Source organism: Streptomyces sp. NPDC028368 (assembly GCF_055565615.1).
In genome coordinates this window covers 740,339-786,377 of record NZ_JBVHTY010000002.1, presented here as the reverse complement: position 1 = coordinate 786,377, position 46,039 = coordinate 740,339, and the positions used below count along the sequence as shown (strand labels likewise).

49 protein-coding genes (1 of these 49 only partly in view) are annotated in these 46,039 nt (G+C 71.1%); 22 read left to right on the top strand and 27 right to left on the bottom strand.

Going from position 1 to position 46,039, the window contains the following annotated elements; translation table 11 throughout:
• Positions 1-381 precede the first annotated feature (381 nt).
• A complete protein-coding gene (locus ACZ4S3_RS07070; RefSeq protein WP_467927230.1) occupies positions 382-1,038 on the bottom strand; it encodes a DNA-3-methyladenine glycosylase in 657 nt (218 codons plus the stop codon).
• 183 nt (positions 1,039-1,221) lie between these two features.
• Between ACZ4S3_RS07070 and ACZ4S3_RS07065 the strand changes: the two genes are divergently transcribed.
• From ACZ4S3_RS07065 to ACZ4S3_RS07055, 3 genes are all read left to right on the top strand, one after another.
• Positions 1,222-2,004 (top strand): sporulation protein, encoded by a 783-nt coding sequence (locus ACZ4S3_RS07065; RefSeq protein ID WP_467927228.1) that lies wholly within the window; start codon positions 1,222-1,224, stop codon positions 2,002-2,004.
• Positions 2,005-2,047: 43 nt separating this feature from the next.
• Entirely contained in the window at positions 2,048-2,587 is a 540-nt protein-coding gene (locus ACZ4S3_RS07060; RefSeq protein ID WP_467927224.1) for a YbhB/YbcL family Raf kinase inhibitor-like protein, read from the top strand.
• A gap of 387 nt (positions 2,588-2,974) precedes the next feature.
• Positions 2,975-3,478, top strand: coding sequence for an HNH endonuclease (locus ACZ4S3_RS07055; RefSeq protein WP_467927221.1), 504 nt, complete (start codon positions 2,975-2,977; stop codon positions 3,476-3,478).
• 36 nt (positions 3,479-3,514) lie between these two features.
• Here the strand turns inward: ACZ4S3_RS07055 and ACZ4S3_RS07050 are convergent, their stop codons facing one another.
• The 4 genes from ACZ4S3_RS07050 to ACZ4S3_RS07035 all read right to left on the bottom strand — a co-directional run bounded on the left by ACZ4S3_RS07050 (position 3,515) and on the right by ACZ4S3_RS07035 (position 6,793).
• A complete protein-coding gene (locus ACZ4S3_RS07050) occupies positions 3,515-4,282 on the bottom strand; it encodes a sulfite exporter TauE/SafE family protein (protein WP_467927218.1) in 768 nt (255 codons plus the stop codon).
• A gap of 87 nt (positions 4,283-4,369) precedes the next feature.
• Positions 4,370-5,305, bottom strand: a complete 936-nt coding sequence (locus tag ACZ4S3_RS07045; RefSeq protein WP_467927216.1) for an SPFH domain-containing protein — start codon at positions 5,303-5,305, stop codon at positions 4,370-4,372.
• A gap of 119 nt (positions 5,306-5,424) precedes the next feature.
• Positions 5,425-5,835: an NfeD family protein gene (locus tag ACZ4S3_RS07040; protein ID WP_467927385.1), complete on the bottom strand. Its 411-nt coding sequence runs from the start codon at positions 5,833-5,835 to the stop codon at positions 5,425-5,427.
• A gap of 148 nt (positions 5,836-5,983) precedes the next feature.
• Positions 5,984-6,793: an ABC transporter ATP-binding protein gene (locus ACZ4S3_RS07035; protein WP_467927213.1), complete on the bottom strand. Its 810-nt coding sequence runs from the start codon at positions 6,791-6,793 to the stop codon at positions 5,984-5,986.
• A gap of 90 nt (positions 6,794-6,883) precedes the next feature.
• Here ACZ4S3_RS07035 and ACZ4S3_RS07030 point away from each other — a divergent pair, with 90 nt between their 5' ends.
• Positions 6,884-7,699, top strand: coding sequence for a hypothetical protein (locus ACZ4S3_RS07030; RefSeq protein ID WP_467927210.1), 816 nt, complete (start codon positions 6,884-6,886; stop codon positions 7,697-7,699).
• Positions 7,700-7,803: 104 nt separating this feature from the next.
• On the opposite strand, the gene ACZ4S3_RS07025 is transcribed toward ACZ4S3_RS07030, so the two are convergent.
• The 4 genes from ACZ4S3_RS07025 to ACZ4S3_RS07010 form a co-directional block, all read right to left on the bottom strand.
• Positions 7,804-8,049, bottom strand: coding sequence for a chaplin (locus ACZ4S3_RS07025; RefSeq protein WP_467927207.1), 246 nt, complete (start codon positions 8,047-8,049; stop codon positions 7,804-7,806).
• Between the two features lie 177 nt (positions 8,050-8,226).
• On the bottom strand, positions 8,227-8,472 hold the full coding sequence (locus ACZ4S3_RS07020) for a chaplin (RefSeq protein ID WP_467927205.1): 246 nt from the start codon (positions 8,470-8,472) through the stop codon (positions 8,227-8,229).
• 169 nt (positions 8,473-8,641) lie between these two features.
• A complete protein-coding gene (locus ACZ4S3_RS07015) occupies positions 8,642-9,289 on the bottom strand; it encodes a response regulator (RefSeq protein ID WP_467927203.1) in 648 nt (215 codons plus the stop codon).
• The gene (locus tag ACZ4S3_RS07010) at positions 9,282-10,427 is read right to left on the bottom strand and encodes a GAF domain-containing sensor histidine kinase (protein WP_467927200.1); all 1,146 of its coding nucleotides are present in this window, start codon (positions 10,425-10,427) and stop codon (positions 9,282-9,284) included. Before ACZ4S3_RS07010 ends, ACZ4S3_RS07015 begins: the two co-directional genes overlap by 8 nt.
• A gap of 190 nt (positions 10,428-10,617) precedes the next feature.
• Here ACZ4S3_RS07010 and ACZ4S3_RS07005 point away from each other — a divergent pair, with 190 nt between their 5' ends.
• The 4 genes from ACZ4S3_RS07005 (at position 10,618) to ACZ4S3_RS06990 (ending at position 14,272) form a co-directional block, all read left to right on the top strand.
• Positions 10,618-11,355, top strand: coding sequence for an SDR family NAD(P)-dependent oxidoreductase (locus tag ACZ4S3_RS07005; RefSeq protein WP_467927196.1), 738 nt, complete (start codon positions 10,618-10,620; stop codon positions 11,353-11,355).
• Complete coding sequence (locus ACZ4S3_RS07000) at positions 11,355-12,467, top strand: S-adenosylmethionine:tRNA ribosyltransferase-isomerase (protein WP_467927380.1); 1,113 nt, start codon at positions 11,355-11,357, stop codon at positions 12,465-12,467. The genes ACZ4S3_RS07005 and ACZ4S3_RS07000 overlap by 1 nt, the downstream gene beginning before the upstream one ends.
• Positions 12,468-12,483: 16 nt before the next feature.
• A complete protein-coding gene (locus ACZ4S3_RS06995; protein ID WP_467927192.1) occupies positions 12,484-13,185 on the top strand; it encodes a nitroreductase family protein in 702 nt (233 codons plus the stop codon).
• Positions 13,186-13,498: 313 nt separating this feature from the next.
• Positions 13,499-14,272 (top strand): transglycosylase SLT domain-containing protein, encoded by a 774-nt coding sequence (locus tag ACZ4S3_RS06990; RefSeq protein WP_467927187.1) that lies wholly within the window; start codon positions 13,499-13,501, stop codon positions 14,270-14,272.
• Positions 14,273-14,369: 97 nt separating this feature from the next.
• On the opposite strand, the gene ACZ4S3_RS06985 is transcribed toward ACZ4S3_RS06990, so the two are convergent.
• Positions 14,370-16,949, bottom strand: coding sequence for an ABC transporter ATP-binding protein/permease (locus tag ACZ4S3_RS06985; protein WP_467927182.1), 2,580 nt, complete (start codon positions 16,947-16,949; stop codon positions 14,370-14,372).
• Between the two features lie 460 nt (positions 16,950-17,409).
• Between ACZ4S3_RS06985 and serB the strand changes: the two genes are divergently transcribed.
• Positions 17,410-18,657, top strand: coding sequence for a phosphoserine phosphatase SerB (gene serB / locus ACZ4S3_RS06980; RefSeq protein ID WP_467927179.1), 1,248 nt, complete (start codon positions 17,410-17,412; stop codon positions 18,655-18,657).
• 121 nt (positions 18,658-18,778) lie between these two features.
• On the opposite strand, the gene ACZ4S3_RS06975 is transcribed toward serB, so the two are convergent.
• The 4 genes from ACZ4S3_RS06975 to ACZ4S3_RS06960 all read right to left on the bottom strand — a co-directional run bounded on the left by ACZ4S3_RS06975 (position 18,779) and on the right by ACZ4S3_RS06960 (position 21,262).
• Complete coding sequence (locus ACZ4S3_RS06975) at positions 18,779-19,297, bottom strand: SixA phosphatase family protein (protein ID WP_467927175.1); 519 nt, start codon at positions 19,295-19,297, stop codon at positions 18,779-18,781.
• Positions 19,298-19,385: 88 nt separating this feature from the next.
• On the bottom strand, positions 19,386-19,598 hold the full coding sequence (locus ACZ4S3_RS06970; RefSeq protein WP_467927172.1) for a hypothetical protein: 213 nt from the start codon (positions 19,596-19,598) through the stop codon (positions 19,386-19,388).
• A gap of 196 nt (positions 19,599-19,794) precedes the next feature.
• Positions 19,795-19,911: an SGM_5486 family transporter-associated protein gene (locus tag ACZ4S3_RS06965; protein WP_467927168.1), complete on the bottom strand. Its 117-nt coding sequence runs from the start codon at positions 19,909-19,911 to the stop codon at positions 19,795-19,797.
• 22 nt (positions 19,912-19,933) lie between these two features.
• A complete protein-coding gene (locus ACZ4S3_RS06960) occupies positions 19,934-21,262 on the bottom strand; it encodes a CynX/NimT family MFS transporter (RefSeq protein ID WP_467927165.1) in 1,329 nt (442 codons plus the stop codon).
• A gap of 190 nt (positions 21,263-21,452) precedes the next feature.
• On the opposite strand from ACZ4S3_RS06960, the gene ACZ4S3_RS06955 reads away from it, so the two are divergent.
• Positions 21,453-22,136, top strand: a complete 684-nt coding sequence (locus ACZ4S3_RS06955) for a FadR/GntR family transcriptional regulator (protein ID WP_467927161.1) — start codon at positions 21,453-21,455, stop codon at positions 22,134-22,136.
• A gap of 25 nt (positions 22,137-22,161) precedes the next feature.
• On the opposite strand, the gene ACZ4S3_RS06950 is transcribed toward ACZ4S3_RS06955, so the two are convergent.
• From ACZ4S3_RS06950 to fabG, 3 genes are all read right to left on the bottom strand, one after another.
• A complete protein-coding gene (locus ACZ4S3_RS06950; protein WP_467927157.1) occupies positions 22,162-22,506 on the bottom strand; it encodes a hypothetical protein in 345 nt (114 codons plus the stop codon).
• 153 nt (positions 22,507-22,659) lie between these two features.
• Complete coding sequence (fabI, locus tag ACZ4S3_RS06945; RefSeq protein WP_393549749.1) at positions 22,660-23,430, bottom strand: enoyl-ACP reductase FabI; 771 nt, start codon at positions 23,428-23,430, stop codon at positions 22,660-22,662.
• A gap of 5 nt (positions 23,431-23,435) precedes the next feature.
• Positions 23,436-24,140 carry a 3-oxoacyl-[acyl-carrier-protein] reductase gene (gene fabG / locus ACZ4S3_RS06940; protein ID WP_467927152.1) on the bottom strand — a complete coding sequence of 235 codons (705 nt, stop codon included), beginning with the start codon at positions 24,138-24,140 and terminating at the stop codon, positions 23,436-23,438.
• 161 nt (positions 24,141-24,301) lie between these two features.
• Here fabG and ACZ4S3_RS06935 point away from each other — a divergent pair, with 161 nt between their 5' ends.
• The 3 genes from ACZ4S3_RS06935 to tyrS all read left to right on the top strand — a co-directional run bounded on the left by ACZ4S3_RS06935 (position 24,302) and on the right by tyrS (position 28,860).
• Positions 24,302-25,834 (top strand): TldD/PmbA family protein, encoded by a 1,533-nt coding sequence (locus ACZ4S3_RS06935; protein WP_467927149.1) that lies wholly within the window; start codon positions 24,302-24,304, stop codon positions 25,832-25,834.
• A gap of 82 nt (positions 25,835-25,916) precedes the next feature.
• Positions 25,917-27,344 carry a metallopeptidase TldD-related protein gene (locus ACZ4S3_RS06930; RefSeq protein WP_467927146.1) on the top strand — a complete coding sequence of 476 codons (1,428 nt, stop codon included), beginning with the start codon at positions 25,917-25,919 and terminating at the stop codon, positions 27,342-27,344.
• A 112-nt stretch (positions 27,345-27,456) separates the two neighbouring features.
• Complete coding sequence (gene tyrS, locus ACZ4S3_RS06925) at positions 27,457-28,860, top strand: tyrosine--tRNA ligase (protein WP_467927144.1); 1,404 nt, start codon at positions 27,457-27,459, stop codon at positions 28,858-28,860.
• A gap of 69 nt (positions 28,861-28,929) precedes the next feature.
• Here the strand turns inward: tyrS and ACZ4S3_RS06920 are convergent, their stop codons facing one another.
• Entirely contained in the window at positions 28,930-29,208 is a 279-nt protein-coding gene (locus ACZ4S3_RS06920) for a GlsB/YeaQ/YmgE family stress response membrane protein (RefSeq protein WP_467927141.1), read from the bottom strand.
• Between the two features lie 233 nt (positions 29,209-29,441).
• Here ACZ4S3_RS06920 and ACZ4S3_RS06915 point away from each other — a divergent pair, with 233 nt between their 5' ends.
• Positions 29,442-29,846: a DUF3099 domain-containing protein gene (locus ACZ4S3_RS06915; protein ID WP_467927139.1), complete on the top strand. Its 405-nt coding sequence runs from the start codon at positions 29,442-29,444 to the stop codon at positions 29,844-29,846.
• Between the two features lie 209 nt (positions 29,847-30,055).
• A complete protein-coding gene (locus tag ACZ4S3_RS06910) occupies positions 30,056-30,307 on the top strand; it encodes a hypothetical protein (protein ID WP_467927137.1) in 252 nt (83 codons plus the stop codon).
• A gap of 13 nt (positions 30,308-30,320) precedes the next feature.
• Here the strand turns inward: ACZ4S3_RS06910 and moaA are convergent, their stop codons facing one another.
• The 3 genes from moaA to ACZ4S3_RS06895 form a co-directional block, all read right to left on the bottom strand.
• Positions 30,321-31,310, bottom strand: coding sequence for a GTP 3',8-cyclase MoaA (moaA, locus tag ACZ4S3_RS06905; RefSeq protein ID WP_467927133.1), 990 nt, complete (start codon positions 31,308-31,310; stop codon positions 30,321-30,323).
• Between the two features lie 188 nt (positions 31,311-31,498).
• Positions 31,499-33,121: a solute symporter family protein gene (locus tag ACZ4S3_RS06900; RefSeq protein WP_467927129.1), complete on the bottom strand. Its 1,623-nt coding sequence runs from the start codon at positions 33,119-33,121 to the stop codon at positions 31,499-31,501.
• Positions 33,118-33,483, bottom strand: a complete 366-nt coding sequence (locus ACZ4S3_RS06895; RefSeq protein WP_467927126.1) for a DUF485 domain-containing protein — start codon at positions 33,481-33,483, stop codon at positions 33,118-33,120. Before ACZ4S3_RS06895 ends, ACZ4S3_RS06900 begins: the two co-directional genes overlap by 4 nt.
• A gap of 188 nt (positions 33,484-33,671) precedes the next feature.
• Between ACZ4S3_RS06895 and ACZ4S3_RS06890 the strand changes: the two genes are divergently transcribed.
• Both ACZ4S3_RS06890 and ACZ4S3_RS06885 read left to right on the top strand, forming a co-directional pair.
• On the top strand, positions 33,672-33,866 hold the full coding sequence (locus tag ACZ4S3_RS06890; protein WP_467927123.1) for a hypothetical protein: 195 nt from the start codon (positions 33,672-33,674) through the stop codon (positions 33,864-33,866).
• A gap of 176 nt (positions 33,867-34,042) precedes the next feature.
• The gene (locus ACZ4S3_RS06885) at positions 34,043-35,557 is read left to right on the top strand and encodes a S8 family serine peptidase (RefSeq protein WP_467927120.1); all 1,515 of its coding nucleotides are present in this window, start codon (positions 34,043-34,045) and stop codon (positions 35,555-35,557) included.
• Between the two features lie 25 nt (positions 35,558-35,582).
• Here the strand turns inward: ACZ4S3_RS06885 and ACZ4S3_RS06880 are convergent, their stop codons facing one another.
• The 6 genes from ACZ4S3_RS06880 to ACZ4S3_RS06855 all read right to left on the bottom strand — a co-directional run bounded on the left by ACZ4S3_RS06880 (position 35,583) and on the right by ACZ4S3_RS06855 (position 41,679).
• The gene (locus ACZ4S3_RS06880) at positions 35,583-36,281 is read right to left on the bottom strand and encodes a lysoplasmalogenase (protein ID WP_467927115.1); all 699 of its coding nucleotides are present in this window, start codon (positions 36,279-36,281) and stop codon (positions 35,583-35,585) included.
• Positions 36,278-37,177 carry a sterol desaturase family protein gene (locus tag ACZ4S3_RS06875; protein WP_467927112.1) on the bottom strand — a complete coding sequence of 300 codons (900 nt, stop codon included), beginning with the start codon at positions 37,175-37,177 and terminating at the stop codon, positions 36,278-36,280. Before ACZ4S3_RS06875 ends, ACZ4S3_RS06880 begins: the two co-directional genes overlap by 4 nt.
• Positions 37,178-37,326: 149 nt before the next feature.
• A complete protein-coding gene (locus ACZ4S3_RS06870) occupies positions 37,327-38,580 on the bottom strand; it encodes an amidohydrolase family protein (protein WP_467927377.1) in 1,254 nt (417 codons plus the stop codon).
• Positions 38,581-38,612: 32 nt separating this feature from the next.
• Positions 38,613-39,965 (bottom strand): amidohydrolase family protein, encoded by a 1,353-nt coding sequence (locus ACZ4S3_RS06865; RefSeq protein ID WP_467927109.1) that lies wholly within the window; start codon positions 39,963-39,965, stop codon positions 38,613-38,615.
• Positions 39,966-39,997: 32 nt separating this feature from the next.
• The gene (locus ACZ4S3_RS06860) at positions 39,998-40,882 is read right to left on the bottom strand and encodes an SDR family NAD(P)-dependent oxidoreductase (protein ID WP_467927107.1); all 885 of its coding nucleotides are present in this window, start codon (positions 40,880-40,882) and stop codon (positions 39,998-40,000) included.
• Positions 40,882-41,679 (bottom strand): acetoacetate decarboxylase family protein, encoded by a 798-nt coding sequence (locus ACZ4S3_RS06855; protein WP_467927104.1) that lies wholly within the window; start codon positions 41,677-41,679, stop codon positions 40,882-40,884. Before ACZ4S3_RS06855 ends, ACZ4S3_RS06860 begins: the two co-directional genes overlap by 1 nt.
• Positions 41,680-41,838: 159 nt before the next feature.
• On the opposite strand from ACZ4S3_RS06855, the gene ACZ4S3_RS06850 reads away from it, so the two are divergent.
• The 5 genes from ACZ4S3_RS06850 to ACZ4S3_RS06830 all read left to right on the top strand — a co-directional run.
• On the top strand, positions 41,839-42,471 hold the full coding sequence (locus tag ACZ4S3_RS06850; protein WP_467927102.1) for a TetR/AcrR family transcriptional regulator: 633 nt from the start codon (positions 41,839-41,841) through the stop codon (positions 42,469-42,471).
• A gap of 237 nt (positions 42,472-42,708) precedes the next feature.
• The gene (locus tag ACZ4S3_RS06845) at positions 42,709-43,740 is read left to right on the top strand and encodes a DEDDh family exonuclease (protein ID WP_467927098.1); all 1,032 of its coding nucleotides are present in this window, start codon (positions 42,709-42,711) and stop codon (positions 43,738-43,740) included.
• Between the two features lie 93 nt (positions 43,741-43,833).
• A complete protein-coding gene (locus tag ACZ4S3_RS06840; RefSeq protein WP_362705502.1) occupies positions 43,834-44,067 on the top strand; it encodes a hypothetical protein in 234 nt (77 codons plus the stop codon).
• Between the two features lie 88 nt (positions 44,068-44,155).
• Positions 44,156-44,998: an SURF1 family cytochrome oxidase biogenesis protein gene (locus ACZ4S3_RS06835; RefSeq protein ID WP_467927092.1), complete on the top strand. Its 843-nt coding sequence runs from the start codon at positions 44,156-44,158 to the stop codon at positions 44,996-44,998.
• Between the two features lie 29 nt (positions 44,999-45,027).
• Positions 45,028-46,039, top strand: the 5' portion of a protein-coding gene (locus ACZ4S3_RS06830; RefSeq protein ID WP_467927090.1) for a glycoside hydrolase family 15 protein. It continues 776 nt past the right edge of the window; the window shows 1,012 of its 1,788 coding nt (coding positions 1-1,012); the start codon lies at positions 45,028-45,030; its stop codon lies beyond the right edge, outside the window.

The following is a 46,039-nucleotide window of genomic DNA, read 5'->3' as shown; positions in this document are numbered from 1 at the left end:
TTCGCGTTTCCAACCTTACCAGATCCGCTTCCGTCTCTGGCCCCCTGTTGGAGCGGGGTTGGCCTTCCGGCTTTCGCTTTCCGGCCTTTCCGACTTTATCAGATCCGGGCCTCGCCGTTTCCGGTCGAATTTCGGTTCCGATTTCCCGTCGGAGGGGTTGTTCGCGCCTTTCGGCGTGACAACTACTTTAGCCTCTTTCCATTGCGGCTCATAATCGGGCCGCCGGGATCGATTTTGGCAACGCCAAATACGACCCGTTAGGGAAGCGTTCGTAGTGGTTGGTTGTGCCGCCTGGCGGTCTGCGCAGATAGCGCTGCCCGTCTCCAGCGGCTCGGGCTACGTTAGGCGCTTGTCCGTGGAGAGTCAAGCAGCCCTGGTGGGTCAAGAGGGTGACGTGGTGCGGCGGCGCGGGGTGTGCGGGCGGTACTGGCTGACGGTGCGCTCGTCGGCGATCCAGTAGCGCCAGGGGTGGTCGGCGCCGTCGCCGCCCACGCCGACGCGGGGGCCGTTGCATACCCGGTCGGGGGGCGCGGGGGTGCCGTACAGAACGGAGAGCGGGGCGGTGGGGTCGCCGCCGTGGCAGACGTCGGTGCCGTTCAGGGTGCGGTCGATGTCGAGGGCGGTGGCCAGGCGGGCCGGGCCCTTGGCCAGTTCGTTCGTGTTGCGGGCCTTGGGGCGGCGGGCGGCGGCCAACGGCGTGCCGGTGAGGATTTCGCCGGCGCGCAGGAGGACGCCGCAGGCTTTGCCCTCGGGGCCGCAGACCAGGTTGGCGCTGAACCACATGCCGTAGATGAAGTAGACGTACGCATGGCCGGGCGGGCCGAACATCGCGGCGTTGCGGGCGGTCCGGCCGCGGTAGGCGTGGGAGCCGGGGTCGGTCTCTCCGTCGTAGGCCTCTACCTCTGTCAGGCGGAGTTCGATCGGGCCGTCGGGGGTGTGGCGTACGAGGGTGCGGCCGAGGAGATCGGGGGCGACGTCGAGAACCGGGCGGTCGAAGAAGTCGCGGGAGAGCGGCATACGTTCCGGTACGTCGGTCATGCGCACCGAGGGTAGTGCAGGCATACGGGGGGCGACTGGCCACAGGGGCGTCGGGGTTGGGAAGGTGTGGCTCGCGGAACCGGCCTGCGCCGTTCCGCGTTCGTAGGGATCGAGCCGGGATCGCACCGGCCGAGATCTCGGTGGGTACACAGAACACAGGCGTTCCGCCTGGGGAGGACGAGCATGGGGTTCAAGAAGCTGATGGCGAGCATGGGGGCCGGGGGCGCCAAGGTGGAAACGGTGCTCTTCGAGGAGAACGTTGTCCCCGGCGGCGTCGTGCAGGGTGAGGTGCGGGTCCAGGGCGGATCGGTGGCTCAGGACATCCAGGGGATTTCCGTCGGGCTGCAGGCGGTCGTCGAGGTGGAGACCAGCGACGGCGAATCGAAGCGGAACATCGAGTTCACCAAGCTGCAGGTGGGCGGCGCGTTCCAGGTGCAGGCGGGTGCGGCGCACACGGTGCCGTTCGGGCTGGAGATTCCGTGGGAGACGCCGATCACCAATTTCCTGGGGACGCATCTGCGCGGGATGAGCGTCGGGGTGACGACGGAGCTGGCGATCGCGCGTGCGGTGGACTCCGGTGACCTCGACCCGGTGAACGTCCACCCGCTGCCGGCACAGCAGGCGATTCTCGATGCGTTCGGGCGGCTGGGGTTCCGGTTCAAGGCCGCCGACCTGGAGAAGGGGCACATCCGGGGGACGCGGCAGCGGCTGCCGTTCTACCAGGAGATCGAGTTCCACGCGCCGCAGCAGTACCGCGGGCTGAACCAGGTCGAGCTGTCGTTCGTGGCGGACGACCGGGAGATGGACGTCGTACTGGAGATGGACAAGAAGCCGGGTCTGTTCACCGGTGGGTCGGACTCCTACCGGTCGTTCACGGTGGGGCTGAACGACTACGAGGGGACCGACTGGGCGGGTTACCTCAACCAGTGGCTGGCGGAGGTCGGCGGTAAGCGGAACTGGCTCTAACCTGGCCGGACAGAGTGTCAGCAAACGACCAGGAGGTGTCGAGGTGTCCGAGCTGAAGCGGCGGCCGCTCCCGCACGATTTCCACCCGCCGGTGCCGGAGTTCACGGTGCTGAGCGACGAAGTGGAGCCGGGCGGGACGCTGCGGCCGGAGCAGGTCTTCGCCAACGGAAACCGCTCGCCGCAGCTGCGGTGGGAGGGTGCTCCCGCGGGAACGAAGAGCTACGCCGTCACCTGCTACGACCCCGACGCGCCGACGGGCAGTGGTTTCTGGCACTGGGTGCTGTTCGACATTCCGGCGTCGGTGACGGAGCTGTCGGCCGGCGCCGGAAGCGGTGACCTGAAGGGGCTTCCGGAGGGGGCCGTTCATGCCCGTAATGACTACGGGACGCGGGACTTCGGGGGCGCCGCGCCGCCGCCCGGGGACGGTCCGCACCGCTATGTGTTCACGGTGTACGCGGTGGACCAGGAGAAGCTCGGTCCGGATGCCGATGCCTCGCCCGCGGTGGTGGGGTTCAATCTGCGCTTCCACACTCTCGGGCGGGCTCAGCTGATCGCCGAGTACGAGGTTCCGGCTCGGGGCTGAGGCCCGTAATCCCGTTGCGCCCCGGCGCTTCCCGCACGCACAGTGGTGCCTGGCTGACGGCCTGCAAAGGCCGTCGGGCAGCCGGTACCGCAGTGGCGGGAGCGGCGGGGCGCAGGTGTGTCGCCCCCCGTTCGCCGGAGTCCGCACTTGTGCCGGGCGTCCGCGCCGGCTGCCGTTCGCTCCGGGTCCCGCGTGTTTCACGGGGGCGGGATCCGGAGCGCCCTTTTGCGCGGTGGCCAAGGGTCGCCGGAGCACCTTGTCTTCGTCTTCCGTTTTCCTTTCATTTCCCTTGTGGCGTACGGAAATTGCGTTGTTCGGGGAATACCTGCCACTGCACAGTGGAGCAACTTCGCCGCGGGGGCGAAGCGGGTCCGGGAGGTGGACGGGATGCGCGAGACGCTGGTGCTCAATGCGAGCTTCGAGCCGTTGTCGACGGTGTCGCTGCGGCGTGCGGTGGTGCTGGTAATGCAGGACAAGGCCGTGGTCGAGCACGCGCACCCGGGGCTGCGTATCCGCGCCGCTTCGCTGGATGTGCCGGTGCCGAGGGTGATCAGACTCAGCAGATACGTACGGGTGCCGTTCCGAAGACGTGCGCCATGGTCGCGGCGGGGTGTGCTGGTGCGCGACCAGCACCGGTGTGCGTACTGCGGGCGGCGGGCGACGACCGTGGATCACGTGGTGCCGCGGTCGCACGGCGGCGGAGACACCTGGCTGAATACCGTCGCCTCCTGCGCGGAGGACAATCACCGCAAAGCGGACCGGACGCCCGAGCAGGCGGGGATGCAGCTGCTGCGGCGGCCGTTCGAGCCGACGCCGGCGGATGCACTGATATCGGCGCTCGGGGTGTCCGTACGGGAGGAGCTGCCGGACTGGCTGGCGCTGCCGGCCTGAGGGGGTGAGGCCTGGCCGATCCGTGCTCAACCCGCCTTATTTGAGGGTGAGTTGAACGATGGCGACCAGGCCGACGATGACGATGACCACGCGCATGGCGGTGGGCGGCAGACGGCGGCCCACCGTGGCGCCGATCTGACCGCCGAGGGCGGAGCCGACGGCGATCAGCAGGACAGCGGTCCAGTCGAAGCGGGCGACGAAGAGGAAGAACACGGCCGCGACGCCGTTGACGATGGCGGCGAGGACGTTCTTGAGGGCGTTGAGACGCTGCAGGTCCTCGGTGAGCGTCAGGCCCATCAGGGAGAGGTAGACCACGCCCTGCGCTGCGCCGAAGTAGCCGCCGTAGACGCTGGCGAGCATCAGGCCGATGAACAGGAAAGGGCCGCCGTCGCGCGGTGCGGTGGTGTTGTTGCGGGCGCGCCGGGCGCGGAGGGCGGCGGCGAGTTTCGGCTGGACGATGACGAGGACCAGCGCGACGGCGATCAGTATGGGGACGATCGTGTCGAATGCCGTGGAAGGCAGTGCCAGCAGCAGGATCGCGCCGCCCAGGCCGCCGAGCAGGGCGGCGACGCCGAAGCGGCGGATACGGGAGAACTGACCGGCCAGTTCGCGGCGGTAGCCGATGGCGCCGCTGATCGAACCGGGCACCAGGCCAAGGGTGTTGGAGACGTTGGCCGTGACGGGTGGCAGGCCGATGGCGAGCAGGACCGGGAAGGTGATCAGGGTGCCGGAGCCGACGATGGTGTTGATAGTGCCGGCTCCTATGCCGGCGGCGAGGACTGCGACTGCTTCCCAGATGGACAAGGCCGTCTCCTCACATGATCGGGGTGTGCCTCCCCGCCATGAAGGTCGAGGGGCCACCACTGATCATGCACGAGGGGTGCGGGGCTGTCAGTCGATGGGGGGTGCTTCGCGGTTCGGCGAGCTGGGCTTGGGGATGGAACCGCCGCCGGTCGGATTGAAGTTGCCGAGGGCGCCGCCGAGGCCCTTGAGGGCGTCGCCGATCTCGCTGGGCACGATCCAGAGCTTGTTGGCGTCGCCCTCGGCGATCTTCGGGAGCATCTGGAGGTACTGGTAGGAGAGCAGCTTCTGGTCCGGGTCGCCGGCGTGGATGGACTCGAAAACCACCCGGATCGCCTGGGCCTCGCCCTCGGCGCGCAGCGCGGCGGCCTTCGCCTCGCCCTCGGCGCGCAGGATGGAGGACTGCTTCTCGCCCTCGGCGGTGAGGATCTGGGACTGCCGGACACCTTCGGCCTGGAGGATGGCGGCGCGCTTGTCGCGGTCGGCGCGCATCTGCTTCTCCATCGAGTCCTGGATGGAGGTCGGCGGCTCGATCGCCTTGAGCTCGACGCGGTTGACGCGGATGCCCCACTTGCCGGTGGCCTCGTCGAGGACGCCGCGCAGCGCGGCGTTGATCTCCTCGCGGGAGGTCAGGGTCCGCTCGAGGTCCATGCCGCCGATGATGTTCCGGAGCGTGGTGACGGTGAGCTGCTCGATCGCCTGGATGTAGCTGGCGACCTCGTACGTCGCGGCGCGGGCGTCGGTGACCTGGTAGTAGATGACGGTGTCGATGTTCACGACCAGGTTGTCCTGGGTGATCACCGGCTGCGGGGGGAACGGCACGACCTGTTCGCGCAGGTCGATGCGGTTGCGGATGGAGTCGATGAACGGGACGACGATGTTCAGGCCGGCGTTGAGGGTGCGGGTGTAGCGGCCGAAGCGTTCGACGATGGCGGCGCTGGCCTGGGGGATGACCTGGATCGTCTTGATGAGTGCGATGAACACGAGCACCACCAGGATGATCAGGACGATGATGATCGGTTCCACAGCGGCTCCCGTGCCCTTCGTTGCTGGTCCGTGCCGGCCGTTGTCCGGCTTGGCTGTTGATCAGTCCTTGCCGTTGATCAGTCTTTCAGAGACGTGGTGCCTCGTGCAGTGGGTTCCGGTCAGATGACGACGGCGGTGGCGCCCTCGATCTCCACGACGTCGACCTGCCGGCCCACTTCGTAGACCTGGTCGCCGTCGAGGGCGCGGGCGGACCAGACCTCACCGGCGAGTTTGATGCGTCCGCCGGCGCCGTCGACGCGTTCCAGGACCGTGGCGCTCTTGCCCCGCAAGGCGTCGATTCCGGAGGCGAGTTGGGGGCTCTGGGCGCGGTGGCGGTTGGCGATGGGGCGTACGACGGCGATCAGCGCGACCGATACGGCGGCGAAGACGATGAATTGCGGGACGGCGCCGCCACCGAGCGCGGCGGTGACGGCGCCGGCGACGGCACCGACCGCGAGCATCCCGAATTCGGGCATCGCGGTCACGACGAGAGGAATACCCAGTCCTACGGCGGCGATCAGCCACCACACCCATGGATCCACGGCTTCATGGTAGGTCCGCGGGGCGGCCCGGGACAGGGCGCGATCGGGGCATGCGGGGCCTCAATGGGCCTCCCCCCGGACGGAGTCCGGGGGGAGGCCCATTGAGGGGTGCCGGCCGGGCGACGGGAGGGAGGGCTCAGGTGAGGGGCAGGCCCTGGGCGGTGAAGCGGTCGCCGTTGCGCTCGACGATCAGGGGGAGGCCGAAGCAGTGGGAGAGGTTGCTGGAGGTCAGCTCGAGGTCGAGCGGGCCGGCGGCGAGCACCTTGCCCTGACGGATCATCAGGACGTGGGTGAAGCCCGGGGGGATTTCCTCGACGTGGTGGGTGACCATGATCATCGAGGGGGCGTACGGGTCGCGGGCGAGGCGGCCGAGGCGGCGGACCAGGTCCTCGCGGCCGCCCAGGTCGAGACCGGCGGCGGGCTCGTCCAGCAACAGCAGCTCGGGGTCGGTCATCATCGCGCGGGCGATCAGGGTGCGCTTGCGCTCGCCCTCGGAGAGGGTGCCGAATTTACGGTCGAGGTACTCGGTCATGCCGAGGCGGTCGAGGAAGGCGCGGGCGCGCACTTCGTCGACGTCCTCGTAGTTCTCCTGCCAGGTCGCGGTCATGCCGTACGCGGCGGTGAGCACGGTCTGCAGGACGGTCTGGCTGCGCGGCAGCTTGTCGGCGAGGGCGATACCGGCGATGCCGATGCGCGGGCGCAGGTCGAAGACGTCGACCCGGCCGAGCCGCTCACCGAGGATCGTGGCGGTGCCGGTGCTCGGGAAGAGGTAGCTGGAGGCGACATTCAGCAGGGTGGTCTTGCCGGCGCCGTTGGGGCCGAGGATCACCCAGCGCTCCCCCTCCTTCACCGACCAGGAAACCTGCTCCACCAGAGCCCGTCCTTCGCGGACCACGGATACGTCCACCAGCTCCAGCACATCGCTCATGAGCGCGTTGTCTCCCATTGCTTCTCGGTCGTCTTGTGCGCCTGCAGGCGCATCCCCCCAGCAAACCTACGCCACTCGATGTCAGTGCCGTTCCCTAGGCTGGGGAGCATGCTCGATGAACCTCGATCGGGACGGCTGGCCTCGTGGGGAAATGCCCTTTTGGCCGGACTTGTCTCACCTGATGAAGCCGCGCACCGTATCGCGGACGATGACGCGGTGCACCGCGTGGAGGCCCTGCCCGGGGAGGAGGCGCCGGTCGGACTGACCCTTGCGCTGGGGCGGCTGCGGCGGCTGGGGGCGGTCGGCCTGCGGGTGGCGCTGCCGGTGCCGGGGCATCCGCTGGGGCTGTGCGGCCCGCCGGAATTCAATGCGCGGGCGCTGGATGCCGGGGAGGCGGTGCTCGCCACCGGGGCCGGGCTGGGGCTGGTGCCGGAGATATACGAGGCGGGGCCGGAGGGCGGCTCGGGTCCCGATGTGCATGTGGAGGTGGTCTGGCACTGCCTGCCGGTGCGCGAGGCGCCGCCGGCCGACGTGCCGTCGCTGGGCGAGGCGGAGCGCGAGCTGGCGGAGGCGCTGCGGGACGCGACCGAGGTGCTCTCGAAGCTGGATGTGGCGGGGGCCGGTCCGGTCACCCAGGCCGCGCTGGAGGCGTACCGGGCGCGGGCGGAGGCCGGGCGGCAGGTGCTGGCCCCCGGGTATCCACCGCGTGCGGTACGGGTATTGGAGCTGGCGCAGCGGGTGGGCACGCTGATCGATATCGCGCGGTCGGCGGGCGGGCACGGCCGTGAGCACGGCGCGGCGGTGAGCTCGTCGGAGATCGCGGCGCGTGCCGAGGCGCTGCGGCCGGTGGAGCGTACGGCCCGGCGGGCGCAGGTCGCGGCGTACAACTCCGCGGTGGAGGAGCGGGAGCGGCGCCGGGGGTGAACGGGAAAGGCCCCGCCGGACCGCGGTGCGGTCTGCGGGGCCCTGAGCGAGGAGGCCGCAACGGCCGTGGGCGGCCTGGGGTGTTGAGCCCCAGGCCGGGCGCCTCAGAAGTTCGCGCTGTCGTTACCGAAGGCGGAGTTGAGCAGGCCGACGACGTTGACGCTGTTGCCGGTGGCGTTCACGGGAACGTGCACCGGAGCCTGGACGAGGTTGCCGGAGCCGACGCCGGGGGAGTTCACGGCCTGGCCGTGCGCCTGCGAGCCGTCGGTGGCGAACGCGGTGCCGGCGGCGGCACCGGCGGCGAGACCGGCGGTGGCGAGGACGAGAGCGGCCTTCTTGGCAGTGTTCATGGGAGCGTGTTCCTCACTTGGCGGCTCGGGGCCGCGATGACGGGGCTGTGTGGAGGGGGACCGGCCGCGCGTCCAGGAGTTGGCGGGGCCGGTCCGGCATGGCCCGCGCCGGCCATGGCGTCGCGCGGGTCATGCAGATCGTGCGAGTCCTGCAGATGGTGCGTGGCAGGCCTGCGGTCAGAAGTTGACGCAGTGGTTGCCGAAGACCGGGTTGAGCGCGCCGATGACGGTGGCGGTGTTGCCGCAGGCGTTCACAGGAACGTCGATCGGAGCCTGGACGAGGTTGCCGGAAAGGACACCCGGGGACTTCACCGCGACGCCCTGAGCCTGCGGGCCGGAGTGAGCGGAGGCGACTCCGGCACCCGCGATGGCGAGACCGCCCGCCACCATCGTGATGGCCGCTACTCGCTTGATGTTCTTCACTTCTCTTGCTCCTCGTTGCCGTTGCCGCGGCCAGCCGCCGCGGCTGCACTGGACAACGCCGGGGCACGGGGAGGGATACGCCAAATGGGCTACGTCTACACGACAGTATGAATCTCGGATGGGAAGGCGACGTTCCGCTTCCACGCCGCGATAGAGAGCGGTACGGCGGTCACGCCCCGATCCCGTGCCGGACCGCCCACAGCGCGGCCTGCGTCCGGTCGGCGAGGTCGAGTTTCATCAGGATGTTGGAGACATGGGTCTTGACGGTCTTCTCCGACAGCACCAGCGCGCGGGCGATCTCGCGGTTGGAGCGCCCGTCCGCGATCAGGCCGAGCACCTCGCGCTCCCGCTCGGTCAGTGACGTGCCGCGGCCGTGGCCGTTGTTGCCCTCCTCCTGGGAGAGCAGGGCGCCGGCGACCTCGGGCTGCAGCAGGACGTGTCCCGCGTGTACGGACCGGATGGCGCCGGCCAGCGCCTCGGGGTCGATGTCCTTGTAGACGTAACCCGCCGCGCCGGCCCGCAGCGCGGGGACGACGGTGCGCTGCTCGGTGAAGCTGGTGACGATCAGCACCCGTGCGGGATTGGTGATCTCGCGCAGCTTCCGGAGCGCCTCGATGCCGTCCATGCCGGGCATCTTGACGTCCATCAGGACCACGTCCGGGCGCAGCTGTTCGGCGGCCGCGACGCCCTCGGCGCCGTCGGAGGCCTCCCCCACCACCTCGATGTCGTCCTGGACCTCCAGGAATGTGCGCAGTCCCCGGCGTACGACCTGGTGATCGTCCACCAGCAGTACGCGAATCGGGCCGGTCTCAGCCACCGGGTACCTCCATCTCGACAGCGGTGCCCTTGCCGGGCTCCGACTCCACCCTGAGCTTGCCGCCGACGCCGCCGGCGCGGTCCCGCATCGATACCAGTCCCAGGTGCCGCCCGGCGCGGCGGACCAGGCCCGTGTCGAAGCCCCGGCCGTTGTCGGCCACCCGCAGCAGCGCTCCCTGGCCGCTGCGGGCGAGGGTCACCTCGACATGGCCGGCCCCCGAATGCCGCAGGGCATTGTGCAGCGCCTCCTGGGCGACCCGCAGCAGCGCCTCCTCCTGCGCGGCCGGCAGCGCACGGACGCCCTGGGCCTCGAAGGTGACGCGGGCGGTGTGGGCGCGGTCGAGGACCTGCGCCTGGGAGCGCAGGGTGGCGATCAGGCCGTCCTCGTCCAGGGCCGCGGGGCGCAGCTCGACGACGGCGGCGCGCAGTTCGTCGGCCGCTTCCGCGGCCAGCGCGGCGACCTGGTGGAGCTCGTCCTTGGCGCGGGCCGGGTCGCGGTCGACCAGGGCGGTGGCTGCCTGGGCGGTCAGCCGGAGCGAGAAGAGTTTCTGGGCGACCGCGTCGTGCAGCTCGTGCGCGAGCCGGGCGCGCTCCCCCGCGATGGTCAGCTCGCGGCTGCGCTCATAGAGGCGGGCGTTGGTCAGCGCGATGGCGGCGTGCTGGGCGAGTATGCCGAGCAGGTGCTCGTCGTCCTCGGTGAAGCCGCAGGTGTGGTCGGGCTTGGGGCAGCGCTTGTTGGCGAGGAAGAGGGCTCCGAGGATCTCGTCGCCGTCGGCGACCGGCAGGCCCAGGAAGTCGGACATGTCCGGGTGGGCGGCCGGCCAGCCGCCGAAGCGGGGGTCCTCGCGGACGTCGGCGAGGCGCTCGGGGGTGGCGTTGTGCAGCATCGCGGCGAGGATGCCGTGCTGGCGGGGCAGCGGGCCGATGGCCTTCCACTGCTCGGCGCTGACGCCGTCGACCACGAACTGGGCGAAGCCGCCGTGGTCGTCGGGCACGCCCAGCGCGGCGTACTCGGCATCCAGCAGCTCGCGGGCCGAGGCGACGATGGTCTTGAGGACGTCACGTACCTCGAGATGCCTGCTCATCGCCAGTATCGCGGTGCTCACCGCGGGGATTCCGGCTCCCGGACCGTTGCTCATGGCTTCACCGTACCGGCGGGGTGACCGGCTCGTATCGGTCCCGCGGAGGCGCCCTCCTACGCCTGCGGGCCTAGGCCGAACGCCCCGGCCACGGCCCGCCCGGCGCCCGACGTTTTCGAGGCGGCCGCGTTCCTACCGTGAGGCCGAGGGCGCGGGACTGTCTGCCCGGCCCGGATGAAGGGACGCGATCATGCCGGTGGCAATCATTACGGGAGCATCGAAGGGGCTGGGCCGGGCGCTGGCCGCGGCGCTGGCCGGGCGGGGCTGGGATCTGGTGGTGGACGCCAGGTCGGCCGGGCCGCTGGAGGAGGCGGCGCGGGAGCTGCGGGCGGCCGGGGCGGGGCCGGGGGCGCGGGTGGTGGCGCTTCCCGGGGACGTGGCGGACGGCGGGCACCGGGCGGAGCTGGTGGCCGCGGCGCGCGGGCTGGGCGGGCTCGATCTGCTGGTGAACAACGCGAGCGCGCTGGGTGCCGAGCCGCTGGTGCGGCTGGCGGACCAGCCGCTGGAGGGGCTGCGGGCGGCGCTGGAGGTGAATGTGGTGGCACCGCTGGGACTCGTACAGGAGGCGCTCGAGCTGTTGCGCACCCCTTCGGATTCTTCCCCCTATATAGGGACAGAGGGTGCCGTTCTCACCATCAGCTCGGATGCGGCCGTCGAGGCGTACGAGACCTGGGGTGGTTACGGGGCGACGAAGGCGGCGCTGGACCAGCAGTCGGCGGTGCTGGCGGTGGAGGAGCCGGGGCTGCGGGTGTGGTGGGTGGATCCGGGCGATATGCGGACGGATCTGTATGCGGCGGCCGTGCCGGTCGACGACGGGTCGGGGCGGCCGCTGCCGGAGACCGTGGTGCCCGCGCTGCTGCGGCTGCTGGACGGGCCGGCCGCCAGCGGGCGGTATGTGGCGGCGGAGCTGCTGGACGGTGCCCGGTGATCGCGGATGCGCTGCGGGTCCCGGAGGAGCTGTCGGCCAGGGTGCCGGCCGAGCAGCGGGGGCCGGGGCTGGGCCGGGATGCCGTACGGCTGCTGGTGAGCCGGGGTGCGGAGGAGGTCGGGCATCACGCGTTCGGGGAGCTGCCCCGGCTGCTGGCGGCCGGGGACGTGCTGGTGGTGAACACCTCACGGACGCTGTCGGCGGCGGTGGACGGCCGGATCGGGGACGGGCGGGGGCGCGGCGAGCCGGTGGTGGTGCACTTCTCCACGCGGGCGGACCGGTGGCATCCGGCGGGCCGGGAGGTGGCCGGGTGCTGGTCGGTGGAGCTGCGGAGCCCGGACGGGCGGGGCAGCACCCGGCCGCGGGCGGGCGGCCCCGAGGGCACGGTGGTGCGGCTGCCCGGCGGGGCGCGGCTGGTGCTTCAGGGTCCGCTGGACCCCGGGGGCGTACGGCTGTGGTGGGCGCGGGTGACGGGCGTGGGGGTGCCGGAGCTGATGCGGCGCCACGGGCGGCCGATCCGCTACGGCTATACGGACCGGGACCAGCCGCCGGCCGCGTACCGGACGGTGTTCGCGGTGGACTCCCCCGGCGTCGGCAGCGCGGAGATGCCGAGCGCGGCCCGGCCGTTCACGCCGTCCCTGGTGGCGCGGCTGGTCAGTGCGGGGGTGCAGTTCGCGCCGATCTCGCTGCATACCGGGGTGGCGTCGGCGGAGGCGTTCGAGCCGCCGTATCCGGAGCGGTTCGTGGTGCCGCCGGTCACGGCGTGGCTGGTGAATGCGGCGCGGGCGCGGCGGCGGGCGGGCCGGGGGCGCTCGGGTGGCCGGATCGTGGCGGTGGGGACCACCGCCGTACGGGCCCTGGAGTCGGCCACCGGGACCGACGGGCGGGTGCGGGCGGCGGCCGGCTGGACGGATCTGGTGGTGACCCCGGAGCGCGGGGTGCGGGCGGTGGACGGCCTGCTCACCGGGCTGCACGAGCCGGCGGCCTCGCATCTGCTGATGCTGGAGGCGGTGGCGGACGGGGAGGTGCTGGAGCGGGCGTATGCGGCGGCGGTGGAGCGCCGCTACCTGTGGCATGAATTCGGTGATCTGCATCTTCTGCTGCCCGGGTGAGTTCCAGACTCGGTGTATGTCGCATTCAACGAGGAGCTGGACCCCGACCCATGGGGAGCCGTACCGCCCGGTGCCCTACCGGCCCGAGCGGATGCCCGCCGAGGAGTCGCTGGCGCGCGCCGCCGAGCTGCGGGAGCGGATGGACGGGCGGCGGACGGTACGGCAGTTCGCCGCCGATCCGGTGCCGGAGCAGGTGGTGAAGGACGCGATCGCCTGTGCGGCCACCGCGCCGTCCGGGGCGCATCAGCAGCCGTGGACGTTCGTCCTGGTCAAGGATCCGCAGGTGCGGCGCAGGATCAGGGCGGCGGCGGAGGAAGAGGAGCGCCTCTCGTACGCGGGGCGGCTGGGCCAGGAGTGGCTGGCGGCGCTGCGGCCCCTGGGCACCGACGAGGTCAAGCCGCATCTGACCGATGCGCCGCAGCTGATCGTCGTCTTCCAGCAGCGGTACTGGCTGGGCGCGGACGGGGGCAAGCGCAAGCACTACTACGTGGACGAGTCGGTCGGGATCGCGGTCGGCATGCTGCTGTCGGCGCTGCATCTGTCGGGGCTGGCGGCGCTGGTGCACACCCCGAGCCCGATGGGTTTTCTCCGGGAAGTGCTGGGGCGGCCGGTCAATGAAAAGGCCTTTGCCGTGATTCCGGTGGGGTATCCGGCACCGGAATGCAGAGTGCCCGATTTGACCCGAAAAGCGCTAAATCAAGTCATGGTGGAAGTCTGACGGATACGGGCTGTGCTATTGCAATTACGTCCGGCGAGATAATCCCCTCCGCATTGTGACGCCGCGCATAGGACGCAGGTCACTTACGAGCCGGGGTAGTGGTCCCGTAAAGACGGCGTGAGCTGGGCATTGACCGTCCCCGACGCAATTCGCGTCCCCCCGGTTCCACTACCCCGGGTCGTACGTCACACCTTTGCCGGGTGAATTTCCGGCCGCTAAGAATGGCTCCGTCGTCAGGCGCCGTGGTCACAACCCGGCGAATTTCGCCGCTCATGGCCCTTGCGACGTTCCCCTAGGAGAGGTCAACCCAGCCATGTCTAAGCACGCCATTCCTGGATTCACCCGCCTCACCCGTACCCACAAGCTTTCCGTGGCCGGTGTGGCCACGGCCGGTGCCGCCGCCCTGGTCTTCGCGATCGTCCCGGGCGCCAACGCCGAACAGGGCGCGAGCGCGAGCCAGGCCTCTGCCGCAGAGAACATCAACATCAAGCCGGTCGCCTTCAGCGAGGTCGCCACCGCGGCCAAGACCCAGCAGGCCACCGTCGCCAAGCAGGCCACCGACACCGCCGCCAAGGCCAAGGCCGAGGCCGCCGCCAAGGCCAAGGCCGAGGCCGCCGCCCACAAGGCGGCCGCCGAGAAGGCCGCCAAGGCCAAGGCCGCCGCCGCGGCGAAGGCCAAGGCCGAGAAGGAGCGCCAGGCCAAGGTGGCCGCGAGCCGGTCCAGCGACCGCGCCGCCGCCCCGAAGCCGGCCCCCAAGCCCGTCTACCCGAACAACCTGGACGGCTGGATCCGCGAGTCGCTGCACATCATGGGCCAGAAGGGCATCCCCGGCTCGTACAACGGCATCTACCGGAACATCATCCGGGAGTCGTCCGGCAACCCCAAGGCCATCAACCTCTGGGACATCAACGCCCAGAACGGCATCCCGTCCAAGGGTCTGCTCCAGGTCATCGACCCGACCTTCAAGGCGTACCACGTGGCCGGCACGTCCTGGGACAGCTACGACCCGGTCGCCAACATCACCGCCGCCTGCAACTACGCGGCCGACAAGTACGGCTCGATGGACAACGTGAACTCGGCCTACTGAGCCGGCTTCCCCCACGTCATACCGCCCGAGGGGCGGCACCCGGTGCCGGGTGCCGCCCCTCGGGCGTCTGGCTGCGTACCGCGGTGCGCGGTGACCGCTACTTGCGCATGACCTCCGGCTCGTGGCGGCGCAGCAGGCGGGCCACGGCGAAGGCGAGCGAGACGCCCAGCGCGATCAGGATGATCATGTCCATCACGTAGACACCGGTCTGGTGCTTCCACAGCGGGTCGGGGTTGCCCGGCTCCCACGGCAGCAGCGTGTTCATATCGGCGGTCGCGCCCATCGCGGCGACGGCCCAGCGCGACGGCATCAGCCAGGCGACCTGGGCGACGCCGACGGTGTCGAAGAGCTGGAAGAGCACGCCGGTGAAGACGACCTGGACGATGGCGAACATGACCAGCAGCGGCATGGTCTTCTCGGCGGTCTTGACCAGCGCGGAGATGACCAGGCCGAACATCATCGAGGTGAAGCCCAGCGCGATGATCGCCAGCGTCATCTCGATGGCCGGCTGCTTGGGCACGATCAAGCCCTCGGAGGGCATGTTCCGGGTCCAGAAGCCGATCAGCGCGATGATCACGCCCTGGAAGGCCGTGACCACGCCGAGCACGATCACCTTGGACATCAGATACGCCGACCGCGACAGGCCGGTGGCCCGTTCGCGCTCGTAGATGACCCGCTCCTTGATCAGCTCACGGACGGAGTTGGCGGCGCCGGAGAAGCACATGCCGACCGCGAGGATCAGCATGATCGTGCTGGCGTCGCGGTTCGGCCGGAAGCCTCCCGGTTTCGTCGGCCCGTACCCCAGCCCGTAGTCGCTGGGGATCAGCATCGAGACGATGCCGAGCACCGCGGGCAGGATCACCATCAGGGCCAGGAAGCCGCGGTCGGAGGCGAGCACCGAGACATAGCGCCGCATCAGCGTCCACAGCTGCGAGCCCCAGCTCTGGGACTTCTGCATCCGGGCGGGCGGCGGCTGGACGTTGACCGACTGCGGGGCGACGGCGTCGATGTCCGCGGCATACATCTGGTAGTGCGGGGAGCCGCGCCAGCGGCCCATCCAGTCGTAGTCGCGGTAGTTCTCGAACGCCGAGAAGACATCCGCCCAGGTGTCGTACTGGAAGAAGTTCAGCGCCTCCTCGGGCGGGCCGAAGTAGGCCACGCCGCCGCCCGGGGCCATCACCAGCAGCTTGTCGCAGATGCCGAGTTCGGCCACCGAGTGGGTGACGACCAGGACGGTACGGCCGTCGTCCGCCAGGCCGCGCAGCAGCTGCATGACATCGCGGTCCATGCCCGGGTCGAGGCCGGAGGTCGGCTCGTCCAGGAAGATCAGCGACGGCTTGGTCAGCAGCTCCAGGGCCACCGACACGCGCTTGCGCTGGCCTCCGGAGAGCGAGGTGACCTTCTTCTCCTTGTGCACATGGAGCTTGAGCTCGTGCAGGACCTCGTCGATCCGGGCCTCGCGCTCGGCCTCGGCGGTGTCACCGGGGAAGCGGAGCTTGGCGGCGTAGCGCAGCGCCTTCTGGACCGTCAGCTCCTTGTGCAGGATGTCGTCCTGCGGGACCAGACCGATGCGCTGGCGCAGCTCGGCGAACTGCTTGTAGAGGTTCCGGTTGTCGTAGAGGACATCGCCCTGGTTGGCGGGGCGGTAGCCGGTCAGCGCCTTGAGCAGGGTCGACTTGCCGGAGCCGGACGGGCCGATGACGGCGATCAGCGACTTCTCCGGGACGCCGAAGGAGACGTCCTTGAGGATCTGCTTGCCGCCGTCGACGGTGACGGTCAGGTGGCGGGCCGAGAAGGAGACCTCGCCGGTGTCGACGAACTCCTCCAGGCGGTCGCCGACCAGCCGGAAGGTGGAGTGGCCGACGCCGATGATGTCGTTCGGGCCGACGGGGGCCTTGCCGGACTTGGGGACCGGCTGGCCGTTGATGTACGTGCCGTTGTGGCTGCCGAGGTCGTGGATCTCGAAGCGGCCGTCGGGGGTGGCCCGGAACTCGGCGTGGTGGCGGGAGACCTGGAGGTCGGAGACGACCAGCTCGTTCTCCAGCGCACGGCCGATGCGCATCACCCGGCCCTGGTCCAGGCGGTGGAAGGTGGTCGGGCTGCGGTCGCCCTGGGCCTGCGGCGCCGGGCCGCCCGCCTTCTGGGCGGGGCGCTCCTGGGGGCCGGGCTGCTGCGGGGGCATGCCCTGCTGGGGCTGCTGGGCCTGCTGGGGCGGGATGTACGGCGGCTGCTGGGCCTGCGGCGGCGCCTGCCAGCCCTGCTGGGCGGGCGGCTGCTGCCGGCCGGGCGGCTGGTGCGCGGCCGGTGCCTGCCAGCCCTGCTGCTGCGGCGCCATCGATGGCTGCGCGCCGACGGCGCCTGCGGCCGGCGCGGCGGCGGCCGAGAGGCTGATCCGCGGGCCGTCGGTCGCGTTGCCCAGGTGCACGGCCGAGCCGGGGCCGATCTCCATCTGGTGGATCCGCTGGCCCTGGACATAGGTGCCGTTGGTGCTGCCCTGGTCTTCGATGATCCAGCTGCGGCCGGCCCACCGTACGGTGGCGTGCCGCCAGGAGACCCTGGCGTCGTCGAGCACCATGTCGCCCTGCGGATCACGTCCCACGTTGTAGGACCGGGACGGATCGAGCGTCCAGGTCCTGCCGTTCAATTCGAGTACGAGTTCAGGCACTCCATGCCCCATTACATAGTCCCCCGAGTAACGCCCTGGATGGGAAGTCAGGGATGGCGAATCATCGTGAGGAACTATTTCAGGCTCGGCCCGCCGACCGGAAACCGGGAGGGGAGCGGGGTGCACCGGCCCGCCGGCGGCACCCGGCGATGCCTCCCCGAGGGCCGGAAGGGCCCGAAGATGCCCGGGGATCGTCGCATTACGCGTGTTCCGGACGGCTCTGCGCCTCGCCCTTGCGCGGAACATCGGGCGAAATGGCCCCATCAACAGGGGAGTTGAGGTTGCGCCTCACTCTTCCGGGGCACCGCCACGGGGCGGGCCGGACACGAGTCGATAACGATCGGCGTCGCTCCGGGCCCTGGGCGCGCCGGGATGCGACGCGGTCGCCGAACGCGGCAGTCGGGCGGACGCGCGGTCCGAAGCACGGACACCTGTACGGCCGCTCCCGGCCGCCGGTTACCGTAAAGGCACCATGAGCGCATCGCAGATCTCACCTGCCGCCGCCGTACCGGGCGATGACGTACCGACCCTCCTCGTGAAGATCTTCGGGAAGGACCGGCCCGGCATCACCGCGGGTCTCTTCGACACCCTCGCCGCCTACTCCGTCGATGTCGTGGACATCGAGCAGGTGGTGACCCGGGGCCGGATCACGCTGTGTGCGCTGGTCACCGCCCCCTCCCCCGGCCGGGACACCAGCGGCTCGTCCGAGGGCGATCTGCGGGCCACCGTGCACAGCTGGGCCGAGTCGCTGCACCTCCAGGCGGAGATCATCTCCGGCCGGGGCGACAACCGCCCGCGTGGCGTCGGCCGCTCGCATGTGACGGTGCTGGGCCACCCGCTCACCGCGGAGTCGACCGCCGCCATCGCCGCCGCCATAACGTCCTCGGGCGGCAACATCGACCGTATTTTCCGGCTTGCGAAGTATCCGGTGACGGCCGTCGAATTCGCGGTGTCCGGTGCGGCGACGGACGCACTGCGCTCGGTGCTGGCCCCCGAGGCCGCGCAGCTCGGCGTGGATGTCGCGGTGGTCGCGGCGGGTCTGCAGCGCAGGGCGCAGCGGCTGGTCGTGATGGACGTGGACTCCACGCTCATCCAGGACGAGGTCATCGAGCTGTTCGCGGCGCACGCCGGGTGCGAGGCCGAGGTCGCCGCGGTGACCGCCGCGGCGATGCGCGGTGAGCTGGACTTCGAGCAGTCGCTGCACGCCCGGGTCGAGCTGCTCGCCGGGCTGGACGCCTCCGTGGTCGAGACCGTGCGCAAGGAGGTACGGCTCACCCCCGGGGCCCGTACCCTCGTGCGGACCCTCAAGCGGCTCGGCTATCAAGTCGGCGTCGTATCGGGCGGTTTCACGCAGGTCACCGACGCGCTCAAGGAGGAGCTGGGGCTGGACTTCGCCGCCGCCAACACCCTGGAGATCGCGAACGGCAAGTTCACCGGCAGGGTGACCGGCGACATCGTGGACCGGGCCGGGAAGGCACGGCTGCTGCGCAGCTTCGCGCAGCAGGCCGGGGTGCCGCTGGACCAGACCGTCGCGATCGGCGACGGCGCCAATGACCTGGACATGCTCAATACGGCCGGGCTCGGGGTCGCCTTCAATGCCAAGCCGGTGGTGCGGGAGGCGGCGCACACCGCGGTGAATGTGCCGTTCCTGGACACCGTGCTGTATCTGCTGGGGGTCAGCCGCGAAGAGGTCGAGGCGGCCGATACGCACGCCGAGTGAGGCACCTGCGACACCTGCGAGAAGGGCCCCGGCGGTGTGCCGGGGCCCTTCTTCGGTGTGTGCGCGGTGCTGCGGCAGTACACGGTGACGGCCGGGGCCGGTCAGCGGCGGCGGCCGTGGCTCACTCGTGCGGCGGCAGGTAGGCGATGAGGCGGCCGACGCCGTGCTCGACGGACTTCCAGGAGCCGCTGAACTCGATCACGGCCATCGCCGCGGTCGGGAAGCCGGTGCGGTTCATCCGGGGCAGGAGATCGCCCTCCGCCTCGCCCGTGAGCGCGTCGGCGAGGGCGTGCATCCCCGGGTTGTGGCCGACGAGCATCAGGGAGTCCACATCGTCGGAGGTCTCGTTCAGCAGCGCGATGAGCTCGCCGAGGGAGGCTTCGTAGAGCCGCTCCTCGTACACGGTCTTGGGCCGCTGGGGGAGCTCGTGGACGAAGAGCTTCCAGGTCTCGCGGGTACGGGCGGCGGTCGAGCACAGGGTCAGATCGGGGGTGATCCCGAATCCGGCCAGCCGGCGGCCGGCGGCCGGCGCATCCATACGGCCGCGGTCGGCGAGCGGGCGCTCATGGTCGCTGGCATCCGACCATTCGGCCTTTGCGTGTCGGAGGAGGACAATCCGGCGAGGTGTATCGGCGCTCATGCGTCCCAGCTTCGCACGAAAGGCAGCACGGGGCGCGGGGTGTTGAGGGGCTGCCCTCCGGTGGGTGACGACGGGCTCCTGAAGATCATCACGAACCCACGCCGACCAGCCCGGCAAGGATGCCCAGCAGCGCGGCCAGGCCGTTTCGCGAGGCGTCGGCCGCGCTCGCCGGGGACGGGCTCGATATGAGCGCCAGCAGGGCGACGAAGGAGATCACCGACAGGGCCGGCGCCCACCACGGCAGTCCTCTGCGCAGACCGGGAGCCCTGACGGCGGGCGGCCTGCGGAACGCGGCGGACATGGCGATCGCCTCCGTGGCGGATCGAAGGGCTGCGCGGCCGCGGTCCGCGGCGCGCCCACCGCGGCGGGCGGTGTGCTTCGACGCTACGGATCTTTGGCGCCCGTTCCTATCCGGGAAGCCACCCACTCAACCCTGATGCGGACCCCCTAGGGGATGGTGGGGTTCCCCCCACCCGCACCGGGCCGGCCGGGGCCCGTCATGGCGCCGCGATACTCGCGATGATCGCGATCAGGACGGTCAGGCCCAGCATGGCGCCCAGGACGAGGAGCAGCTTCTTCTGGCCGCCCTGCGGGTTCGGTTCGAGCACTGGCATGCGCCCAGTGTCGCACTCGCCCCTAGTCCTCGATGCGGCGGTCCCGGCCTGCCAGCACCCCCGCGACCATCTGCGGCACCATCAGCCCGGCCATCATCGCGATCGGCAGGCCCCAGCTGCCGCTGTGGTCGTAGAGCGTGCCGACCAGCTGCGGCCAGGGGATGGAGATCAGGTAGCCGACGCTCTGCGCGAAGGCCGACAGTCTGGCCACGCCCGCCGAGCTGGACGAGCGCATCCCGATCATCGTCAGAGCCAGCGGGAACGAGCAGTTGGCGATGCCCATCAGGACGGCCCAGGCCCAGGCGCCGGCCGCCGGGGCCAGCCACAGTCCGGTGTAGCCGGCCAGGCCGCAGGCGGCGAGGCCGACCGCGAGCGGCCCCTGGTGGCGCATCCGGGAGGCCAGCCGCGGCAGGACGAACGAGAGCGGCACGCCCATCGCCATGGTGACGGCGAGCAGCACGCCCGAGGTGGCCGCCGAGACCCCGGCGTCGCGGAAGATCTGCGGCATCCAGCCCATCGTCACGTAGGCGGCGGTGGCCTGCAGGCCGAAGAAGACGGCGAGCGCCCAGGCGGTGGGCGACGAGGTGATCCGTGCCGGGGGCCGGGCGGCGGGCGCCGCGCCGTCGGTGGCCGGTCCCGCGGCGGCGCCGCGCCGGCCGACGACCGCGAGCCAGGGCAGTACGGCGACGACGGCGAGCGCCGCCCATACCGACAGGCCGGTCTGCCAACTGCCGCCCAGCGCGGAGGTCATGGGGACGGTGAGCGCGGCGGCGAGCGAGGTGCCCAGGGCCAGCGCCATGGAGTACAGGCCGGTCATCGGGCCGACCCGGTCCGGGAACCAGTTCTTGATGACGACCGGCAGCAGGACGTTGCTGACCGCGATACCGGCCAGGGCCAGCGCGCTGGCGGCGAGAAAGCCGCCGGTGCCCCCGGTGAACGGCCGCAGGGCGACGCCGGCGGCTATCGCGGCCATACCTCCGCAGACGATGGCACCGGGACCGAAACGCCTGGCCAGAAGGGGTGCCGTCAGGCCGAAGACGGCGAAGCAGATGGACGGTACGGACGTCAGCAGACCGGCGACGCTGGCGCTCATCCCCAGGCCCGCGCGGACCTCCTCCATCAGCGGGCCGAGGCTGGTGATGGCGGGGCGGAGGTTGAGCGCGGCGAGGACGAGCCCGGCGGTCACGATCCAGGACAGCGGGCGCGCGGCGAGCGGGGCCGCCGGGGCGCCGCCGGGAGGCGCTTTCCCGGCCGTCGGCCGCGGGCTCCCGCGGTCGCCTGCGGGCTGCGGGGCGGAGGTCGCCGGGGGCTCGGCCGCCGGGCCGAGGGTTGCGAGGTCTTCATCTGCCATGGGCGACATCATAGAATCATGGGATGATTGGTTGTCCACCCGTTACGGCCGCGGTGACGAGCACCACGGCGGCTGCGGTCATGACCGCGGTGAGGGATAGCCTCTGCCGTCGCGGACGGCGCCACGGGCCGCAAGGACCCGCCGGCGTCCGCACCGCCGTCCGTCCGCCCCTCCCCTCCGGAGCACCGTCATGCCTTTGACCTCGCCCCGCCGGTCCGCGCTGGCCGACCAGGTGATCGCGCAGCTGCGTACCCAGATCACCTCCGGCGAGTGGCCGGTGGGCTCCCGTATCCCGACCGAACCGGAGCTCGTCGAGGAGCTCGGGGTGGCCCGTAACACCGTCCGCGAGGCCGTAAGGGCGCTGGCGCACAACGGCCTGCTCGACATCCGGCAGGGCTCGGGCACCTACGTGGTCGCCACCAGCGAGCTGGCCGGGGTGATGAACCGCCGCTTCGCGGACGCCGACCCCCGGCATGTCGCCGAACTGCGCAGCGCCCTGGAGGCGGAGGCCGCCCGGCTGGCCGCGCTGCGCCGTACCCCGCAGGATCTGCGGCAGCTCGACACGCTGCTTCAGCGGCGCGAGGCAGCCTGGGAGTCCGGGGCGGCCGAGGCGTTCGTGGAGGCGGACGCGACTCTGCACATGGCGGTGGTGGCGGCCTCGCACAACGAGGTGCTCGCCGAGATCTACGCCGACCTCGGGGGCGTGCTGCGCGACTTCCTGCGGGCGGATGTCGGCGCGGTGCTGCGGCCCGAGGCATATATGGACCATGCGCGCCTGGTGGAGGCGATCCGTGCGGGTGACGCCGGCCTGGCCGCCTCAGAGGCGGGTGCGCACTCCTTCGGCTGCCGGTTCCCCGCCCTCGAGCGCGGCTGATCCCCCGGAGGCCCCAGGGCGCGCCCTACGGCTCCTGGCTGACCCAGAGGTCCTGGATCTCCTGCCAGCAGCGCCCGGCGACGGTGATCTGCCCGGCGGGGCCGACCGCCACCGCGCGGGTGTCCACATCCGGGTCGTACCAGCGCTTGCACTCGATGTGCAGCCGCACCCGGCTGATGGTGCCGTTGGGGTTGAAACAGCGGGCGGTGCCGGTGCTGCCCACGACGGCGGTGGCGCACCGGGCGCGCGGTATGTCCCGCGGATCGTCGGCGGGGGCGGGCGGCACGGCCCGTGCGGCCGATGCGGTGGCGCCCAGAAAGGCGGTCAGGGCGATCATCAGGGCTGCCGTACGGCGGCGGGATGCGGGCACGCCGAACCTCCCCACACTGCACCGGGAACGCGGTACCGGGCAGATCCCGGACACCTCGTCCAGTGTGTGGCGAGCGCCGCCGCTTCTCGACTCGAAAACGCGTTCTGCCCGCCCCGGCGGACCGGGACGGGCAGTGGGGATGCGCTGTGGACGTCAGGCGCCCATCATGTGCACGCCGCCGTCGACATGCACGATCTCACCGGTCGTCCGCGGGAAGAAGTCGGACAGCATGCCGACGACACCACGGCCGGCCGGCTCCGGGTCGGCCAGGTCCCAGCCGATCGGGGCGCGGTGGTTCCACACGTCCGCCAGCTCCTCGAAGCCGGGGATGGACTTGGCGGCCATCGACTTGATGGGGCCGGCCGAGACCAGGTTGCAGCGGATGCCCTTGGGGCCCAGGTCGCGCGCCAGGTAGCGGTTGGTGGACTCCAGCGCCGCCTTGGCCACGCCCATCCAGTCGTACTTCGGCCAGGCGATCTGCGCGTCGAAGGTGAGACCGACGACCGCGCCGCCGTGCTCCATCAGCGGCAGCAGGGCCATCGTCAGCGACTTGTACGAGTACGCCGAGACCTGGACCGCCGTGCCGACGTCCTCCCAGCTCGCCTCCAGGAAGTTGAAGGCACCCTGGGGGCCGAAGGCGATGGAGTGCACGATGCCGTCGATACGGGCGTCCTCGCCCTGGTGCTCGCGGATCTTGTCGGCGAGACCGTCCAGGTGCTCCTGGTTGGTGACGTCCAGCTCGATGACCGGGGCGGGCTTGGGCAGCCGCTTGGCGATCCGCTCGACGAGAGAGAGCCGGCCGAAGCCGGTGAGGATGACCTCGGCGCCCTCGTTCTGGGCGACCTTGGCCGCCTGGAACGCGATCGACGACTCGGTCAGCACACCCGTGACGAGAATGCGCTTGCCTGCAAGGATTCCGCTCATGCTGATCAGTGACCCATGCCCAATCCGCCGTCGACAGGAATGACGGCTCCGGTGATGTACGCGGCCTCGTCCGAGGCCAGGAAGCGGACCGAGGCGGCGATCTCCTCGGGCTGCGCATAGCGCGCGAGCGGTACCTGCTTCATGATGTTCTCCCGCTGCTCGTCGCTGAGCGAGCGGGTCATGTCGGTGTCGACGAAGCCGGGGGCGACGACGTTGACGGTGATGTTGCGGCTGCCCAGCTCCCGGGCGAGCGAGCGGGCGAAGCCCACCAGGCCGGCCTTCGAGGCGGCGTAGTTCGCCTGCCCCGGGCCGCCCATCAGGCCGACCACCGAGGAGATCAGCACGATCCGGCCCTTACGGGCCCGCAGCATCGCGCGGTTGGCTCGCTTGACCACCCGGAACGTGCCGGTGAGGTTGGTCTCGATGACCGAGGTGAAGTCCTCCTCGGACATCCGCATCAGCAACTGGTCGCGGGTGACGCCGGCGTTGGCCACCAGCACCTCGACCGCGCCCTGCTTCTCCTCGATCTCCTTGTACGCCTGCTCGACCTGCTCGCTGTCCGTGATGTCACACTTCACGGCCAAAAATCCCGCAGGGGGCTCGCCCGAGCGGTAGGTGATGGCGACCTTGTCGCCTGCCTCGGCGAAGGCTCGGGCAATGGCAAGGCCAATGCCGCGGTTGCCTCCGGTGACCAGAACCGAGCGGCTCAAGAGATCACCCTTTCCGTTTCCTGTCCGTCCTGAGTTCGCTACGAAACTATCGGTCACAAGGGCCTTCCGTGGAATCGAGCCCGGACAGGGGCACGCGCCGGTCACTGTCGGGTCTCCACAGAAGCAGGGCATGATCTAGGCGCCGACCACGGGAGGACGATGTGCCTGCTGCACCCCATGCCCTTGATGAGACCTTCCTCGCGCTGCCCCTGCGCGCGCTGGCCGACGCGGCGCTGGCACGGGCCCGCGCACTGGGAGCCGAACACGCCGACTTCCGCCTGGAACGGGTCCGCAGCGCGGCCTGGCGGCTGCGGGACGCCCGTACCTCGGGGACCTCGGACACCACCGACCTCGGCTACGCGGTGCGGGTGGTGCACGGCGGCGCCTGGGGGTTCGCGTCCGGGGTGGACCTGACGATGGACGCGGCGGCGCGGGTGGCGTCGCAGGCCGTGGCGATGGCCAAGCTGTCGGCCAAGGTGATCGAGTCCGCCGGGTCCGAGGAAACGGTGGAGCTGGCCGCCGAGCCCGCGTATCCGGACCGGACGTGGATCTCCTCGTACGAGATCAACCCCTTCGACGTCCCGGACGCGGACAAGACCGGGCTGCTGGCCGAGTGGAGCGCGCGGCTGCTGGCGGCGCCCGGGGTGGCGCATGCGGATGCCTCGCTGCTGACCGTCCAGGAGAACAAGTTCTACGCGGACACCGCGGGCACCAGCACCACCCAGCAGCGGGTTCGGCTGCATCCCCAGCTGACCGCGGTCGCGGTGGACGGGGCGAGCGGCGAGTTCGACTCGATGCGCACCCTCGCCCCGCCGGTGGGCCGCGGCTGGGAGTACCTGACCGGCGGCGGCTACGACTGGGACGGCGAGCTGGCGCGCATCCCGGAGTACCTCGCGGAGAAGATGCGCGCGCCGAGCGTCGAGCCGGGTGCGTACGACCTGGTGGTGGACCCGTCGAACCTCTGGCTGACCATCCACGAGTCGATCGGGCACGCGACCGAGCTGGACCGGGCGCTGGGCTACGAGGCGGCGTACGCGGGCACCTCGTTCGCCACCTTCGACCAGCTGGGGAAGCTGGCGTACGGCTCCGGGATCATGAATGTGACGGGCGACCGGACCGCCGAGCACGGGCTGGCGACGATCGGCTACGACGACGAAGGGGTGGCCGCGCAGTCCTGGGACCTGGTCAGGGACGGGACTCTGGTCGGCTATCAACTCGACCGCCGAATCGCCAGGTTGACGGGATTCGCGCGCTCCAACGGCTGCGCGTTCGCGGACTCGCCGGGCCATGTGCCGGTGCAGCGGATGGCGAACGTCTCGCTGCAGCCGGCGCCGGACGGCCCGTCCACCGAGGAGCTCATCGGGGGCGTGGAACGCGGCATTTACGTCGTCGGGGACCGCTCCTGGTCGATCGATATGCAGCGATACAATTTTCAGTTCACCGGACAGCGCTTCTTCCGGATCGAGAACGGGCGGCTGGCCGGCCAGCTGCGCGATGTCGCCTATCAGGCGACCACCACCGACTTCTGGGGCTCGATGCGTGCGGTCGGCGGTCCTCGGACCTACGTCCTGGGCGGCGCCTTCAACTGCGGCAAGGCGCAGCCGGGCCAGATCGCGGCGGTGTCGCACGGCTGCCCCTCCGCCCTGTTCGAGGGCGTGAACATTCTCAACACGACGCAGGAGGCGGGTCGATGAGCGCGCACCACGGATTCGGCCGGGGGTCCGGGGGTCGTCCCCCGGGCAAGCACAGCCTCAACACGACGCAGGAGGCCGGTCGATGAGTTCCCGTAGGAGCCGCAGGAACGCCCCGCACGAGATCGTCGAGCGGGCCCTGGAGCTCTCCCGCGCGGACGGCTGTGTGGTCATCGCCGATGAGCACTCCAGCGCCAATCTGCGCTGGGCGGGCAATGCGCTCACCACCAACGGGGTCACCCGGGGCCGGACGCTGACCGTCATCGCGACGGTGGACGGCGGGCAGGGCACCGCCGGCGGTGTGGTCTCGCGGTCGGCGGTCACCGCGGACGACCTGGAGCCGCTGGTACGGGCCGCGGAGGCGGCCGCCCGGGACGCGGGGCCGGCCGAGGACGCGCAGCCCCTGGTGGCCGGCACGAAGGCGTCCGCCGACTTCACCGACGCGCCCGCCGAGACCTCCTCGGATGTCTTCGCGGCATTCGCACCGGCCCTCGGCGAGTCCTTCCAGCAGGCCCGCTCCGGCGGCCGCGAGCTGTACGGCTTCGCCCACCACGAGGTCGTCTCGTCCTACCTGGGCACCTCGGCCGGGCTGCGGCTGCGGCACGACCAGCCCACCGGAACGCTGGAGCTGAACGCCAAGTCTCCGGACCGTACCCGCTCGGCCTGGGCCGGGCGCGCCACCCGCGACTTCCGCGACGTGGACCCGCGGGAGATGGACGCGGAGCTGGGCCGGCGGCTGGCCTGGGCCGAGCGGCGCGTCGAGCTGCCGGCCGGCCGGTACGAGACGCTGCTGCCGCCGACCGCCGTGGCCGACCTGCTGATCTACCAGCTGTGGTCGTCCTCGGCCCGGGATGCCGTGGAGGGCCGTACGGTCTTCTCCAGGCCCGGCGACGGCGAGGGAGCCGCGCGTACCCGGCTGGGCGAGCGGCTCTGTGAGCTGCCGCTGACGCTGCGCAGCGATCCGGCGGCGGCGGGCCTGGAGTGCGCCCCGTTCGTCCTGGCGCACTCCTCCGGCGACGATGCGTCCGTCTTCGACAACGGGCTGCCGCTCACGGCCACCGACTGGGTGCGCGAGGGGGTGCTGAACCGGCTGCCGACCACCCGGCACAGCGCCGGGCTGACCGGCCTGCCGGTGGCACCGGGGATCGACAACCTCCTTCTGGAGGGGGGCGGTTCGCGTTCCCTGGACGAGATGGTGGCGGCGAGCGGCCATGACGGACCGGCGCTGCTGCTGACCTGCCTGTGGTACATCCGCGAGGTCGACCCGGCCACGCTGCTGCTGACCGGACTGACCCGCGACGGCGTCTACCTGGTCGACAAGGGAGAGGTGGTCGGCGAGGTCAACAACTTCCGCTTCAACGAGTCGCCGGTGGACTTGCTGTCGCGGGCGGTGGAGGCGGGCCGTACGGAGCGGACCCTGCCGCGCGAGTGGAGCGATGACTTCACCCGGGCCGCGATGCCCGCGCTGCGGATCCCGGATTTCCATATGAGCTCGGTCAGCCGGGGGGTGTGAACGGGCCGCCCGGCCGGGGAGGCGAGGGTGGGTGTACGTACACCGAATAGACTGGCCCCTTGCCTCCCCCTTGGGGACCACCCTTGGGGAACCACGATCGATCAGGAACGCCATGACACGCCTCGGCGAATCCGTCGCCCGCGCCACCACGCTGCTCTCCACCAATCTCTCCTCGGACGCCACCGTCCAGGAGCTGCTCCAGGAGACGGGCGCCCGGCGCTATCTCGACCTGACGGACCTGCCCGCCAAGGAGCAGGCCGAGCTGATCGCGGCCCGGACGGTCGAGGTCCTGCCGGGCGTGGACAAGCTGGCCGAGCGGATCGAGGAGCGCCGGGCGGCCGGCCAGGGCCTGCACATCAAGCTGGGCATCGACCCGACGGCGACCGATGTGCACCTGGGGCACGCGGTCCCGCTGATCATCCTGAGCCGGTTCCAGCGGCTGGGCCATGACGTCACGCTGATCATCGGCGACTTCACCGCCAAGATCGGTGACCCCTCGGGCCGTACCGCCGAGCGGCCGCCGCTCACCGACGAGGACATCGCGAACAACCTCGCCACCTACCGCGAACAGGTGCGCCCCTTCTTCGACTTCGAGAAGGTCAGCTTCCGCCAGAACAGCGAGTGGCTGGCGTCCTACACCTTCCCCGAGCTGCTCGCCCTGCTCGCCCACGTACCGGCCTCGCAGCTGCTGCAGCGCGAGGACTTCCGCAGCCGGCTGGCGGCCGGCTCGGGTCTGACCATGACCGAGCTGCTGTACCCCATCGCGCAGGGCCTGGACTCGGTGGCGCTGAACTGCGATGTGGAGCTGGGCGGCTCGGACCAGCTGCTCAATCTGCAGATGGCCCGCAAGCTGATGGAGCTGCGCGGGCAGACGCCGCAGCTGGTCGTCACCATGCCGCTGATCGAGGGCACGGACGGCACCGGCGCCAAGATGTCCAAGTCCAAGGGCAATTACGTCGGACTGAGCGCGCCCGCGGACGATGTCTTCGGCAAGATCATGTCGGTGCCGGACCGGCTGATGGAGCCATACCTCAAGGCCTGGACGGAGTGGACGGACGAGGAGATCGCGCTCGTCCTGGGCCGGGTCGGCGACCGCTCGCTGCACCCGATGGACCTCAAGAAGGTCCTCGCGGGTGAGGTCGTGGCGGCGCTGTACGGGCTGGAAGCGGCGATGGCCGCGCGGGCCGGGTTCGTCGCCCAGTTCTCCAAGAAGTCCTTCGCCGATGTCGAGTCCCTGCCGGTCGTCGATGTCGCCGAGCATGGCGGCGAGACGGTCGCGGCGGTGCTGACCCAGGTCCTCGGGTTCACCCCGAGCGCCTCGGCGGCGCGCCGGCTGGCCAAGCAGAACGCGCTGCGGCTGGTGGTGGAGGGCGAGGACGGCCAGCAGACCGTGGTGCTCGCCGAGGCGGAGTCGGTACGGCCGCTGACCGAGGTGCTGGCCGAGAAGCTGGCCGGCGCTCCGGGCACCGCCTACCTCAAGGCCGGGCGCAAGCTCGCGCAGCTCAAGGGCCGCTGAGCCGCAGGCACGCAACGGCGGCCGGTGCGCGCGTGTCGCGCACCGGCCGCCGCTGTCCGTCCGCGGGGCTCAGGTGGCATGTCTCTTGCCGCCGCGCAGGGAGACCCAGAGCCGGTCGCCCACGCCGACGATGATGACCGCGCCGATCAGCTGGAGCAGATGCCGGATCCAGTCGATGCCCTTGGTGTCATTGACCCCGATGCCGGTGGCCGCCCAGTTGCCCAGGACGCTGCCCAGCATGCCGAAGATCACGGTGAGCCAGAGGGGGATCTGCTGCTTGCCCGGGATGATGGCCTTGGCGATCAGGCCCAGGATCAGGCCCAGGATGATGGCCCACAACCAACTCATGTCGCCTCCTCATACGGCGCGGAGCAGGCCGCCGCGCAGGTAACCGTGCCCCGTCAGTGTCGCTCCGCATCACCTACGCCGCACGCCGGAGCGGCGGCTACGCAGGTTGCGCTGCCGGACCCCGGCATCCTTGGGCATGACCCGGTCTCGTAGGCGGCGCAAGTGCGGCGTACCGTGGGATCTGCCCGGAAAGCGGGGAGCGTCCGGCACAACTGACCAGGTGGTGGAACGTGATGCGGAAGCAGAGCAGTACCCAGGCCTTCCGGATCACCGGGGCGCGGCAGGGGCTGTCCGACGACGTAAAGGGACGGCAGCGCCGCTATGTGATTTCGATGGCGATCCGGAGCGTGGCGGTCGTGCTCACCGCCGTGCTGTGGAACATCGAGCGCCCGGTTGCCATTGCGACGCTGGTGCTGGGCATAGGACTCCCGTACGTCGCGGTCGTCATCGCCAACGCGGGCCGGGAGAACGTCCCTTCGCTTCCCTCCACCTTCGTCGCCCCTCCGGCCCGGCCCGCGCTGGGCCCCGGCGGCCAGGCCTCGGGCGGTCCGGCCTCCGGCGGTCAGGACGGTCCGGCGGAATCCGTTCCGGAGTCGGCGGAGGCGGACGCTCCGGACTCCGGGCGCGAGCGGAGCTGAGCGCACGCGTGAGTGCACACGTCTGCAAAGCTCAAGAAAAGCTCAGATCAATCATGCAGATCCGGTGCACCACGCACCATTCCCCGTGACATACTGCGTACGCGCTCCGCATCCCCCGTCGGAGCGACGGACCGACGCCGGGCGGCTCCCCCCGTGGCTGCCCGGCGTCGCCATGTCCGCTTCATGGTGCGGGACGTAGGGTTGAGGCCGTGAACTCCCCGAACCTCCTGAATCCGAACGCCGATGCGGGCGCCGTCATCTGCTCCGCCAAGGGCTGCCGTGCGGCCGCGGTGTGGGTGCTGGCCTGGAACAACCCGAAGCTGCACACCCCGGACCGCCGTAAGACATGGCTGGCGTGCGAGGAGCACCGGGAGCACCTCTCGCAGTTCCTCGGCGTACGCGGCTTCTTGAAGGACGTGGTGACGCTCGAGGAGTGGGAGGCGTCGGCCGCCGGGCAGTGACCCCGGCGGGCGCTCAGCCGCCGATCGCGGACATCGGGCGCTCGGGCTGCAGGAAGGACGGGTCGTCCAGTCCGGAGCCCGCCTTCTTGCCCCACATCGCCAGCTTCCAGATCCGGGCGATCTCGGAGTCGGGGGCGTCGGAGCGCAGGGCGGCGCGCAGGTCCGTCTCCTCGGTGGCGAACAGGCAGGTACGGATCTGGCCGTCGGCCGTCAGGCGCGTACGGTCGCAGGCGCGGCAGAACGGGCGGGTGACGGAGGCGATGACGCCGACGCGGTGCGGGCCGCCGTCGACGATCCAGCGCTCGGCGGGCGCGGCGCCGCGCTCCTCCTGGCCCTCGGGGGTGAGCGCGAAGCGGGTGCGCAGCGAGGCGAGGATGTCGCCGGCGGTGATCATGCCGTCGCGCTTCCAGCCGTGTTGGGCGTCCAGCGGCATCTGCTCGATGAAGCGGAGTTCGTAGTCGTTCTCGACCGCCCAGGCGAGCAGGTCGGGGGCCTCGTCGTCGTTGAGGCCCGGCATCAGGACGGTGTTGACCTTGACCGGGGTGAGGCCGGCGGCGCGGGCCGCCTCCAGGCCGCGCAGTACGTCGTCGTGCCGCTTGCGGCGGGTCAGCGCCTGGAAGACGTCGGGCCGCAGGGTGTCGAGGGAGACGTTGACGCGGTCGAGGCCGGCGTCGCGCAGTGCGGTGGCGGTGCGCTGGAGGCCTATGCCGTTGGTGGTCAGGGACATCTGGGGGCGCGGGGTGAGCCGCGCGACGCGCTCGACGATGCCGACCAGGCCGGGGCGGAGCAGCGGCTCACCGCCGGTGAAGCGGACCTCTTCGATCCCGAGGTCGGTGACCGCGATGCGGATGAGGCGGACGATCTCGTCGTCGGTGAGCAGATCCGGCTTGGCGAGCCATTGCAGGCCCTCTTCGGGCATGCAGTACGTGCACCGCAGATTGCAGCGGTCGGTCAGCGAAACGCGCAGGTCGGTGGCCACGCGGCCGTAAGTGTCGATGAGCACAGGGCCCCCTCCCCGATGGTGGTTGATCGGTTGCCTTCGGCGGTGGATCAGTACGCTCTCGAGACTACGCGATGGCTCCGCCGCTGAGCAGGGCGAAGAAGCACGAGGTGGGCGGGGTGGCGTCGTAGATCTCTACGACGCCACCCCGCCCCTTGGCTGTACGGACGGCTGAAAGGGCCGCCGGATGCCTAGTGGGCTCCGGTTCCGGTCAGCGCGCGCACCTCCAGCTCGGCGTACTTCTTGACGTCCGGCTCCTCCTTCGAGAGCAGGGAGCCGAGCCAGCCGAGCAGGAAGCCCAGCGGGATGGAGATCAGGCCGGGGTTCTCCAGCGGGAAGACGTCGAAGTGCGCGCCGGGGAACATCGAGGTCTCCTTGCCGGAGACAACCGGGGAGAAGAGGACCAGCAGGACGGAGGAGGCGAGACCGCCGTAGATGGACCACAGGGCGCCCTGGGTGGTGAAGCGCTTCCAGAACAGGCTGTAGAGGAGGGTCGGAAGGTTGGCGGAGGCGGCGACCGCGAAGGCGAGCGCCACCAGGCCGGCGACGTTCAGGCCGCGGGCGAAGACGCCCAGCACGATGGCGACGGCGCCGATGCCGACGGTCGCCCACCGGGCCGCGCCGACCTCTTCCTTCTCGGTGGCCTCGCCCTTGCGGATCACATTGACGTAGATGTCGTGGGCGAAGGACGAGGACGAGGCGAGGGTGAGGCCGGCGACCACCGCGAGGATCGTCGCGAAGGCGACCGCGGAGATGACCGCGAGCAGCACCGCGCCGCCGGTGGATCCGGCGCCGCCGCCGATCACCTCGGCGAGCTGCGGGGCCGCGGTGTTGCCGGCCTTGTTGGCGGCGGTGATCGCCTCGGGCTTGATCAGGGCGGCGGCGCCGAAGCCGAGCGCGATGGTCATCAGGTAGAAGACGCCGATGATGCCGATCGCCCAGTTCACGGACTTCCGGGCGGCCTTGGCGGTGGGGACCGTGTAGAAGCGGATGAGGATGTGCGGCAGGCCCGCGGTACCCAGGACGAGGGCGATGCCCAGCGAGATGAAGTCGATCTTCGAGGTGGCGGTGGCGCCGTACTTGAGGCCGGGCTCCAGGAAGGCGGCGCCCTTGCCGCTGTTCTCGGCGGCGGCGCCGAGCAGCGAGGAGATGTTGAAGTCGAACTTGAGGGCCACCAGGAACGTGATCAGCAGGGTGCCGGCGATCAGCAGCACCGCCTTGACCATCTGGACCCAGGTGGTGCCCTTCATGCCGCCGATGGTGACGTAAAGGATCATCACGATGCCGACGAGGACGACGACCAGGATCTTGCCCGCCTCGCTGGTGATGCCCAGGAGGAGGGTGACCAGGGCGCCCGCGCCGGCCATCTGGGCGAGCAGGTAGAAGATCGAGACGACGATGGTGGACGTGCCGGCGGCCGTACGGACCGGGCGCTGGCGCATCCGGTAGGCGAGGACGTCGCCCATGGTGAAGCGGCCGGAGTTGCGCAGCGGTTCGGCCACCAGGAGGAGCGCGACGAGCCAGGCGACGAGGAAGCCGATGGAGTAGAGGAAGCCGTCGTAGCCGAAGAGGGCGATGGCGCCGGCGATGCCGAGGAAGGACGCGGCGGACATGTAGTCGCCGGAGATGGCCAGGCCGTTCTGGAAGCCGCTGAACTGGCGGCCGCCGGCGTAGAAGTCCTCCGCGCCCTTGGTCTGCCGGCCGGCCCAGATGGTGATGCCGAGGGTGGCGGCGACGAAGACCGCGAAGAGGGTGATGATCAGGGCGCGGTGCTCGCCCGCGCCGCCGGCCGCGAGGTGCTGGGTGAGGTTCATGCGTCATCCTCCTTGCGGAGGGTGACGCTCTCCAGGCGGGACTTGATGGCGTCGGCCTTGGGGTCGAGCTTCGCGGCGGCGTGCCGCGAGTACCACCAGGCGATCAGGAACGTCGTGACGAACTGGGCGAGGCCGAGGACGAAGGCGACATTGACGTTGCCGAAGACCTTGGTGGCCATGAAGCCGCCGGCGTAGCTCGACAGCAGCACGTACACGAGGTACCAGAGGATGAAGGCGAGGGTGAGCGGGAAGGTGAACGAACGGTGCGCGCGGCGCAGTTCGGTGAATTCCGTGCTCGACTGCACCTGGCGGTAGTCGGGCGGCTCGTGCGTCCCCGGTTCGAAGGTGGGTGCGGCGCTCACGGATTCTCCTGACGCGTAGAGGCTGGTACCGAGGCCGACAATAAGGCCCGGATAAGTGACGTGGATCACGCATCGTAGAGCTGCGGGTACCGATACGACAGGGGGCGACCAGGGGAAATCGCGGGGAAAAATCGCAGGAATGCCGCCCTGGGCCGCCACCGCCGTGCGGGCGCTTCGTTGAGCCGGTTGTGACTCCGCCGCCCGCGCAGGCCCCGCAGCCCTCCGGTCCCCGTCGGCAGCCCTACGGCAGCATCCGGCTGCCCGCCCCGCTCGCCGTCGCTCCGGTGACACGGCGCCCCTCCGGGGCACCGCCGCGCCGCTGGTACGGCCCACGCGTCACGCTGGCCCCACTGAGCATCGGCACCCTGCGGCGCGGGGCCTGACACCCCTCCCCCGCGGCTGCGGCCGGACGTGACGTGACGTCAATTTGCCATCCCTGACGGGTTTTTTCCCGGTTCCATTGCTGAGTGTCGGTGATCGCCGATAGCTTCACGTCTCATTGCATCCGCCCGTGCGCACACCCGTGCACGGGCGGTCTCACGGATGATGTGGAGTACCCATGGCTCATCCCCGATCCAGACGTGTGCGGGCGCTGGCTCTCCCGCTCGGACTGGCTCTGACGGCGTCCCTCGGCCTTCTTTCGAGTGCGGCCACCGCCGCGCCGCGGGACCTCGCCCCCGCCGCCGCGGTCTCGGCCGACGGCCCGCTGCTGTCGTACGTCGTGAACACCACGCCGGACCACGCCACGGTCGGCAAGGTACGGAAGGCGATAACCGAGGCCGGCGGGAAGGTGATCATCGCGCATGAGCAGATAGGCGTGATCGTCGTCCACTCGGCCAACCCCCGTTTCGCTCAGTCCCTGCGCACCGTGCCGGGCGTGCAGTCCGCGGGCGCGACCCGTACCGCGCCGCTCAAGGCGTCCGGCACCACCGACGTCGGCAAGCCGCACAAGATCGACCTGTCGAAGTCCCAGCTCAAGGCGGCATCCGCGACGGCGAAGGCGAACGGCGAGGAGCCGCTCGAACCGCTCCAGTGGGACCTGCCCGCCATCAAGGCCGACAAGGCCGCGAAGGTGAACCCCGGCAGCAGGAACGTCACCGTCGGCATCATCGACACCGGTGTGGACGACACCCACCCGGACCTCAGGGCCAACTTCTCCGCCAAGCAGTCCGCCAACTGCGTGGGCGGCGTGGCCGATACGTCCAAGGGTTCCTGGCGCCCCTGGGACCCGGACACCGACTACCACGGCACGCATGTCGCCGGCACGATCGCCGCGGCCCGTAACGGTGTGGGTGTGGCGGGCGTCGCCCCCGGTGTGAAGATCTCCGCCATCAAGGTCAGCGAGCCCAGGACGAGCCTGTTCTACGCCGAGAGCGTGGTCTGCGCCTTTGTCTTCGCGGCCGACCACGGCGTCGAGGTCACCAACAACAGCTATTACGTCGACCCGTGGATGTTCAACTGCAAGGATGACGCCGATCAGGCCGCGATCATTGACGCGGTCGGCCGGGCCGCGAAGTACGCCCAGGGCAAGGGTGTCCTCAACGTCGCCGCGGCCGGCAACTCCGGCCTGGACCTCGCGGCCGACAAGCTCACCGACACCGGGAGCCCCAACGACTCGACGCCCGTCGAGCGCACCATCGACCCCAAGACCTGCTGGGACGTGCCCACCCAGCTGCCGGGCACGGTGACCGTCGCCGCGACCGGGGTGCACAACGCCAAGTCCTACTACTCGAACTACGGCCTGGGCCAGATCGATGTGGCGGCCCCGGGCGGCGACTCGCGGCAGGTGCCCGAGCTGCCCGCCAAGAACGGCAACATCCTCTCCACCATGCCGGGCGGCGACTGGGCCTACCTGGCGGGTACGTCCATGGCGACCCCGCATGTCGCGGGTGTGGCGGCGCTCTTGAAGAGCACGCACCCCAAGTCCGGCCCGCAGGAGATCCAGTGGCTGCTCAAGGAGCAGGCGGACAACCCCGGCTGCCCCACGGATGACGCCACCTGCACCGGCACCAAGCACGTCAACAGCCACTTCGGCTACGGCATCGTCGATGCGCTGGACGCGGTGAAGAAGTAGGGCACGCGATATCCCGGCGGTCGCCTCAGGCGGTGACCGCCGTGGGGGGCCGGGTGGTTCGCCGCCCGGCCCGCTCCGCGTCCGTGGCCGCCCGCAGCACCCCCTCGGCCAGCGCGACCTGCGCCGCCGCATAGGTGAGCATGATCCAGAACTGGGGGGCCGGCAGCTGCGGCCAGTGCGCGATACCGCTCGCGATCAAGGTGTCGGAGAGCAGGAAGAGCAGCCCGCCGGCCGCCGCCCGCGGGCCCGCGCGGAGCGCGCCGAAGGCCATCGCGGTCAGCAGAAGGCTGTAGCCGGCGACCGGGATACGCAGGTCGGGCGGCAGGTCCGGCCACAGGAACGAGACGGTCGCGGCCAGGACGACGGCGTAACCGCCGCCGAAGGTCCCCGTACGGGCCCGTCCGCCCACGGCCGTGCCGTGCCGTGCGCAGAGCACCAGATAGCAGAGGTGCCCGGCGGCGAACGACGCCATCCCCACCAGGAAGAGCGTGTCGCCGCCGAACTGGAGGAAGGTGTCGCCGCCACAGCCGAACAACAGGGCGCCGGCGAGCAGCACGGGGCCGCCGCGGGCCAGCACCGATGCGGCGAGCACCGGCATCAGGACAGGCTTGGTGAGGTGCGCGACGGTGGTGGCTCCGGCGAGCAGCGCCCCGAGGTGGACGACGGCGAGCACGGCGAAGGCGCCCAGCAGGGGCCGTACGGCGCGGGGCCGGCGGGCCGTCACGCCACGGTCTCCTCGACGGAGGCGGCGGCGCCCGGTTGCCTGCGGACCTCTCCCGCCCCGGCCCGCGCGGCCGGCTGCCAGCCCGGCCCCCGGAAGATGCGCCCCGCGCGCTCGCGCCAGCTGTCCGCCGCCCGTACGTCGCGGGCGATGGCGGCGTACTCGTGGGTGGCCACCCGGATCGGGTTGTAGGTCTCGATGTTCTTGGTGAGGCCGTAGACGGGCCGCTCGGTCTCGGGGACGAACGAGCCGAACATCCGGTCCCAGATGATCAGGATCCCGCCGAAGTTACGGTCCAGATAGCCGCCCTGCGAGGCGTGGTGGACCCGGTGGTGGGAGGGCGTGTTGAGCACGAACTCGAAGGGCCTGGGCAGCTTGTCGACCCGCTCGGTGTGCACCCAGAACTGGTAGACGAGATTGGCTCCGGAGGTGAACGCGATCGCCGCCGGGTGCACGCCGAGGGCGACCATCGGGACGTAGAACGGCCAGACGGTCCAGGTCGTCCAGGGCTGGCGCAGCGCGGTGGTGAGGTTGAAATTCCTGCTGGAGTGGTGCACCACATGGCAGGCCCACAGGATGCGGATGACGTGGTGCCCGCGGTGCGACCAGTAGTAGAAGAAGTCCTGGGCGAGCAGCATCAGCAGCAGCGTCCACCAGAGCACGGGGACACGCAGCGGGGTCAGTTCATAGACCGCGGCGTAGATCGCCACGATCGGTATCTTCCACAGCGTGTCGAACACCAGGCTGCCAAGGCCCATGCCGACGCTGGTGGCGGCGTCCTTGGCCGCGTAGCCCGCCGCGTCCTCGTCGGGATGCAGGCGATAGCTCACCATCTCCACGACGGTGAGCAGAACGAAGGCGGGTACGGACCACAACACGACATCGGGCAGGTGCGGCATGCCCCGCACCATAAATGCGGTGACGGGGGCACCGCTAGGGGTTGTTACTCAGAAGTATGTGAGACGCGCCGTCAGCTGCGGGGCGGGACGTACCGCCGGTAGCCCCCGCCGGGCCCCGCCCGCAGGGGCGAGGCCCGTGGGCCCGCTGCTCACCACACCCGCACCGACCCGCCCGCCGCGAACGCCGGGCTCGTCGCGTCCGGCGGGATCTTGTCCAGCGGTTCGGCGATCTCGGCGACCGTGGGGCCGACGCGGGCCGCTATCGCGTCGAGGCGGGTGAGGTCGAAGCCGTAGACGCGGGCGGCGTTGGTGGCGAGCATGGCGGCGGTCTCGTCCGTGGGCAGGCCCGCGTAGGCCAGGCGCAGGGCCTCGCGGGAGTAGGGCGGGGTGCCTTCGTCGTGCGGGTAGTCGCTGCCCCACATGATCTTGTCGAGGCCGATGCGGTGGCGGAGCGGGACCTCATGGGGGCGCATGAAGCTGGCGCCCACGAAGCAGTTGTCGCGCCAGACGGCGCCGGGGGTCTCCCCCATGGCCTCGGCGAGGCCGGCGCCGAATCTGGCCTCGGCGGTGGCCGCGCGGGTGGAGGCCGCCACCAGGCGGTCGTGGTAATAGTCCAGCATGTCCAGGATGCCCGGGATCCAGCCGGAGCCCTGTTCGGTGAGGACGAGGCGCAGGCCGGGGTGGCGGCGGAAGGCTCCGCCGAAGATGAGGTGCCACAGGGCGCGGTGCGAGAACCAGGTGGTCTCGACCATGAAGACGGCGCGGGCGGCGGGTTCGTCGCCCAGCGGCGGGGAGGCCGAGCCGCCGTGGTGGTTGACCGGGACGTCCAGTTCGGCGCAGGCCGCCCAGAGGGGGTCGTAGACCTCGGAGTGGAGTTCGGGGAGGCCGGAGCCGGGCGGGGTGCCGGGCAGGAGGATGCCGCCGGTCAGGCCCGCCTCCTTGGTGCGGCGGACTTCTCGTACGGCCTCGTCGACGTCGTTGAGGAGGATCTGGGCGACGCCCGCCCGGCGGCCGGGAGCCTGGGCGCAGAAGTCGGCGAGCCAGCGGTTGTGGGCGCGCAGGCCCGCCCAGCGCAGCGCGAACTCCTCGCGGGTGGGGGCCGGGGCCATCAGGGAGGCGGAGGGGAAGAACGGCGGGATGGTGTTGGGGAAGACGACCTCGGCGACGATGCCGTCGGCCTCCTGCTCGGCCAGCCGCCGGGCGGAGTTCCAGTTGCGGTCGGCGGTGTCGGCGAGCAGGTCCTCGTGCGGGTTGACGTAGCCGGCGGCCCAGGCGTCGAAGGCCTCGTGGTGCCGGGACTCCAGGTAGGGGCGGTAGTCGAGGAGGTCGGCGCCGGCGTGGCAGTCGGCGGAGATGACCGTGTAGCGGTCGGTCGCGGGGGCGCCGGTCGCAGGGTCGGTCACCGGGGCACTGACGAGGTCATGCACGGGGTCACTCACGGGGTCACTCCCAAGGTCGGGAAATCGCGGTCGGTGAGCCAGTGGCGGCCCGCTTCGCGGGAGTGGGCCCAGGAGTTCTCCACGGCCAACTGGTCGGCGGGCTGGCCGAGTTCGGCGGGGGTCGGGCCGATACGGCGGGCCAGCGGGGCCAGCTCGGCGGTGTCGAAGCCGAAGGCCTCGGCGGCGGCCAGGCCGAGCATCCGGCGGGTCTCGGCCACCGGGATGTCATGGAAGGTCTTCCTCAGCCAGCTGCGGGTGTCGGGCCAGGTGCCCTCGGGGTGCGGGAAGTCGCTGCCCCAGAGGATGTTGTCGACGCCGATCTCGTAGCGCTGGGCCAGTTCGCGGCGTTTGGTGTTGGTGGCGCAGACGAAGATCTGGCGGTCCAGGTACTCGTGCGGGGGGCGTTTGAGGGCTGCGAACGGCGAGAGTTTCTTGCCGCCGTGGGCACCGAGGTAGAGGCGGTCCATGAACCACAGGAGGTTCGGCAGCCACCAGCAGCCGGATTCGGCCACGCCGAACTTCAGCCCCGGGTGGCGTTCGAAGACACCGGACCACAGAAGGAACCAGAGGGGGCGGGCCGGCCACCAGGTCACCTCGGAGACGTAGATGCCGAGGTGATCGCCGTATTCCTGGCGGGGCGCGGCGCCGGAGTGGGTCAGCACCGGCATCGCGCAGTCGGCGGCCGCGGCCCAGACCGGGTCGTACCGGCGGTCGTGGTACGGCTCCTTGTCGCCCCACATGGACGGGATCATCAGCGCACCGAGTCCGGACTCCTTGGCGCGGTGGATCTCGGCGACGACCGTGCCGGTGTCGGCCGTGATGGGCAGCAGCGCGACGCCGCAGTGCCGTTCGGGGTGTTCGGAGACGAAGTCGGCGAGCCAGCGGTTGTGGGCCTGCGCGCCCGCCATGCCGAGGTCGGGGTCCTGGTCGCCGGTCAGGCCCAGGCCCACGCCGAAGGGGGCCGCCGTACCGCTGTCGACGGCATCCGCGTCCGGGAAGACGACCTCCGCCGCCACACCGTCGCCGTCGAGTTCCTTCAGGCGCTGGGCGCAGTCCCAGCCGCCGCGCAGGCCCTCGGAGTTGTCGGCGAACCACTTGGCGGCGAAGGCGTCGTTGCGGATGCCGAGGCGGGTGGCTTCCGCGCGGCGGGCGTCGCGCTCGCCGAGGAAGTCGTCGAAGGCGCGGTGGAAACGGGCATCGAGGTAGGGCCGGTACTCCTCGGTGGGCAGCCCGGCGTGGCAGTCGGAGGAGATGATCAGGTACGGATCCTGGCCGGGGTCATGGTCCGGGCCCTGGCCTGGGTGCTGGTCCGGGTCGTGGCCGGGGCGCTGGTCCGGGGCATCGCTCATTGCGGTTCCCTCACTCGTCGGTCGGGCACTCGTCAGCCGAGGATGAAGTTCTCCAGGTACGCGGGCGCCGCGCGGTCGAGCATCGAGGCGGCGCGGGCGCGGATCTGGGCGTCGGTGTGTTCGCTGGGCGGCAGCATCCAGAAACGGCCGGCCCGGATGCCGTCCACGACCTGCGCCGCGACGTCCTCGACCGGCGTGAAGGTGATCTCCCGCCCGGCCTCGCGCATCGCCGCCTCCCACTGCGCCAGGCTGCGGTACGGCGACCGGCGCGGCCGGGACTTGGCGTACCGCTCGGGCCGGTTGCGGTGCGATTCCCACAGGCCGGTGCGGAGCATGTGCGGACCGGGGAAGAGGACCGAGGCACCGACGGCGGCGCGCTCGGCCGTCAGATGGGCGTGGAGCGATTCGGTCATGGTCACCACTGCCGCCTTGGTGACGGCGTAGACGGAGGCGGTGGGCAGCGGCGCGATACCGCCGTCCGTCGAGGAGGTGTTGACGACGTGGCCGGGCTCACCGGCCGCCAGCATCCGCGGCAGAAAACACTGCACACCGTGGAAGACGCCCCATACGTTCACCGCGAACGCCCATTGCCAGTCGTTGGGGTCGTGTTCCCACATCCGGCCCTCGGCGCCGGAGCCCACCCCGGCGTTGTTGCACAGGAGATGGACCGCGCCGAAGGTGTCGTACGCCGCGTCGGCGAGGGCGGCGACCTCTTCGCGTACGCCCACGTCCACGGTGCGCGCCAGCACCTCGGCGCCGTCCGCCATCAGCTCGTCGGCGGCGGCGCGCAGCGGCTCCTCCTCGACGTCCGCGAGCACGACCCTGAGGCCCTCCGCGGCGAAGCGGCGCGCCATGGCCAGTCCGATACCGCTCGCGGCGCCGGTGACGACCGCGACCTGTCCCGCGCGCAGCCGCATCACACGCTCCCCTCGGGCGGCCCGTCGAGGATCTGCTGCGGGTCGTCGTAGCGCTGGTGGATGTAGGGCAGCAGGGCCTGGGCGCTGACCCGTTCGGCGACCCTGCCCCTCTGGTCGGTGGTCTTCTCGCCGATGGTGATCTCGACGAGGGCGCGTACGGGGAGGTCGGCGACGGGGTCGTACACCGAGTCGCGCAGGACCACGTCCCCGGTGATCCGCTCGAGTTTGCGGACCTTCTCGTTGCGGACGCAGTGCACCAGTACGGGGTCGAGGTCGAAGCCCGAACCGTCCACGGCGGGGAGGAACTTGAAGTAGAAGTCGGTCTTCTTCGCCGGCTCCGGCAGGGGAAGCGGGGCGCCGACCGCGCCGCGGATCTCGACGAAGGCGATGCCGTGGCGGGCGAGCGCGGCGCGGACGACCGGCCCCTCGCGCTCCACGGTGACCTCGCCCAGCTTCTTGGGCTCGCCGAAGACCTCGCGGCCGCCGGTCAGGGCCCGCTCGTGGGTCATCGGCATGACGAGCGGATACCAGCCCTCGACGCCGTGGTGCGCGGCCGCCACGGCGACCGAGCCCGCGCCCAGGGGGTAGCCGGGCAGATCGACGGCGGAGACGGTGACGCGGACCAGGGGGCGGCTGGTGGGTTCGAGCGGCGGTGGCAGAACGGCGGCGACCACGTCCGGGTCGGTCTCCCAGACGGCCACCACGCCGGTGGACCAGATGTCGGGGAGCTGGGCGCTCGCGGTGCGCGCGGCGGCGATCTCCCTCTCGGTGCGCGCTCCGTAGCGTATGCGTGCCATGTCGTACCGCCCTTCGTCGTGGGGGACTTGCGGGGGTCGGGACGTACGGGGGCGTGGGCGGCGCCGGTTACGCCGTTACGCCTGTAACACTGTTACACCGAGCGGGGCGAAGGGTAAAGAGCCTTGCGCGCAAGGGAGTTGTGGGGGTAGGTGGAGGCCATGACACGTACCGCGCTGACCAGCGAAGAGGTTCTGACGACGGCCGCCCGGCTGGTACGGGCGCACGGCCCGGGGGCGCTGACCATGCGCCGGCTCGCCACCGAGCTGGGCACCGCCGTCACCTCCATCTACTGGCACGTCGGCAACCGCGAGTCGCTGCTGGACGCCCTGGTGGAGCGCACCGTCCGGGAGATGGGCGAGATCCGTCCCACCGGCGGGACGCCGCACGCCCGGATCGTCTCGGTGGCCCGCGCGCTGCGTACGGCACTGCGCGAGCGCCCGCATCTGATCGCGATGGTGCATGAACGCGGCCTGACGGAGCGGATGTTCCTGCCCGCGCAGCAGGCGCTGGTCCACGAGGTGCACGCCGCCGGACTGCGCGGGGAGCTCGCGGCCGAAGCGGTACGGGCGGTGCAGTTCCAGGTCGTCGGATTCGTCCTGATCGAGCGCAACCGGGAACGGGCACCGAAGCAGCACCCCAGCGAGGGCGAGCTGTGGGACTCCCCCGCCGCGGAGCACGATCCGGCGCTGGCCCGCGCGCTGGCCGGTCCCGCCGACCCCGAACGGCTCTTCGTGGTCTGCCTCGATGCGCTGGTGGGGTCGCTGCTGGCGCCGGGAGCGGCGGCCCCGTAGCCGGCGGCCCGCCGCACCGCCCGGCGTGCCCGGCCGTCACCTCATCGAGCGGTACACCGGCCGCGGCCGGGTCACTCTCCGGGGCCCGGCCGGGCGTGCCGCCGCCCGCACCGACGGGCGCGGAAGGGGCGCGGAACGGGGCGCGGAATCGGGTGTGGTCGCGCCGGCCGCTCACGACGGCGGTGCGGTGGCTGTCAGTGGCGGCCCGTATCCTCAGTGACCATGCTCGAAGACCGCATGGCAGCAGCTCCCCCGATCGCGCCCGAGACCGCGCCGAAGATCGGGCAGCAGCCGGGCCCGCAGACGCCGCCGGCTCCCTGGCCGGACGGGTATCCCCAGGGATACGCGGTGGTCGACGTGGAGACCACCGGCCTGGCCCGCGACGACCGGATCATCTCCGCCGCGGTGTACCAACTCGACGCACACGGCGAGGTGCAGGACCACTGGTACACCCTCGTCAATCCGCAGCGGGACCCGGGCCCGGTCTGGATCCACGGCCTCACCAGTGACGTGCTGGCCGACGCGCCGCTCTTCCCGGAAATCGTCCCGGAACTGTCCCGGCGCCTCGCGGACCGTGTGCTGGTCGCGCACAACGCCATGTTCGACTGGTCGATGATCGCCCGGGAGTACGCCCGCGCCGAGGCGACCGCCCCGGTGCGCCAGCGGCTGTGCACCATCGCGCTCTCCAAGGAACTGCGGCTGCCGCTGCCCAACCACAAGCTGGAGTCCCTCGCGGCCCACTACGGCGTCGTACAGGAACGCGCTCACCACGCCCTCGACGACGCCCGGGTGCTGGCCGAGGCCTTCCGCCCCAGCCTGCGCCGGGCCGCGCGGGAGAAACTGCGGCTGCCGCTGCTCAGCTGCCAGCCCCTGACGGAGTGGTCGGACTCACCCGCTCCCCGGCAGCATTCCTCCGCCTCGTCCTACCGCCCCACCTCCTGGCGGCCGTCCCGCAAGCGCCCGGCGTGCCCGTATCCCAACCCGGGGCGCTATGCGGCGGGCGGGCGGCTGGTCCAGGGGATGCGGGTGGCGTTCTCCGGCGACACCTCCGTGGACCGCGAGCTGCTGGAGGACCGCGCCGTCGAGGCGGGGCTGCATGTCGCCACAAGCATGTCCCGGCTGACCAGCCTGCTGGTGACCAACGACCCGGACGCGCAGACGTCGAAGACCGCCAAGGCCGCCCGGTTCGGCACGGTCGTGGTCGACGAGGCGGCCTTCATGCAGCTGCTGCGGGACGTGGAGCCGGCCGCGCCCGCCGCACCGGCGTAACCGGCGGATTCGGCACCTGCGTCCGGGTGAAGCCCGGCCAACACACCCGCCCGCACCGCGTTCCCCGCGCACCCCGCCCGCACCCTGTGGCGCATGGCACGTTGTGAGGTCTGCGGAAACGAATACGGCATGACGTTCGAGGTGCACGCGCAGGGCGCGGTGCATGTCTTCGACTGTTTCTCCTGCGCCATCCACCGCATGGCGCCGATCTGCGAGCACTGCCGGTGCCAGATCATCGGCCAGGGCGTCGAGGTCGAGGGGCACTTCTACTGTGGCGCCCATTGCGCGCGCTCGGAGGGGAAGGTGGGCATCGTCGACCGGGTCTGAGCCCCGCCACCACGCTCGTCACGCGGCTCCCGGCCCCCGGCAGGACCCCCTGCCCGGGGGCCGCCGCACGCCAGGTACGGTCGATGCCGTGTACCGCTTCCTGTTGTCCCGGCAGTGGGTGATCCTCACCCTCGTGAGCCTCGTGCTGATCCCCGTCATGATCAAGCTGGGCTTCTGGCAGCTGCACCGCCATGAGCACAAGGTGGCGCAGAACCAGCTCATCGCGGACAGCCTGGCCGCCAGGCCGGTCCCGGTCACCGCGCTGACCGCCCCCGGGCGGACGCTCCCCCACCACGACATGTGGCGCACCGTCACCGCCACCGGCACCTACGACACCGCGCACGAGGTCGTGGTCCGCCAGCGCACCGCGGCCGACGAGCAGAGCATCGGCTACTACGTCCTGACCCCGCTCGAGCTCGCGAACGGCGACGACGTCCTGGTCAACCGCGGCTGGATCTCGGCCGGCGACGACCTCACCAAGTTCCCCGACGTCCCCGCCGCCCCCAAGGGCAAGGTCACCGTCACCGGCCGCATCATGGCCGACGAGACCAGCGCGGAAAGCGGCATCAAGGACACCAGGGGCCTGCCCGCCCGCCAGGTCATGCTGATCAACAGCAAGGAGCTGGCGAAGCGGCTGCCGCGGCCGGTGCTCGGCGGCTATATCGAGCAGACCGCGCCCAAGGCGGCCGGCGGCAAGCCCGAACTGGTCCCCGAGCCGGACCACGACAGCATCGGCCCGCACATGGCGTACGCCATCCAGTGGTGGCTGTTCGCGGCGGCGGTCCCGGTCGGCTGGGTCATCCTCGTACGCCGCGAGCGCCGCGACCGGGCTCAGGCGGCGGCCGCGGAAGCCGAGGAGGCCGCGCGGGTTCCCGGGGAGCCGGAGGAGCCCGGGGAGCCGGTAGCCCGGACAGCCGCCATCACCGAGTAGCCGGGGCGCCGTGCGGGAAGGCGCCCTGCGTGCACCCACACATCGAGGACTACGCGCTCATCGGCGATCTGCAGACCGCCGCCCTCGTCGGCCGCGACGGCTCCATCGACTGGCTGTGTCTGCCGCGGTTCGACTCCGGCGCCTGCTTCGCCGCCCTCCTCGGCGGCAAGGACAACGGCCACTGGCGGCTGGCCCCCACCTCCTCCGAGGCCCGCGCCGAACGCTCCTACCGTGGCGACTCGCTCATCCTGGACACCGTCTGGGAGACCCCCACCGGCAGCGTCCGGGTCACCGACTTCATGCCGCAGCGCGACCGCGCGCCCGACGTCGTACGGATCGTCGAGGGCCTGCGCGGCAGCGTCGAGATGCGCGGGGTGCTGCGGCTGCGGTTCGACTACGGACGGGTGGTTCCCTGGGTACGCGCGGCCGAGGGCAGCCGGGTCGCGGTCGCCGGACCGGACTCCGTATGGCTGCGCACCCCCGACCGGTGCCACACCTACGGCAAGGACTTCAGCACCCGCTCGGACCTCACCGTCGCCGCGGGTGAGCGCACCGCGTTCGTCCTGACCTGGCACCCCTCGCACGAGCCCCGGCCGACCCTGATCGACCCGTTCGACGCGCTGGACAACGCCCTGGAGGACTGGCACGAGTGGTCCGCGCGCTGCCGCTACAACGGCCCGCACCGCGACGCCGTGATCCGCTCGCTGATCACCCTCAAGGCCCTCACCTACGCGCCCACCGGCGGCATCGTCGCGGCCCCCACCACCTCACTGCCCGAGGAGCTCGGCGGCGTCCGCAACTGGGACTACCGCTACTGCTGGCTGCGCGACGCCAGCCTCACCCTGAACTGCCTGATCTCCGCCGGATATCTGGACGAGGCCGGCGCCTGGCGGGAGTGGCTGCTGCGCGCGGTGGCCGGCTCCCCCGACGACCTGCAGATCATGTACGGCCTCGCGGGCGAGCGGCGGCTCCCGGAGTCGGAACTCCCGTGGCTCACCGGATTCGCCGGATCCGCGCCCGTACGGATCGGCAACGCCGCCG

Bases quoted from the DNA above. Each gene is read 5' to 3' on its own strand.
- ACZ4S3_RS06955 (WP_467927161.1), top strand. From the start codon at position 21,453: ATGCCTTTGACCTCGCCCCGCCGGTCCGCGCTGGCCGACCAGGTGATC.
- ACZ4S3_RS06990 (WP_467927187.1), top strand. From the start codon at position 13,499: ATGTCTAAGCACGCCATTCCTGGATTCACCCGCCTCACCCGTACCCAC.
- ACZ4S3_RS06845 (WP_467927098.1), top strand. From the start codon at position 42,709: ATGGCAGCAGCTCCCCCGATCGCGCCCGAGACCGCGCCGAAGATCGGG.
- ACZ4S3_RS06930 (WP_467927146.1), top strand. From the start codon at position 25,917: ATGAGTTCCCGTAGGAGCCGCAGGAACGCCCCGCACGAGATCGTCGAG.
- ACZ4S3_RS07055 (WP_467927221.1), top strand. From the start codon at position 2,975: ATGCGCGAGACGCTGGTGCTCAATGCGAGCTTCGAGCCGTTGTCGACG.
- ACZ4S3_RS06965 (WP_467927168.1), bottom strand. From the start codon at position 19,911: ATGCCAGTGCTCGAACCGAACCCGCAGGGCGGCCAGAAGAAGCTGCTC.
- ACZ4S3_RS07065 (WP_467927228.1), top strand. From the start codon at position 1,222: ATGGGGTTCAAGAAGCTGATGGCGAGCATGGGGGCCGGGGGCGCCAAG.
- ACZ4S3_RS06985 (WP_467927182.1), bottom strand. From the start codon at position 16,949: ATGGGGCATGGAGTGCCTGAACTCGTACTCGAATTGAACGGCAGGACC.
- ACZ4S3_RS06970 (WP_467927172.1), bottom strand. From the start codon at position 19,598: ATGTCCGCCGCGTTCCGCAGGCCGCCCGCCGTCAGGGCTCCCGGTCTG.
- ACZ4S3_RS06995 (WP_467927192.1), top strand. From the start codon at position 12,484: ATGTCGCATTCAACGAGGAGCTGGACCCCGACCCATGGGGAGCCGTAC.
- ACZ4S3_RS07005 (WP_467927196.1), top strand. From the start codon at position 10,618: ATGCCGGTGGCAATCATTACGGGAGCATCGAAGGGGCTGGGCCGGGCG.
- ACZ4S3_RS06915 (WP_467927139.1), top strand. From the start codon at position 29,442: ATGCGGAAGCAGAGCAGTACCCAGGCCTTCCGGATCACCGGGGCGCGG.
- ACZ4S3_RS06860 (WP_467927107.1), bottom strand. From the start codon at position 40,882: ATGCGGCTGCGCGCGGGACAGGTCGCGGTCGTCACCGGCGCCGCGAGC.
- ACZ4S3_RS06840 (WP_362705502.1), top strand. From the start codon at position 43,834: ATGGCACGTTGTGAGGTCTGCGGAAACGAATACGGCATGACGTTCGAG.
- ACZ4S3_RS06960 (WP_467927165.1), bottom strand. From the start codon at position 21,262: ATGGCAGATGAAGACCTCGCAACCCTCGGCCCGGCGGCCGAGCCCCCG.
- ACZ4S3_RS06865 (WP_467927109.1), bottom strand. From the start codon at position 39,965: ATGAGCGATGCCCCGGACCAGCGCCCCGGCCACGACCCGGACCAGCAC.
- ACZ4S3_RS07070 (WP_467927230.1), bottom strand. From the start codon at position 1,038: ATGACCGACGTACCGGAACGTATGCCGCTCTCCCGCGACTTCTTCGAC.
- ACZ4S3_RS07030 (WP_467927210.1), top strand. From the start codon at position 6,884: ATGCTCGATGAACCTCGATCGGGACGGCTGGCCTCGTGGGGAAATGCC.
- ACZ4S3_RS07035 (WP_467927213.1), bottom strand. From the start codon at position 6,793: ATGGGAGACAACGCGCTCATGAGCGATGTGCTGGAGCTGGTGGACGTA.
- ACZ4S3_RS07010 (WP_467927200.1), bottom strand. From the start codon at position 10,427: ATGAGCAACGGTCCGGGAGCCGGAATCCCCGCGGTGAGCACCGCGATA.
- ACZ4S3_RS06920 (WP_467927141.1), bottom strand. From the start codon at position 29,208: ATGAGTTGGTTGTGGGCCATCATCCTGGGCCTGATCCTGGGCCTGATC.
- ACZ4S3_RS06875 (WP_467927112.1), bottom strand. From the start codon at position 37,177: ATGCCGCACCTGCCCGATGTCGTGTTGTGGTCCGTACCCGCCTTCGTT.
- ACZ4S3_RS06850 (WP_467927102.1), top strand. From the start codon at position 41,839: ATGACACGTACCGCGCTGACCAGCGAAGAGGTTCTGACGACGGCCGCC.
- fabI (WP_393549749.1), bottom strand. From the start codon at position 23,430: ATGAGCGGAATCCTTGCAGGCAAGCGCATTCTCGTCACGGGTGTGCTG.
- ACZ4S3_RS06900 (WP_467927129.1), bottom strand. From the start codon at position 33,121: ATGAACCTCACCCAGCACCTCGCGGCCGGCGGCGCGGGCGAGCACCGC.
- ACZ4S3_RS07025 (WP_467927207.1), bottom strand. From the start codon at position 8,049: ATGAACACTGCCAAGAAGGCCGCTCTCGTCCTCGCCACCGCCGGTCTC.
- ACZ4S3_RS06855 (WP_467927104.1), bottom strand. From the start codon at position 41,679: ATGGCACGCATACGCTACGGAGCGCGCACCGAGAGGGAGATCGCCGCC.
- ACZ4S3_RS06885 (WP_467927120.1), top strand. From the start codon at position 34,043: ATGGCTCATCCCCGATCCAGACGTGTGCGGGCGCTGGCTCTCCCGCTC.
- ACZ4S3_RS06975 (WP_467927175.1), bottom strand. From the start codon at position 19,297: ATGAGCGCCGATACACCTCGCCGGATTGTCCTCCTCCGACACGCAAAG.
- serB (WP_467927179.1), top strand. From the start codon at position 17,410: ATGAGCGCATCGCAGATCTCACCTGCCGCCGCCGTACCGGGCGATGAC.
- tyrS (WP_467927144.1), top strand. From the start codon at position 27,457: ATGACACGCCTCGGCGAATCCGTCGCCCGCGCCACCACGCTGCTCTCC.